This window comes from Gemmobacter caeni (assembly GCF_003054195.1).
Taxonomy (GTDB): domain Bacteria; phylum Pseudomonadota; class Alphaproteobacteria; order Rhodobacterales; family Rhodobacteraceae; genus Gemmobacter; species Gemmobacter caeni.
The window spans coordinates 167,599-209,589 of sequence record NZ_QBKP01000009.1 but is presented as its reverse complement, the minus strand read 5'-3'; the positions used below and the strand labels follow the sequence as shown (position 1 = coordinate 209,589).

46 protein-coding genes are annotated in these 41,991 nt (G+C 63.4%); 25 read left to right on the top strand and 21 right to left on the bottom strand.

The window, feature by feature from the left end:
* The first annotated feature begins 116 nt into the window (after positions 1 to 116).
* The 9 genes from C8N34_RS15415 to C8N34_RS15380 all read left to right on the top strand — a co-directional run bounded on the left by C8N34_RS15415 (position 117) and on the right by C8N34_RS15380 (position 4,435).
* Entirely contained in the window at positions 117 to 314 is a 198-nt protein-coding gene (locus C8N34_RS15415; protein ID WP_108129534.1) for a hypothetical protein, read from the top strand.
* A gap of 29 nt (positions 315 to 343) precedes the next feature.
* On the top strand, positions 344 to 712 hold the full coding sequence (locus tag C8N34_RS15410; RefSeq protein WP_242013800.1) for a hypothetical protein: 369 nt from the start codon (positions 344 to 346) through the stop codon (positions 710 to 712).
* 26 nt (positions 713 to 738) lie between these two features.
* Positions 739 to 1,599, top strand: a complete 861-nt coding sequence (locus tag C8N34_RS15405; protein WP_108129533.1) for a DUF2303 family protein — start codon at positions 739 to 741, stop codon at positions 1,597 to 1,599.
* Positions 1,600 to 1,680: 81 nt separating this feature from the next.
* The gene (locus C8N34_RS15400; protein ID WP_108129532.1) at positions 1,681 to 1,935 is read left to right on the top strand and encodes an Acb2/Tad1 domain-containing protein; all 255 of its coding nucleotides are present in this window, start codon (positions 1,681 to 1,683) and stop codon (positions 1,933 to 1,935) included.
* A 62-nt stretch (positions 1,936 to 1,997) separates the two neighbouring features.
* Entirely contained in the window at positions 1,998 to 2,174 is a 177-nt protein-coding gene (locus C8N34_RS26400; protein ID WP_158640694.1) for a hypothetical protein, read from the top strand.
* 15 nt (positions 2,175 to 2,189) lie between these two features.
* The gene (locus tag C8N34_RS15395; RefSeq protein ID WP_108129531.1) at positions 2,190 to 2,477 is read left to right on the top strand and encodes a hypothetical protein; all 288 of its coding nucleotides are present in this window, start codon (positions 2,190 to 2,192) and stop codon (positions 2,475 to 2,477) included.
* A complete protein-coding gene (locus tag C8N34_RS15390) occupies positions 2,470 to 3,189 on the top strand; it encodes a hypothetical protein (protein ID WP_108129530.1) in 720 nt (239 codons plus the stop codon). Before C8N34_RS15395 ends, C8N34_RS15390 begins: the two co-directional genes overlap by 8 nt.
* A complete protein-coding gene (locus C8N34_RS15385; RefSeq protein WP_108129529.1) occupies positions 3,186 to 3,467 on the top strand; it encodes a helix-turn-helix domain-containing protein in 282 nt (93 codons plus the stop codon). The genes C8N34_RS15390 and C8N34_RS15385 overlap by 4 nt, the downstream gene beginning before the upstream one ends.
* A gap of 59 nt (positions 3,468 to 3,526) precedes the next feature.
* On the top strand, positions 3,527 to 4,435 hold the full coding sequence (locus C8N34_RS15380) for a tyrosine-type recombinase/integrase (protein WP_242013801.1): 909 nt from the start codon (positions 3,527 to 3,529) through the stop codon (positions 4,433 to 4,435).
* 329 nt (positions 4,436 to 4,764) lie between these two features.
* Here C8N34_RS15380 and C8N34_RS15375 read toward each other — a convergent pair whose 3' ends face one another.
* Positions 4,765 to 5,367 carry a CHAP domain-containing protein gene (locus tag C8N34_RS15375; RefSeq protein WP_108129527.1) on the bottom strand — a complete coding sequence of 201 codons (603 nt, stop codon included), beginning with the start codon at positions 5,365 to 5,367 and terminating at the stop codon, positions 4,765 to 4,767.
* A 205-nt stretch (positions 5,368 to 5,572) separates the two neighbouring features.
* Here C8N34_RS15375 and C8N34_RS15370 point away from each other — a divergent pair, with 205 nt between their 5' ends.
* Positions 5,573 to 5,926 carry a RidA family protein gene (locus C8N34_RS15370; RefSeq protein ID WP_054303617.1) on the top strand — a complete coding sequence of 118 codons (354 nt, stop codon included), beginning with the start codon at positions 5,573 to 5,575 and terminating at the stop codon, positions 5,924 to 5,926.
* A 34-nt stretch (positions 5,927 to 5,960) separates the two neighbouring features.
* Here C8N34_RS15370 and pgi read toward each other — a convergent pair whose 3' ends face one another.
* From pgi to C8N34_RS15345, 5 genes are all read right to left on the bottom strand, one after another.
* Positions 5,961 to 7,562: a glucose-6-phosphate isomerase gene (gene pgi, locus C8N34_RS15365; protein WP_108129526.1), complete on the bottom strand. Its 1,602-nt coding sequence runs from the start codon at positions 7,560 to 7,562 to the stop codon at positions 5,961 to 5,963.
* A 30-nt stretch (positions 7,563 to 7,592) separates the two neighbouring features.
* The gene (gene pgl, locus C8N34_RS15360; protein ID WP_108129525.1) at positions 7,593 to 8,264 is read right to left on the bottom strand and encodes a 6-phosphogluconolactonase; all 672 of its coding nucleotides are present in this window, start codon (positions 8,262 to 8,264) and stop codon (positions 7,593 to 7,595) included.
* On the bottom strand, positions 8,261 to 9,715 hold the full coding sequence (zwf, locus tag C8N34_RS15355) for a glucose-6-phosphate dehydrogenase (RefSeq protein ID WP_108129524.1): 1,455 nt from the start codon (positions 9,713 to 9,715) through the stop codon (positions 8,261 to 8,263). The genes pgl and zwf overlap by 4 nt, the downstream gene beginning before the upstream one ends.
* A gap of 142 nt (positions 9,716 to 9,857) precedes the next feature.
* The gene (locus C8N34_RS15350) at positions 9,858 to 10,442 is read right to left on the bottom strand and encodes an HNH endonuclease (RefSeq protein ID WP_108129523.1); all 585 of its coding nucleotides are present in this window, start codon (positions 10,440 to 10,442) and stop codon (positions 9,858 to 9,860) included.
* Positions 10,443 to 10,612: 170 nt separating this feature from the next.
* Positions 10,613 to 11,830 (bottom strand): MFS transporter, encoded by a 1,218-nt coding sequence (locus C8N34_RS15345; RefSeq protein ID WP_108129522.1) that lies wholly within the window; start codon positions 11,828 to 11,830, stop codon positions 10,613 to 10,615.
* A 76-nt stretch (positions 11,831 to 11,906) separates the two neighbouring features.
* Between C8N34_RS15345 and C8N34_RS15340 the strand changes: the two genes are divergently transcribed.
* Entirely contained in the window at positions 11,907 to 12,536 is a 630-nt protein-coding gene (locus C8N34_RS15340; RefSeq protein ID WP_054303623.1) for a DNA-3-methyladenine glycosylase family protein, read from the top strand.
* Positions 12,533 to 13,189 carry an alpha/beta hydrolase gene (locus tag C8N34_RS15335; protein WP_108129521.1) on the top strand — a complete coding sequence of 219 codons (657 nt, stop codon included), beginning with the start codon at positions 12,533 to 12,535 and terminating at the stop codon, positions 13,187 to 13,189. The genes C8N34_RS15340 and C8N34_RS15335 overlap by 4 nt, the downstream gene beginning before the upstream one ends.
* A gap of 103 nt (positions 13,190 to 13,292) precedes the next feature.
* On the opposite strand, the gene C8N34_RS15330 is transcribed toward C8N34_RS15335, so the two are convergent.
* From C8N34_RS15330 to iscR, 3 genes are read right to left on the bottom strand one after another with little or no spacing between them, the layout of a single operon-like run.
* On the bottom strand, positions 13,293 to 14,045 hold the full coding sequence (locus tag C8N34_RS15330; RefSeq protein ID WP_108129520.1) for a squalene/phytoene synthase family protein: 753 nt from the start codon (positions 14,043 to 14,045) through the stop codon (positions 13,293 to 13,295).
* On the bottom strand, positions 14,042 to 15,679 hold the full coding sequence (cimA, locus tag C8N34_RS15325) for a citramalate synthase (RefSeq protein ID WP_229825662.1): 1,638 nt from the start codon (positions 15,677 to 15,679) through the stop codon (positions 14,042 to 14,044). The genes C8N34_RS15330 and cimA overlap by 4 nt, the downstream gene beginning before the upstream one ends.
* Positions 15,680 to 16,141 (bottom strand): Fe-S cluster assembly transcriptional regulator IscR, encoded by a 462-nt coding sequence (gene iscR / locus C8N34_RS15320; protein ID WP_054303626.1) that lies wholly within the window; start codon positions 16,139 to 16,141, stop codon positions 15,680 to 15,682. It abuts the gene before it with no gap.
* Positions 16,142 to 16,283: 142 nt separating this feature from the next.
* Here iscR and C8N34_RS15315 point away from each other — a divergent pair, with 142 nt between their 5' ends.
* From C8N34_RS15315 to C8N34_RS15305, 3 genes are read left to right on the top strand one after another with little or no spacing between them, the layout of a single operon-like run.
* Positions 16,284 to 16,943, top strand: a complete 660-nt coding sequence (locus tag C8N34_RS15315; protein ID WP_054303627.1) for an alpha/beta hydrolase — start codon at positions 16,284 to 16,286, stop codon at positions 16,941 to 16,943.
* Position 16,944: 1 nt separating this feature from the next.
* Positions 16,945 to 17,175 (top strand): hypothetical protein, encoded by a 231-nt coding sequence (locus tag C8N34_RS15310; RefSeq protein ID WP_054303628.1) that lies wholly within the window; start codon positions 16,945 to 16,947, stop codon positions 17,173 to 17,175.
* Positions 17,172 to 18,323 carry an HD domain-containing protein gene (locus C8N34_RS15305; protein WP_108129519.1) on the top strand — a complete coding sequence of 384 codons (1,152 nt, stop codon included), beginning with the start codon at positions 17,172 to 17,174 and terminating at the stop codon, positions 18,321 to 18,323. The genes C8N34_RS15310 and C8N34_RS15305 overlap by 4 nt, the downstream gene beginning before the upstream one ends.
* Here C8N34_RS15305 and C8N34_RS15300 read toward each other — a convergent pair whose 3' ends face one another.
* Positions 18,324 to 18,989 carry a hypothetical protein gene (locus C8N34_RS15300; protein ID WP_108129518.1) on the bottom strand — a complete coding sequence of 222 codons (666 nt, stop codon included), beginning with the start codon at positions 18,987 to 18,989 and terminating at the stop codon, positions 18,324 to 18,326.
* A gap of 130 nt (positions 18,990 to 19,119) precedes the next feature.
* Here C8N34_RS15300 and C8N34_RS15295 point away from each other — a divergent pair, with 130 nt between their 5' ends.
* Positions 19,120 to 20,334 (top strand): NADP-dependent isocitrate dehydrogenase, encoded by a 1,215-nt coding sequence (locus C8N34_RS15295; RefSeq protein ID WP_108129517.1) that lies wholly within the window; start codon positions 19,120 to 19,122, stop codon positions 20,332 to 20,334.
* 39 nt (positions 20,335 to 20,373) lie between these two features.
* On the opposite strand, the gene C8N34_RS15290 is transcribed toward C8N34_RS15295, so the two are convergent.
* Positions 20,374 to 20,598: a hypothetical protein gene (locus tag C8N34_RS15290; RefSeq protein WP_108129516.1), complete on the bottom strand. Its 225-nt coding sequence runs from the start codon at positions 20,596 to 20,598 to the stop codon at positions 20,374 to 20,376.
* Between the two features lie 397 nt (positions 20,599 to 20,995).
* Between C8N34_RS15290 and C8N34_RS15285 the strand changes: the two genes are divergently transcribed.
* The 3 genes from C8N34_RS15285 to typA all read left to right on the top strand — a co-directional run bounded on the left by C8N34_RS15285 (position 20,996) and on the right by typA (position 24,216).
* The gene (locus C8N34_RS15285) at positions 20,996 to 21,607 is read left to right on the top strand and encodes a YitT family protein (RefSeq protein WP_108129515.1); all 612 of its coding nucleotides are present in this window, start codon (positions 20,996 to 20,998) and stop codon (positions 21,605 to 21,607) included.
* An 88-nt stretch (positions 21,608 to 21,695) separates the two neighbouring features.
* Positions 21,696 to 22,310, top strand: coding sequence for a YitT family protein (locus C8N34_RS15280; protein WP_108129514.1), 615 nt, complete (start codon positions 21,696 to 21,698; stop codon positions 22,308 to 22,310).
* A gap of 88 nt (positions 22,311 to 22,398) precedes the next feature.
* Entirely contained in the window at positions 22,399 to 24,216 is a 1,818-nt protein-coding gene (gene typA / locus C8N34_RS15275; RefSeq protein ID WP_108129513.1) for a translational GTPase TypA, read from the top strand.
* A 127-nt stretch (positions 24,217 to 24,343) separates the two neighbouring features.
* On the opposite strand, the gene C8N34_RS15270 is transcribed toward typA, so the two are convergent.
* Entirely contained in the window at positions 24,344 to 25,138 is a 795-nt protein-coding gene (locus C8N34_RS15270) for a class II glutamine amidotransferase (RefSeq protein WP_054303636.1), read from the bottom strand.
* 151 nt (positions 25,139 to 25,289) lie between these two features.
* Here C8N34_RS15270 and C8N34_RS15265 point away from each other — a divergent pair, with 151 nt between their 5' ends.
* On the top strand, positions 25,290 to 25,748 hold the full coding sequence (locus tag C8N34_RS15265; protein WP_054303723.1) for an Lrp/AsnC family transcriptional regulator: 459 nt from the start codon (positions 25,290 to 25,292) through the stop codon (positions 25,746 to 25,748).
* A 19-nt stretch (positions 25,749 to 25,767) separates the two neighbouring features.
* Here the strand turns inward: C8N34_RS15265 and C8N34_RS15260 are convergent, their stop codons facing one another.
* The 3 genes from C8N34_RS15260 to recA form a co-directional block, all read right to left on the bottom strand.
* Entirely contained in the window at positions 25,768 to 26,058 is a 291-nt protein-coding gene (locus tag C8N34_RS15260) for a DUF1330 domain-containing protein (RefSeq protein ID WP_054303637.1), read from the bottom strand.
* A gap of 4 nt (positions 26,059 to 26,062) precedes the next feature.
* The gene (alaS, locus tag C8N34_RS15255; protein ID WP_108129512.1) at positions 26,063 to 28,717 is read right to left on the bottom strand and encodes an alanine--tRNA ligase; all 2,655 of its coding nucleotides are present in this window, start codon (positions 28,715 to 28,717) and stop codon (positions 26,063 to 26,065) included.
* Between the two features lie 173 nt (positions 28,718 to 28,890).
* Positions 28,891 to 29,961: a recombinase RecA gene (gene recA, locus C8N34_RS15250; RefSeq protein ID WP_054303639.1), complete on the bottom strand. Its 1,071-nt coding sequence runs from the start codon at positions 29,959 to 29,961 to the stop codon at positions 28,891 to 28,893.
* Positions 29,962 to 30,165: 204 nt separating this feature from the next.
* On the opposite strand from recA, the gene C8N34_RS15245 reads away from it, so the two are divergent.
* The gene (locus C8N34_RS15245) at positions 30,166 to 30,765 is read left to right on the top strand and encodes a hypothetical protein (RefSeq protein WP_108129511.1); all 600 of its coding nucleotides are present in this window, start codon (positions 30,166 to 30,168) and stop codon (positions 30,763 to 30,765) included.
* A gap of 12 nt (positions 30,766 to 30,777) precedes the next feature.
* On the opposite strand, the gene C8N34_RS15240 is transcribed toward C8N34_RS15245, so the two are convergent.
* The 4 genes from C8N34_RS15240 to guaB all read right to left on the bottom strand — a co-directional run bounded on the left by C8N34_RS15240 (position 30,778) and on the right by guaB (position 36,574).
* Positions 30,778 to 33,099, bottom strand: coding sequence for an ATP-binding protein (locus tag C8N34_RS15240; protein WP_054303641.1), 2,322 nt, complete (start codon positions 33,097 to 33,099; stop codon positions 30,778 to 30,780).
* 96 nt (positions 33,100 to 33,195) lie between these two features.
* Positions 33,196 to 34,344, bottom strand: coding sequence for an RsmB/NOP family class I SAM-dependent RNA methyltransferase (locus tag C8N34_RS15235; RefSeq protein ID WP_108129510.1), 1,149 nt, complete (start codon positions 34,342 to 34,344; stop codon positions 33,196 to 33,198).
* Positions 34,341 to 35,126 carry an MBL fold metallo-hydrolase gene (locus tag C8N34_RS15230; protein WP_108129509.1) on the bottom strand — a complete coding sequence of 262 codons (786 nt, stop codon included), beginning with the start codon at positions 35,124 to 35,126 and terminating at the stop codon, positions 34,341 to 34,343. Before C8N34_RS15230 ends, C8N34_RS15235 begins: the two co-directional genes overlap by 4 nt.
* Positions 35,126 to 36,574 carry an IMP dehydrogenase gene (guaB, locus tag C8N34_RS15225; RefSeq protein WP_054303644.1) on the bottom strand — a complete coding sequence of 483 codons (1,449 nt, stop codon included), beginning with the start codon at positions 36,572 to 36,574 and terminating at the stop codon, positions 35,126 to 35,128. Before guaB ends, C8N34_RS15230 begins: the two co-directional genes overlap by 1 nt.
* 312 nt (positions 36,575 to 36,886) lie before the next feature.
* On the opposite strand from guaB, the gene C8N34_RS15220 reads away from it, so the two are divergent.
* A complete protein-coding gene (locus tag C8N34_RS15220) occupies positions 36,887 to 37,582 on the top strand; it encodes a type 1 glutamine amidotransferase (protein WP_108129508.1) in 696 nt (231 codons plus the stop codon).
* A gap of 24 nt (positions 37,583 to 37,606) precedes the next feature.
* On the opposite strand, the gene C8N34_RS25965 is transcribed toward C8N34_RS15220, so the two are convergent.
* The gene (locus tag C8N34_RS25965; protein WP_145693606.1) at positions 37,607 to 37,801 is read right to left on the bottom strand and encodes a hypothetical protein; all 195 of its coding nucleotides are present in this window, start codon (positions 37,799 to 37,801) and stop codon (positions 37,607 to 37,609) included.
* A complete protein-coding gene (locus C8N34_RS27310) occupies positions 37,783 to 37,941 on the bottom strand; it encodes a hypothetical protein (RefSeq protein WP_425320672.1) in 159 nt (52 codons plus the stop codon). Before C8N34_RS27310 ends, C8N34_RS25965 begins: the two co-directional genes overlap by 19 nt.
* Before the next feature lie 15 nt (positions 37,942 to 37,956).
* Between C8N34_RS27310 and C8N34_RS15210 the strand changes: the two genes are divergently transcribed.
* From C8N34_RS15210 to C8N34_RS15200, 3 genes are all read left to right on the top strand, one after another.
* Complete coding sequence (locus C8N34_RS15210) at positions 37,957 to 38,154, top strand: hypothetical protein (RefSeq protein ID WP_242013802.1); 198 nt, start codon at positions 37,957 to 37,959, stop codon at positions 38,152 to 38,154.
* A gap of 398 nt (positions 38,155 to 38,552) precedes the next feature.
* Complete coding sequence (locus C8N34_RS15205) at positions 38,553 to 39,893, top strand: hypothetical protein (RefSeq protein WP_108129507.1); 1,341 nt, start codon at positions 38,553 to 38,555, stop codon at positions 39,891 to 39,893.
* Positions 39,890 to 41,545 (top strand): DUF6119 family protein, encoded by a 1,656-nt coding sequence (locus C8N34_RS15200; RefSeq protein WP_108129506.1) that lies wholly within the window; start codon positions 39,890 to 39,892, stop codon positions 41,543 to 41,545. Before C8N34_RS15205 ends, C8N34_RS15200 begins: the two co-directional genes overlap by 4 nt.
* Positions 41,546 to 41,991: the final 446 nt, after the last annotated feature.

The following is a 41,991-nucleotide window of genomic DNA, read 5'->3' as shown; positions in this document are numbered from 1 at the left end:
GATCAACCTGCCAGACCCGCTCCGCACCGCCCGCCCGGCGGTCGCCTGAGAGGCTCCGGTGCGGGGCGGCGCGCCGCCCCCATCCCGAACCCCTCCACATCACCGAAGGCAAGCCCATGAAAGCGCCTCAAATCCATTTGAACACCGCCGCCGCCCGCGCCGACCAGTGGTCGCAGATCCTGCATTTCGCGGCGACCGTCGCGCTGGTGCTGACCATGACCGGCGGCGCGCTGGTAATCGCCCGCACCGCCATCGCCAACGCGATTGGCATGCCCGCCGTGCTGGATCAGGCCACCGAACGCGGGGGGATGTGATCGAACCGCCACCAACCGGAGAGCCCGCGATGCACGCGCTGAAACCCCACCCCCAGATCGGAGCCGCCGCAATGTTGCGCCACGAACTGAACTTCCTCGAATTCCTCCAGACCTTTCGGCGCGGCGAATTGCTGGCCGCAGGCGATGGCCGTCTGACCGAGTTGATGGAGGCGATCCGCGAAACCGGCCAGGGCGGCAGCCTAACCCTGAAGTTCAACTTCAAGGTCAACAAGGCAGGCCAGCTGGAAATCACGCCCGACCTGTCGATCAAGCGCCCGCAGCGCGCCATCGGCACCGGCATTTACTACGCCACCGATGACGGTCGCCTGACCCGGCGCGATCCCAACCAACTCGACATCGAGGATGAAATCGAGCGGCGGCGCGGCAGCGATACCTGATTTTTCACCCAGAAAGGACGCCTCAAATGGCACAGAAGATTGAAACCACTGCCTCGCCTGCGCTGCCCGTGATCAGCGCAGGCGAGGAACTTGAGGCCGCGATCCGCGCCGCGCGCCTCGCCGATCCCGTGATCGACGGCCCCGACGGGCGCCGGCATGTCTTTGTCCCGCGCGACTTCAACCTGTCGCAACTGCCCGACGACACCCGCCTGCCGGCGATCCCGGCGCAGCGCGTCATCGTGGATGACCGTGCCAGCCTTGTGACCTATGCCAACCGCTTCCGCGATGATCGCTCGATTATCGTGGCCGACTTCGACGCGCTGGAAATCGCGGCGCATCTCGACTGGCACCCGCACAACGCCATGCCCGACAGCTTCGGCCAAAGCGGCGCGCTGAAACACTCGGTCACGCTGAAGCTGCGCGCGTCCGAGGAATTCCAGCGCTGGGATGCGATGGAGGGCAAGGTGCACCCGCAGGAGGAATTCGCGCGGTTCCTCGAAGAGAACAGCAGCGACGTCGGCTATCCCGAGGCCGCGACCATGGTGGAAATCAGCCGCGATTTCGAGGCGACGGTGGGCCAAAGCTACAAGTCCAGCGTGCGGCTGGACAATGGAGACCGCAAGCTGCGCTTCGAAAGCGAAACCAAGGTGATGAACGATGTGATCATCCCCGAGCGGTTCACGCTGAACATCCCGATCTACAACGGTGAAGAACCCGACACGCTCACCGCCCTGTTCCGCTGGCGCGCAGTGGGCGGCGGGGCCGTCGCCCTCGGTTTCCAGTGGCATCGCGTTGAATACCAGCGCCGCGCCCACTTCGCACAGATCGCCAGCACCGCTGCCGAAGAAACCGGCCTGCCGTGGATCATGGGTCGCAAGGCCACCTGACCTTCCGGTGACCGCCCGCACGCCGGGCGGCATCCAGGCAAACCGACCCGGCGGCACCGGGAACGCAAACGAGGATTGCCAATGAACACCATCGACAGCACAAGCGATCAGCGCACCGCCAACAATGCCGTGCGGCACACCTATCGGACCCTGACCGATGCCGAGAAGGCGCAAATGCAGGATGTCAAGGATATGGGCGCAGCCTTCATCGGCAAGCTGCACGAGATTGGCGGGACGGACCCGGCGGGTGACCGTCTCGCATCCCGCGATCTGGCATTGGCCCAGACCCACGCCGAGGACGCAGTGATGCGCGCCGTCCGCCATATCACCGCCTGACCTTCCGGTGACCGCCCGCACGCCGGGCGGCATCCAGAGGGCCAGATAGGAGATAGGCCATCATGCCCAGAAAGAACGCCCGCCCGGCCGCGCGAAAGCGCCAGGAAAAGCTGAATGCGAAGCTGGCCCAGAAGGCACGGTTTGACGCCAAGGCGAGGCCGATCCTTGCGAACCCGCGCCACGGCGATGGTGTCCTACTGGCGGCGCTCGCGGCCGGCATTTTCAACCAGTCCAAGTAACCCGCGAGGCCACCCATGCCTGACACCCACACCACAGACCACACCGCCCTCGCGGCAAACCTCCGCTGCCGCGTGGCCGAACGCGCGATCTGCGATGACAGCCTCACCGTGCTTGTGCCGCTTGGCGAGTTGCGCGCGACGGTTGCCGAGGCGGCAAGACTGCGGACACTGCTCGCCAGAAACATGGTGTTTGACAAGGGCAGCGCAGAGGATGCGGCCGACGCGCTTGGTGGATTTCCAGCTGTGATCGAGCTTGTAGAAGCGCATCACGCGGAGTGCGATGGGGAGGCGCGGCATGCCTGACCCTCTCCGCGTCCTGATCGGCTGTGAATGCAGCGGCATGGTCCGCCGGGCGTTTTCTGCGCTTGGGCACGATGCTTGGTCGGTTGACCTGAAGCCCGCCGAGGACGGCAGCAACCGGCATTTTGTAGGGGACGTGCGCGACTACCTGCACATGGACTGGGATCTGCTGGCGGTGATGCACCCACCCTGCACCAGACTTGCAAACAGTGGCGTGCGGTGGCTGAAAAGCCCTCCGGGCAAGCTGACCAGCAACTACAGCCGGGCCGAGCGCGAGGCATATGCGCAGATGGACGAGGCCGAGCGGCTGGTTTTCATGTGGCGCAGCCTTGAAGATGGCGCCGCCCTGTTTTCGGCGTGCTGGAATGCACCGATTGACCGGATCGCAGTCGAGAACCCGGTGATGCACCGCCACGCGAAACAGCGGATCATCGGATTTCAGCCGCATGCGCAGAGCGTCCAGCCTTGGCACTTCGGAACGACCGAAGACGGCCCCGACAACGTGAAGAAGCGAATTTGCCTGTGGCTGCGCGGCCTGCCGCAGCTGACGCGCACCGGCACATTGGACGGGTCAACTGCCCGCCCGGAAATTCATGAGGCTACCCCGAGCGAAGATCGCGCCGCAGATCGTGCGCGGTTCTTCCCCGGCATCGCCGCAGCGATGGCGGAGCAATGGGGCGGATATGCGACCGAAGAAATCAGGAGGTCCGCATGACCACGCCGACCCTGTTGACGCCGGTCGAAGCGGCCAAGATCCTGACAGTCTCGACAAAGACCTTGCGCCGCATGCGGGATGAAGGGCTAAAGTTCGTGCGGCTGCGGGCTGGCACGATCCGCTACCGGCAGGACGATCTGGACGCATTCATTGAGGCCAAGACCACATGCCATTCCGCCCCAAAAATTCGCGCTTCTGGCACTATGACTTCCAGATCAGGGGTTGTCGATTTCATGGATCTTGCAGCACGGCGGACTTCGAAGAGGCCAAAGCGGTAGAGGCAAAGGCCCGCGTCACTGCGCGGGACAGCCTCGACCGGAAGGCCGTGCAGCCCGGCGTGTTCACCTTGTCCGAGGCCTTGGGCACCTATTACGCTGACATCGCCGAACACCAGCCCTCGGCCCGCACCACCTTGTCACAGACCAAGGCGCTGCTGTCGATCCTGAAGCCGAAGATGGCCCTTGCCGATCTGACCATGGCCGAGGTGCAGCGCTACGTCACCACCCGCCGCGCGACCTGCGCGAATGGCACTGTGAACCGGGAACTGCAATTGCTCGGCCGCGCGATGCGGCACATGGCCCGCGTGCACAAGGCGACCCTGCCGGCAGATGTGGACCTGAAATCCGCTCAGGTGGCCGAGGCTGAAGAGCGTGTCCGCGAACTGACACGCGACGAACAGGCGCGGCTGTTCAATGAACTGCGTCCGGATTTGCACCCGCTGGCGACCATGGCGCTGGCGACCGGCCTGCGACTGGCCGAGCTGGTGGAAATGCAATGGCCCGCGGTCGATCTGGACACCGGCCGCATCAAGATCGTGCAGAAGGGGCAGCGCACCCGCTTCTTCCCGATCAACAGCGAGTTGCGGGCGTTCCTGTCATCGCTTCCGCGCGCCGACACCCTGCCCCATGCCCGCTTCGTGCTGACCTACATCAATCACAAGGCCAAGGGACAGCCGCGCTGGCGCATCACCCAGGGCGGCGGCATCATGGAGGTGTTTCGCGCGGCCTGTGTCGCAGCGGAAATCGAAGACTTCCGGTTCCACGATCTGCGGCACACCTTCGCCACCCGACTCTTGCGCCAGACCGGCAACCTGAAGCTGGTAAGCAAGCTTCTCGGCCACACGCAGATCGAGACGACGATGCGCTATGCGCATGTTCTGGACGATGATATGCGGGACGCGCTGGACAGCTATTCCGTCACCGGACAAGTCCCGAAGAAATCCCCGAAGTCACGCGCAAGCCATTGATTTCATTGAAGCGCGATTTTCTTCCCAAGCTGATGACGAGGGTTCGATTCCCTTCACCCGCTCCAATATCCTGTTTCGCGCTCCATCCCTGGCACGGTCCAATGCGCTGCATTTTGCAATGCGTCGGAACCCGAATGCGTCCGGCGCGTTGATCCTGCGAAAGAAGTGGGAGAATGGATATGTCGCGGCAAGCAAAAGTCATGGCCAAAGCAACACCCCAACCCCTGCCGTTCCTGATGATCGGCGCGATGCTGGGGCTTCTTAGCGGGTGGCTGGCTCTGGCGATGTGACCCCTGCACAGGCCCTGCGGCCTGACAGGCATTCAGCGATCAGCGGTAGATGAAACCGTAAACCGGATTGACGCGGCCGAGGGTGCCGTTGGGATTGGCGACGCGCACCTGCGACCAGTCGTTGCGGGCGGAGACATCGACCACCAGCGTGTCCTGGGTGATGCGGTTTCGTTCCCAGTTCGCCTGATCCACCAGAACGCGGCGACTGTCGACGACATTCGAGACCACCGCCACATGCCCCATCGGCATTTTCCGGCTGCCGCTAAAATTCATCACCGCACCGATTTTCGGCTCCGAGCCGCGCTGATACTTGCCAGCGGCCTGATTCCACCAGGTACGGGCATTGCCACGAATCTCGATCCCGGTGACAGCGCGGGCGAAGGGCACGCACCAGATACGGCCACGCACGGGCTTCAGCGACGCCTTCGCCGCCGCGACGGCAGACTTCAGTTCGGCCCGTCGCTGGTCGGTTTCTTTCGCGGCCTTGTGCAGCGCCGTGCGGCTTTGCTTCTTCGGACCGTTTGAGGTGCTGACACGGGCATTGCTGGCCTTGATGGCTGGCTCATGCCGTTCGGCAAAACTGGCAGTCGGGGGAACGATCAGGCTGAGGGCCAGAAGCGCGGCGCTGAGGGGGCGGATCATGGTCAACGGTCTATTGTTTCGGTGCGGCTTCCGTTTGGCACAGCGGCCGCCAATGCCGCAACTGCGAGAATTTCCGCTGAGCAGATATCCGCCACTGTCCCCGTCCCGGCCCGTGTCCTGCCCGGTGCAGAGCCTGTCGGGAACGGGCTTTCCTTTCCCCGGTTCAACGGCTAGCACGACGCCTGTAGTTCCACAGGAGGCTCGCATGAATACCGATATCAAACGCATCGGCACCGGCGCCCGGATGAGCGAAGGCGTCTGCTACAATGGCATCGTCTGGCTGGCCGGTCAGGTTGGCAACCCCGGTGACAGCGTGGCAGATCAGACCCGCACCTGTCTCGCCGAGGTCGACCGTATCCTCGCCGAAGCGGGCACCGACAAGACCCGCATCCTGTCGACCCAGATCTGGCTGGCCGACATGGCGGATTTTGCCGAAATGAACGCGGTCTGGGATTCCTGGGTGCCACAGGGCCATACGCCCGCCCGCGCCACTGGCGAGGCCAAGCTGGCCGCGCCGGAATACCGGGTCGAGGTCATCGTGACCGCCGCACTGAAGTGAGATGTGAAGGGGGGCCAGAGCGGCCCTCTTTTTCCTAGCTGCGCAGATAGGCGACCAGTTGCCGGGTCGAACTGTCCTTGCCCTCGGCGCTTTCGCGCCCCTCAAGGATCGGTTGCAGCGCCAGCGCCAGTTCCTTGCCCAATTCGACCCCCCATTGGTCATAGCTGTTGATGCCCAGAATCACGCCCTCGACAAACACGCGGTGTTCGTAAAGCGCGATGATCTGACCCAGGGTGAAGGGCGTAAGCTTCGGGATCGCCAGCGTAGTGGATGGCCGGTTGCCCGGAAAGACGCGGTGCCGCGCCTGACGCTCCAGTTCCGCCCCGGTCAGACCCTTCTTCGCCATGATGGCACGGGCTTCTTCCAGACTGCGGCCTCGCATCAGCGCCTCGGATTGCGCAAGGCAATTTGCAACCAGCAACAGATGCTGATGCGCCAAAGCAGGTTCGTGACCCTCTCGCGCCACGATGAATTCACAAGGCACGACACGGGTGCCCTGATGGATCAGCTGGTAGAAGGCGTGCTGGCCGTTGGTCCCCGGCTCTCCCCAGACCACCGGGCCGGATTCGTAAGGCAGATCAATGCCATCCATGCTGACCCTCTTGCCGTTCGATTCCATTTCCAGCTGTTGGAGGTAGGCGGGCAGACGGCCAAGACGCTGGTCGTAGGGCAGCACGGCGCGGGTGGCATGACCGCAGATCTGGTTGTGCCAGATCCCGACCAGAGCCAGCAGAACCGGCAGGTTCTCGGCAAAGGGCGCCTCGCGGTAATGCGTGTCCATATCGGCACCGCCGCGCAGAAATTCAGTGAAATCCTCGGGACCAATGGCGATCATCAGCGACAGACCGATTGGCCCCCACATGGAATAGCGGCCGCCTACCCAGTCTTCGAAACCGAAAACACGCGCAGGATCAATGCCATATGCTGCCGTCTTATCACCGGCCGTCGACACGGCGACGAACTGCGCGGCAGGATTTGTGACCTTTTCCGCCATCCATGCCTTTGCCGTATTGGCGTTGGTCATGGTTTCAATCGTGGTGAAGGTCTTGGAGGCCACGATGACCAGCGTGGTTTCGGGGTTCAGGTGCTTCAGCGTATCTGCAATATGCGCGCCATCGACGTTTGACACGAAATGGCACCGCGGCCCGTCGGCATAGGGGGACAGCGCCAGACAGGCCATGGCCGGGCCAAGGTCCGAACCGCCAATTCCGATATTGACGACATCTGTGATGCGCCCGCCCTGGCCGGTGAAGTGGCCTTCGCGCACATCGCGGGCGAATGCTTCGCAGCGGGCATGGATCGCGCGGACTTCGGGCATGACATCCAGCCCGTCGACAAGGACGCTGCCAGAGAGGTTGCGCAGCGCGGTATGGAGAACGGCACGCCCCTCGGTCTCGTTGATCTTCGCCCCTGAGAACATGGCCTCGCGCCTGTCGGAAACCCCTGCCCCTTCGGCAAGTTTCACCAGAAGATCAAAGGCTTCTGCGTCGATCTGTGTCTTGGAGAAATCAAACAGCATTTCGCCGCGCCGCGCCGAAAATGCCTGTGCCCGATCCTTCGACGACATGAGGTCGCTGATCGTGGTCGCAGCGGTCCGGCTGCGATGGGCCAGAAGCGCGTCAAATTTCGTGGTCATCAAAAGATCCTCTTGGCTGAATCCGCCGGGTCACTCGGCCCAATGGACCGTCGCATTCTTCAACACCGCCGCGACCGGAGCCTCAAGGGGGTCCATGCCCGCCGCACGCTCCACCGCTGCGCGCTTTTCCGCGCCGGTGATCAGGATATGGATATGCATGGCCCCTGCCAGAACCGGCGCCGTGAGGGTGATCCGCGGCTCACCTGCCGCTTCGGCACGCATCGGCAGCAGTACGGGCGCATCCGGGGCCAGCGCCTCGGCCAGACGATCAGCGCCCGGAAACAGGCTGGCAGTGTGCATATCCGCCCCCATGCCCAGAAGAAGGACCGAGATTGGCAGATGCGGCGCAAGCTGCGCCTCCAGATCCGCAAGAAAATCCTCGGGCTGCGGCGCAGGTTGATAAAGCGGCACAAGATTGGCTCGCAAAGCCTTGCCGCGCAACAGCCTTTCCCGCAACAGCCGGGTGTTGGAGCGTGGGCTGTCTTCCGGCACCCAGCGTTCGTCGTTCAGAAAGACCGACACCTTGTCCCAGTCCAGATCGACCCCTGACAGAGTGTCGAAAATCGGCCCCGGCGTGGTGCCACCCGGCACACAGAACGAGGCGCGGTCCTCGCGGCGCAGAAAATCCGCCAGTTCACCCGCCAGCTTGTCGGCCAGCGCCAGCATCATCAGTTCACGGTCAGGGTATTCAACGAAGTTCATGCCTTGATCTCCCGCCAGCGCCGCCCGTCGCGGTGCATCAGCATCAACGCATCTTCCGGCCCCGAGGCTCCCGCGTCATAGCCCTTTGGCCGGTCGCCGCGTGCTTCCCAACCCTGGATGATCGGATCGGTCCAGGCCCAGGCGGCCTCCACTTCGTCGCCGCGCATGAACAGGGTCTGATTGCCGCGGATCACATCCATGATCAGCCGTTCATAGGCGTCGGGCATGTCAGTGCCCTCTTCCCCGAAAGCCTCGGTAAAGCTCATGTCCAGCGGCACCTGCGTCAGACGCATGCCGCCCGGGCCCGGCTCTTTAATCATCACCTTGAGGTTCATGCCCTCATTCGGTTGCAGCCGGATCACCAGCACATTCTCGCGCCAGCCCGAGGCATCGTCAAAAATCGAATGCGGGGGCTCCTTGAAGGTGATCGCGATTTCAGAGGCCCGCGCACGCAGCTTCTTGCCGGTACGCAGATAGAATGGCGTGCCCTTCCAGCGCCAGTTCGCCACCTGAACTTTCAGCGCGATATAGCTTTCCGTCAGACTGTCCGGGTTTTCCGCATCGTCCAGATAGCCGGGTGCGCCGCCTGTGGCCAGATATTGCCCACGCACGATATCCTCGGCAGGAACGGGCTGCAAAGCACGGATAACCTTCAGCTTTTCATCCCGAACAGTATCAGGGTCAAAGTGGAACGGCGGCTCCATCGCAATCAGGCAAAGCAGTTGCATCATATGGTTCTGCACCATATCGCGCATGGCGCCGGACTTGTCGTAATAGGCGCCGCGGCCTTCAACACCCACGGTCTCGGCCACGGTGATCTGCACATGATCAACGAACTGGCTGTTCCACAGCGGCTCGAACAGGATATTGGCAAACCGCACTGCCATCAGATTCTGCACCGTTTCTTTGCCAAGATAATGGTCGATGCGGTAAATCTGATGCTCTGCAAAATGCGTGGCCAGAGTCTCGTTCAGCGCGCGGGCGGTGGCAAGATCGCGGCCGAAGGGTTTTTCCACCACGATGCGGCTGTCGGCATCGGCGATGCCATGCAGATGCAGACGCTCCGCCAGATCGCCGAACAGCGCGGGCGCGACCGAGAAATAGAAGGCGCGCACCGCACCCTGCCGCATCAGCGCGGCCAGCGCGGGCCAGCCGTCTTCCCCTTTGGCATCAATGGCCACATAGTCCAGACGGCTCAGAAACTCTGCAATGGCAGCCGGGTCCAGCTTGTCACCGGCCACAAACTCCTCGATCGCCTCACGCACCAGCGCCTGAAACCCGGCCCTGTCCATCGCGGACCGCGCGGCGCCGATGATCCGGCTGTCTGCGGGCACCTGTCCTGCCAGATAGCGGCGATAGAGGCCGGGAAGGATCTTGCGGCGCGCCAGATCGCCGGTGGCTCCGAAAATCACGAGGTCGAACGTTTCGACCGGGATGACGCGTGAAACCATGGGCCTCTCCTCGCAGCTTTGCGGCGCTGCGCCGCAAGTATGTTAGCGCTAACGATCCGCCTTTTAGCCGCTTCGCATCCGCAAGTCTAGCACTCGCTGCGGGAAAGCGGAATGGCGTGGCGCTTTCATCGCAAGAAGCTGCTCAGGCCTCCAGCTCGGCATCCCAGTACAGATAATCCATCCAGCTTTCATGCAGATGGTTCGGCGGGAAGCGCCGGCCGTGGGCCTGCATCTCTTCCGCGCTCGGCGGCACGGGTTTGCGCATCAGGCGCATGCCGACCTGTTTCAGCGTCTTGTTGCCCTTCTTCAGATTGCAGGGCGAGCAGGCGGCAACCACATTTTCCCAGCTCGTAATGCCCCCCTTGGACCGTGGCAGCACATGGTCAAACGTCAGATCGCCCTTCGATCCGCAGTACTGGCATTTGAATTCATCCCTCAGAAAAAGATTGAAGCGCGTGAAAGCCACGCGCTTCTGGGGTTTGACGAATTCTTTCAGCACGACGACCGAGGGGATGCGGAACTCGGCCCTCTGACTGTGCACCACCGCATCATATTCGGCGAGGATCTGCACCCGGTCCAGACAAACCGCCTTGATGGTTTCCTGCCAGGGCCAGAGGCTGAGCGGATAATAGGACAAGGGGCGATAATCGGCATTCAGCACAAGCGCAGGGTAATGCCGCAACGCCACGGGTTCCCGCACGAAACTGGTTCTGAAATCACCGTCCATTCATCGACTCCGCCATCGTCCCGCCTGCCGTCCCGGCAGTCAGGGCGGGGAGTCCGCCCCGACAGGAGAAACTATATATCGCGTCCGGCGACAGGCAAGCCCCATAGTGTCGGGCATGGTTCTGGCAGGGCCCTGTAACGTCGTGATGACGAAAGCGGCAGATGTCCGGCTCAGCGCGTCTCTTTCGGGCGCAGCGCAAACCAGATCAGCGCGCCGCCGGCCAGAACGAGGAAGGGCAGCATCGCCATGTTGACCGCCGACCAGCCCGCCTGCACCGAACCGCCCGAGCAGTTCATCAATCCGCCCGAGGCGAAGGAGGCCATCGACACCCCGCCGAAAACCACGAAATCGTTCAGCCCCTGCATGGTGCCGCGCTCTGCCGCGGCGTGATGCCCCGCCAGCATGCTGGTGGCGCCGATGAAGCCGAAGTTCCAGCCAATCCCCAGAAGGACCAGCGCGATATAGAAGTTCTCAAGGTTCACCCCGGACATGGCCACCGCCCCCGATCCGGCAAGGATCAGCAGACCAAGCGCAATCACCTTCTCCACCCCGAGGCGCGCGATGATATGGCCGGTCACGAAAGATGGCGCATACATGGCAAGCACATGGGCAGACACGATATTCGCCGCATCCGAGGTTTCGAAGCCGCAGCCCACCACCGCCAGCGGCGAAGAGGTCATCACCAGGTTCATCAGCGCATAGCTGACGGTGGCGCAGACCATGGCGACGATAATCGCCGGATCGCGCAGCAGCTCGCGCCGTGTGCGCCCCGCTGCTGCCCCGGCCCCGCGCACCGCCGGACGGGTGCTTTTCAGCGCCCCGAACAGGAACAGCCCTACGAGGTTCAGTACGATCACCGTCAGATAGCTGCCAAGGAACGGCACGACCATGGCCTGCGAGGTCAGCTTCACCAGCTGCGGCCCGAAGATGGCCGAGGCCAGCCCCCCCGCCATCACCCCGGAAATCGCCTTGGGCCGGAACGCCTCTGACGCCGCATCGGCTGCCGCGAAACGGTAAAAACCCTGCGCCGACATATAGCCGCCGGTCAGCAGGCTCGCCGCCGAAAACACAGCGAATGATCCGATATACAGCCCGTAGGCAGCCACCGCCGCCCCGGCCGCCCCGGCCAGCGCGCCCAGCACGAAACCGACGCGCCGCCCCCAGCGCTGCATCACCGCCGACAGCGGCTGTGCCCAGAGCATGGACCCGATGACGGTCAGCGAGATCGGCAATGTGGCCCAGCACGGGTTGCCCGCCAGCTGGCTGCCCGCCAGCCCGCCGATTGTAAAGATCACCGGCATCTGGGCGCCCAGAACCGCCTGCGCGGCCACGAGAACCCACATGTTGCGGCGGGCGATGCTGTCATTCGGAAGGGATGTCACGCTCATGGCGGCAGCTAATCCGCCCGTGCGCCCTTGCGCAAGGGGCAAGCGCGCCCCTAACCTGCGGCAAATCGGGGGAACCATGGTCGGACGTATCATTGAGGGACCGGCAGATATTGCCGAGGGCATGGACTGGCTGAGCCGCCATGACCGCAGATTCGCCGAGGCACATGCTCTGACCGGCGATCTGCCGCTGCGCCGACGCCCCGAGGGCTTTGCCGAACTCCTGTCCGCCATCGTCAGCCAGCAGGTTTCGGTCGCCTCCGCCCGCGCCATCTGGGGCCGGATGGAGGCGGCGGGCTTCACCACCCCCGAAGCAGTGCAGACGGCCTGCGACGAAGACCTGCGCGGTTGCGGTCTCTCCCGCCCGAAACTGCGCTATGCGCGGGCGCTTGCGGATTCGGGGCTGGATTTCCCGGCGCTGCGGGCGATGCCGGATGACAGGATCATCACGCAACTTGTTGAACTGCCAGGGATTGGCCGGTGGACCGCTGAAATCTACGCTATGTTCAGCCTCGGCCGCGCCGATGTATTCGCTCATAACGACCTCGCCTTGCAGGAGGCGGCGCGGCTGCTGTTCAATCTCGAAAAGCGCCCCAATGAACGTGAGATGCGCGTGATCGCCGCCGAATGGTCACCGTGGCGGGCGGTTGCAGCGCGGCTGCTCTGGGCCTACTACCGTGTGGCAAAGGACCGCGAAGGGATCAGATGATGCTGCAATCGAAACGCAAGGCGCCGCAATCGGGCAAGGCGAAATCCATGGTGATCTTCGTCCATGGCTATGGCGCCGACGGCGATGACCTGCTGGGTCTCGCCGACCCGCTGGCGCCGCATCTGCCCGATACCGTGTTCTACAGCCCCAACGCTCCCGAACCCTGCGTCGGCAACCCTTTCGGCTATCAGTGGTTCCCGATCCCGTGGCTGGACGGATCTTCGGAAGAAGCGGCGCAGGCCTCCATGGCCGTCTCGCTTGAAAAGCTGAATTCTTTCATCGACGCGAAGCTGGCGGAAGAGAAGATCGGCATCGAAGCCCTTGCCCTGGTTGGATTTTCGCAAGGCACGATGATGAGCCTGCATCTGGCTCCGCGCCGCGACAGCGCCATGGCGGGCGTTGTCGGTTTCTCGGGCCGCCTGCTGGTGCCGGAACTGCTCGGCGCTGAAGCGCAGGTGAAGCCGCCAATCCTGCTGATCCACGGCGATGCCGACGAGGTCGTGCCGTTCGAGGATATGGGCCGCGCCGGCGACGCTCTGGTCTCGGCCGGGTTCGAAGTTTATGGCCATGTCATGAAAGGCACTGGTCACGGCATTGCCCCCGACGGGCTGCAAGTCGCCCTGTCCTTCCTGCATGACAAGCTGCCCGGCTGAGATTTGAGTATTTGGGCAAGAAGCAAGGCGCACCCGGTCTTGCTTCTTGAAAAAATACTCCCGCCGGAGGCATCCGACAGCGCCGCAAGCTTGCCGCCGGAAGTTAGAAACGCCCGGTAAGGCTTTGCCAAAGAAGACGTTTGCGGCGCGTGAACTCGGACAGATCCAGGGAGCCATCCGCCACCCGTGCGGGTTCCTGTGCGGCAAACGCAAGAACTGGCCGCGTCAGGAAGGCGGCCAGTGCCGCACCGCGTGGGATAGGGCCGCGCACTGTATCGAGGCGCGCAAGCCCTTCGCGGGCCAGCGCTGCGACGCCAGCAGGCGTCCCGTCAACCAGCGGAATGCGTCCCAGCGTTTCAAGCTGGGGCACCGCGCGCAGGTAATTGGCCAGGGCCTGCGCAGCGCCCAGACTGCGCGCTGCGGGCTCCGCCCGGTCCGGCGCGCCCAGAGCTTTCGCCGCGAGCCACAGCAAAGCCCCGCCAGTTTCCTCAAGATACCGCCACAGCGCGGCGGCATCGGCATGTGGTTCGCGCCAGACATCCCATTGACGTGCGGCGACCATCCCGTCCAGAGCTTCGACCGGCAAGCCTTTGTCACGGATCATATTTCCCAGCGGGGTCATGACCTCATGCGGCTGCCCGCCACCTGCCGCTGCGGCCTCGACCGCATCGCGCCACCATTGCAGGCGCATTTCGGCGATCATCGGCTCTTTGCTCGCCCAGGGCGCACGCGCAACCTCGGCATTGAAGGCGTAGAGCACCGCCAGCGCCGGGCGATCCGCCACCGGCGCAGCCATCAATGCGGCGAAACGCTCCGGGTCGGCGCGCTGCACGATTTCGGCGCAGGCCTCGCTCATGCGGCGCCCTGATCGCGGATCAGCTTCCACTGGATCGCATCGAGCAGCGCCTCGAAGCTCGCGTCCACGATATTCGGGCTGACACCCACGGTAGACCAGCGCCGACCCTGACCATCCTCGCTGTCGATGATGACACGCGTGACCGCCTCGGTGCCGCCCTGGGTGATGCGGACCTTGAAGTCCACCAGCTTCATGTCGTCGATACAGGCCTGATACGGTCCCAGATCCTTGGCCAGCGCCTTGTAAAGCGCGTTGACCGGGCCGCGGTCGGTGCCAGCCTCATCCATGCTTTCCGAGACGGACAGCATCTTGTGACCGTCGATCTTCACCACCACCACCGCTTCCGACAGGGAAACCATGCGGTCGTATTTGTTCTTCCGCCGCTCGACAGTGACACGGTAGCGTTTCACCTCGAAGAATTCAGGGCAGAGGCCCAGTTCGCGCCGCGCCAGCAGCTCGAAACTCGCCTGCGCGCCGTCATAGGCGTATCCCTCGTCCTCGCGGGTCTTGATCTTGTCGAGGATCAGGGCAAGGCGCGGGTCGTTCGGCGCAACCTCGATCCCCGCCGCCGCCAGCCGGGCGCGCAGGTTCGATTGCCCGGCCTGATTGGACATCGGGATCAGCCGCTCGTTCCCTACCAGCGCAGGGTCGATATGTTCGTAGGTCGTGGGGTCTTTCACGATGGCGCTGGCATGCAGCCCCGCCTTGTGGGCAAAGGCCGAAGCGCCGACATAAGGGGCGCTGCGCAGGGGTACCCGGTTCAGGATATCGTCGAGCATGCGCGAGGTCTTGACCAGCCCCGCAAGTGCCGCGTCGCTGACGCCGGTGTCCAGCCTGTCACGGAACGGCGCCTTCAGCATCAGCGTCGGGATCAGCGTGGTGAGGTTGGCATTGCCGCAGCGCTCGCCCAGGCCGTTCAGCGTGCCCTGCACCTGCCGCGCGCCCGCCAGCACGGCAGCCAGCGAATTGGCCACCGCATTGCCGGTATCGTCATGGCAATGGATGCCCAGCCGGTCGCCCGGAATGCCAGCCGCGATCACGGCGCGGGTGATGGTGCCCACTTCTTCGGGCAATGTGCCGCCGTTGGTATCGCAAAGCACGATCCAGCGCGCCCCCGCCCCGAACGCGGCTTTCAGACAGTCCAGCGCATAATCCGGGTTGGCCTTGTAGCCGTCGAAGAAATGTTCGGCATCAAACAGCGCCTCCCGCCCCTTCGTGACCACATGGGCCACGGAGGCGCGGATATTCTCCACATTCTCGGACAGGGTGATGCCGAGCGCGGTGGTGACATGGAAGTCATGGGTTTTGCCGACCAGACAGACCGCAGGGGTTTCCGCATCCAGTACCGCCGCCAGCACATCGTCATTCTCGGCCGAGCGACCTGCGCGTTTCGTCATGCCGAAGGCGGTGAAGGTGGCGCGGGTTTGCGGACGGTCGCGGAAGAAATCACTGTCGGTCGGGTTGGCGCCAGGCCAGCCGCCCTCGATGTAATCCACCCCCAGCGCATCCAGCGCGCGGGCGATCTGCTGTTTTTCCGACAGCGAGAATTGCACGCCCTGCGTCTGCTGGCCATCGCGCAGGGTGGTGTCGAACAGGTAAAGATGCTCGCGCATGACAGGCTGGCTTTCGGTCATTCAGTCTTCATCGACCACGCGGAAGATCGCGGGCACGGCAGGGCACGGGCGCATCTCGTTGCGGATCACATCCGACAGGCGGGTCTGGTGCAGGAACACATAGACATGCGCCGAAAGACCCTCCCACAGCCGGTTGGTCAGCGATTGCGCCCGCGACCCCGACACACCGCCCGAGGCCCCGGCCCCGGTGTGCATGGCGTTCACGGTTTCCTCGACCGCCTCCATCACCTCGGACACGCGGATGTCCGAGGGGCTTCGCGACAGGCGGTAGCCGCCGCCGGGGCCGCGCACCGCCTCCACCAGACCGGCACGGCGCAGCTTGACGAAAAGCTGTTCCAGATAGGGCAGCGAAATATCCTGACGCTTCGAAATCTCGGCCAGCGACACCAGATCCTCGGGTTTCGCCAGCGCCAGATCGGCCAGAGCCACCATGGCATAGCGGCCTTTCGTCGACAGTTTCATCGCCCGCTTCCCCCAAATCCATTGACGCCACCGGCAGGGGCGCTTAACTCACCTGAACCCCCGGGGCCTTGCCCGACGGGACTTAATGGAACCGCCCGGATTGCGCAATCTCCGAAGGGCGGACGACAGTAAAGGCGACGAAATGCCCGAAGTGATCTTTGCCGGCCCGGAAGGCCGTCTTGAAGGCCGTTACCACCCGCAAAAGGAACGCGACGCCCCGATTGCCATCGTCCTGCATCCGCACCCGCAATTCGGCGGCACGATGAACAACAAGGTAGTCTACAACCTTCATTACGCCTTCTACAACATGGGCTTCACCGTGCTGCGGTTCAACTTCCGCGGCGTGGGGCGCAGCCAGGGCGAGTATGATCAGGGCATTGGCGAGCTGTCGGACGCCGCCTCGGCGCTGGATTACCTGCAAAGCATGAACCAGAACGCCAAGCATTGCTGGGTCGCCGGCTTCAGCTTCGGCGCCTGGATCGGCATGCAGCTTCTGATGCGGCGGCCAGAGATCACCGGCTTCATCAGCGTGGCGCCGCCGGCGAACATGTATGATTTCAGCTTCCTCGCGCCCTGCCCGTCCTCGGGTCTCATCATCAATGGCACCGCCGACCGCGTGGCACCGCCGAAGGATACCGTGAGCCTCGTGAACAAGCTGCACGAGCAGAAGGGCATCACCATCACCCACGAACAGATCGAGGGCGCGGATCACTTCTTCAGCAATGAAGAGGCGCATATGAAGCCCATGATCGACACGGTGTCCAGCTATGTGACCCGCCGTCTGGGGGAAGGCAGCCGCTGACATGGGCGTGACCGAGGATCTGGCCGACGCCCTTGCCCGCGACGTTCTGGCCGCACAGGACGAGATGGAGCAGGAGCGTTTCTATCTCGATGTCGCCAAGATGCTCGCCACCGTCTCGCCTTCGATGGAAGAGGCGTTCATGACCGCTGTGCGCGTGCGTCTGGCCGAACGCCGGGCGCGCGACTACCTCAACCGCCGCCTTGGCGCCCATCGCAAGGGAGCCGCCGGGTGACCGACCGGCTGACCGCGCAGTTCGCCTTTCTGAATGCCGCCGATGGCCTGAAATCGGTGGACCGCGCCAATGTGCTGATGGATGGCAGCCGGGCGGAGAACAGCGCCGAACATAGCTGGCATCTGGCGCTTTGGGCGCTGGTGCTGGGCCATGGTCTGCCCGAGCTTGACCGGGCGCTGGCCATGCTGGTGCTGCATGATCTGCCCGAGGTCTATTGCGGCGACCATCCCATTCATCTGATCGACAACCCCGATAAGGTCGCACAAGCCGAGGCAGCGGCGGCAGACCGGATTTTTGGCCATGCGCCGCCCGATCTGGCCGCACCATTGCGCGCCCTTTGGGATGAATTCGAGGCGGGCACGACACCCGCCGCGCGCCTGGCCAAGCGGCTGGATCATGCGCAGCCGCTGCTGCAGGTGCTGATGTCGCCCTGCCCGCCCGCCGATCATCTGGATGTCGTGCGCGACAATCTTGCCACCGGCCGCGCCGCACGGTTCCGGCAGGAATGGCCGGAGTTCTACACCCATGCGGTTGACCTTCTGGCGGGTGGTCCGGGCACCGCAGGCCCCGACCTGCGCGCACGGCTGGCCTTTCTGGCCGAGGCGGACCGGCTGAAATCGGTGACCCGCGCCACCACGCTGGTGGGTGGCTCGCGCTGCGAAACTTCGGGCGAACACAGCTGGCATCTGGCGCTTTATGCGCTGGTGCTGGCCGATCAGGCGGCGCCCGCAGTCGATATTGCGCGGGTGATGCGAATGCTGATCCTGCACGATCTGGTGGAAATCGACGTGGGCGATGTGCCGATTCATTCGGCGGATGGCAAGGCGCATGGCTCGACCCAGACACAGGCCGCCGAAGCCGCCGCTGCGGACCGGCTGTTCGGCCTGCTGCCCGTCGCCACCGGCACCCATCTGCGCGCCCTGTGGGAAGAGTTTGAGGCGGCTGAGAGCCCCGATGCCGTTTTCGCCAAAAGCCTTGACCGGGTGCAGCCGGTGATGGCGAACCTGATGTCGGGCGGCGGGACGTGGATCACCTATCAGGTCACCGCCACGCAGCTTGAATCCCGCGTGGGTGTGAAAGTCGCGCGCGGGGCGCCCGCTCTCTGGCCTTGGGTGCGGGCGCAGGCAGCGCCGTTCTTTGGCACCTGATCAGGGCAGCCTCCCCTTCTGTTGCATCTGCGGCAGCATGTCGCGCAGGGTGTTCCCCTGCGCCAGCCAGCCGCGCACTGCGCAGGTGGACGCCACATAAAGCGCCAGCGCCCCTTCGCCCTTCACCCCGGATCGGCGGGAAAACTCGCGGTGATTTCGCGGCAGCGGCACCTGCCGCCCCGCACAGGCCGCCGCATCGGCTGCCTGCGCGGGCTCGCCCGAAATCAGCACCGCCGCGCCCTCGTCGAACCAGATCGGCAAGGCGCCGGTCAACAGGCCCAAGGGCGGAATGGCGCTGTGCAGCGTGGCATGGGTCAGCTCGTGACTGAACACCCCCGCCGACTTCGCGCCCTTCGAATTCACGGTGATGAGGCTGTAGCCATAGGTCATACCCCGCGTGGTATAATTGTTCCGCCGGTCGCAGGCCCGCGTGGTGCACACCAGCCATTCCGGGCGCGCCACGCCCCCCAGCGCCTTGCCGACCACCTTTTCGGCCGCGGCAATATCCCGCCGGATTCGGGCAATCGCCGCCGGTTTCGCCGCGCGGTCGATCCAGAGACCCGGCGCAACCTCGGTCATACCCTCTCGGCTGGGCAACAGACCCGCCTGCACAGGCATCCCGAACAGGATTGCTGCCACGACACCCGCCAGCCAGAACCGTTTCACTGCCCACTCCCCGTTGCGGCACCGACCCATCGGCGCATTTTGGTATGCAATTGCATACCGGGCTTCCCTTGCCGCAGTTTTTCCTTTATGCAGCCTCCATCCGAATCCTCAACCTGAAAAGGCCAGGCGCATGACCAAGATCAAGGTGGCGAACCCCATCGTCGAGATGGACGGCGATGAAATGACCCGGATCATCTGGGATTTCATCAAGAAGAAGCTGATCCTGCCCTATCTGGATGTCGACCTGCTCTATTACGATCTCGGCATCGAAGAACGTGACCGCACCAATGACCAGATCACCATCGATTCCGCGCTGAAGACCAAGGAAGTCGGCGTGGCGGTGAAATGCGCCACCATCACCCCCGATGAACAGCGGGTCGAGGAATTCGGCCTGAAACAGATGTGGAAGTCGCCGAACGGCACCATCCGCAATATCCTCGGCGGCGTGATCTTCCGCGAGCCGATCATCTGCAAGAACGTGCCGCGTCTGGTTCCGGGCTGGACCCAGCCGATCGTCGTCGGCCGTCACGCCTTTGGCGACCAGTATCGCGCCACCGACTTCCTGTTCCCGGGCAAGGGCAAGCTCACGATGAAATTCGTGGGCGAAGACGGCACCGTGATCGAACGTGATGTGTTCGACGCCCCCGCCGCCGGTGTGGCCATGGGGATGTACAACCTCGACCAGTCGATCATCGACTTCGCCCGGTCCTCGATGAACTATGGCCTCATGAAGGGCTGGCCGGTCTATCTGTCGACCAAGAACACCATCCTCAAGGCCTATGACGGCCGCTTCAAGGATCTGTTCGCCAAGGTCTATGCCGAAGAGTTTGAAGACAAGTTCAAGGCCGCTGGCATCCATTACGAACACCGCCTGATCGACGACATGGTGGCTTCGGCGCTGAAATGGTCGGGTGGCTATATCTGGGCCTGCAAGAACTATGACGGCGACGTGCAGTCGGATACCGTGGCGCAGGGTTTCGGTTCGCTGGGCCTGATGACCTCGGTGCTGATGACGCCCGATGGCAAGACGGTCGAGGCGGAAGCCGCGCACGGCACCGTGACCCGTCACTACCGTCAGCATCAGGCGGGCAAGGAAACCTCGACCAACTCCATCGCGTCGATCTTCGCCTGGACCGGCGGCCTGAAGCACCGCGCGAAACTGGATGGCAATGAGGCGCTGGCCAACTTCGCCACCACGCTGGAAAAGGTCTGCGTGCAGACCGTCGAAGACGGCTGGATGACCAAGGATCTGGCGCTGCTGGTCGGCCCCGACCAGAAGTGGCTCACCACCATGGGCTACCTCGAAAAGGTGGACGAATACCTCAACAAGGCTCTGGCGGGCTGACGCCGGAGCGGGGCGGCCTTCGGGCCGCCCCTTCTCGTTTCACCACAGCGTATGCTGCATCCCCAGCGGCATCGGGGGCGAGGCCGCTTTTGGCGGCAGGCCGATGTCACGGCGCATGCGGTCATCAAGATCCTGGAACTGCGCCGCCAGTGGCCGCCGGGGTGCGGGGCGCAGCAGCGCCAGCGCGGCGGCGATGAACACGCGGCGCGCACCAAGGCTGTGGATCAGGGCATGGATTGCCGGAAGGCTTTCATCTTTGGTCATGGGATTTCCGGTGCGGATCACGCAACCGGCCTCTGCTGTTAGGTTGAAAATGACCGGACAGAGGTGCGACATCACGGCCAATGGCCCGTCACGCGCGCTTTGTGAAAGAAGTCCGGTCAGGGGTTCAGACGGTTGGCCACATGGGGCCGGTGAACTGCGGTCAGGCTCGGGCCAAGACGCGGGTTCGCTGCGAAGCTCGGGCAATGGCTGCTGCCGAGTTCACGCCGGTCGAAAGGGCGTATGCGTTGTAAGCCATGATCCGCCCTCCCTGTCTGAATTGCCGGATGCGACCCTGCTTGCACGGCAGCCCCGTCCGGGGCAAAGGAATTCGCCCGACGTGGCCGTTCTGCACTGCTGACGTGGCTTCAGCGCAACAGCGCCGATACAGGAGCGCCCAATGACCCAGACCGCCAAGGTCAGCCGCCATTCGATGATCGAGGATGCCCAAGGGATTGCCTATGGTACCGTCATGGCTTCCTTCGGCATCGTGATCCTGACGCATCTGGGCCTTGTCACCGGGCAAACGGCGGGGCTTGCGGTGCTGATCTCTTACGCGACCGGCTGGGGGTTCGGCCCGGTGTTCTTTGCAATCAACCTGCCCTTCTATCTGCTGGGCTGGCTGCGTATGGGTCCGGCCTTCACGATCAAGACCTTCCTCGCCGTTGCCTCCCTGTCGGGGCTGAGCATGGTCATGCCCGGCTGGATCGGCTTTGAGCATCTGAACCCGGTTTTCGGCGCGGTGCTGTTCGGCCTGGCCTCCGGTTCGGCGCTGCTGGCACTGTTCCGCCACGGGGCGAGCCTTGGCGGAATCGGAATTCTTGGCCTGATGATCCAGGATCGCTGGGGGTTTCGCGCGGGCTGGGTGCAGCTGGGTTTTGATGCGCTGTTGTTCACTATCGCCCTCTGCCTGCGGGATGTGCCGACGGTCGCGCTCAGCTTCATGGGTGCGGTGGTGGTCAATCTGGTCATCGCAATCAATCACCGCCGCGACCGCTATATCGTCGCCTGACTCCCGCGGGCCTGGCCCTGCACGGCACACAGAGCAGCCTTGCAGAATGCGCGCTGCTCATTTCGCTGCGATGCGGCATATTTAGGTCATGAATACTGACCTTCAATTCACCCCACGCCACTCGCTGCTGGAAGATGCCCAGGGCTTGACCGCCGCCGCCATACAGGCGGCTCTGGGTATCCACCTGCTGCGTGCAGCCGGCTTGATCACAGGCGGCACCGCCGGGGTCGCGCTGTTGCTGTCTTATGCGACAGGGTGGAACTTCGGTCTGACCTTCTTCGCCGTCAACCTGCCCTTCTATGCCTTCGCCTGGATGCGGCGCGGCGCAGTCTTTGCCCTGAAGAGCTTCGTGACCGTCACCGCCGTCTCGCTTCTGGCCAGCGCGCTTGTAACATGGCTGCCGCTTCCCGGCATTCATCCCGCCGTCGCCGCGATCCTGTTTGGCGTGGTCGCGGGTGTCGGCCTGCTGGGCCTGTTCCGGCACGCCTCCAGCCTTGGCGGCGTGTCCATCGTGGCGCTGATCCTGCAAGATCGGCTGGGCCTTCGCGCGGGCTGGGTCCAGCTGGGGTTCGACGTCACCCTGTTCCTCATTGCTCTCACTGTCCTGCCCCTCGACAGGGTGCTGTGGTCGGCGCTCGGCGCGGCCATTCTGAATTTCATCGTGGCCATGAACCATCGCCGCGACTGGTATATCGTCACCTGAACCGGCCTTTTGCACAGGTTTCACTGGCGTTTCCGCCTGACCTCCTGTAAGGCGCCCCCAAACCCATTCTGTGAAAGAGACCCCTCCGATGGAGCTTCGCAACATCGCGATCATCGCGCACGTTGACCATGGCAAGACGACCCTCGTGGACGAATTGCTGAAACAGTCCGGCGCTTTCCGCGAGAATCAGGCCGTCAGCGAACGCGCCATGGACAGCAACGATATCGAGCGTGAGCGCGGGATCACCATTCTGGCCAAGGCCACCTCGGTCGAATGGAATGGCAACCGCATCAACATCGTCGACACCCCCGGTCACGCCGATTTCGGCGGCGAAGTCGAACGCATCCTGAACATGGTGGATGGTGTGGTGCTGCTGGTCGATGCCGCCGAAGGCCCGATGCCGCAGACCAAATTCGTGACATCCAAGGCACTCGCCCTCGGCCTGCGCCCCATCGTGGTGCTGAACAAGGTCGATAAACCCGATGCCGAACCCGACCGTGCGCTGAACGAAGTGTTCGACCTCTTTGCCAACCTCGGCGCCAGCGACGAACAACTCGACTTTCCGCATCTCTATGCCTCGGGCCGCGCTGGCTGGGCCGATGACAGCCTTGACGGCCCGCGCAAGGATCTGACCGCGCTGTTCGAACTAGTCGTGCGCCACGTTCCGGCGCCGAAACAGCTCGCCAAGGCGGGTGAGCCGTTCCAGATGCTCGCCACCACCCTGTCGGCCGACCCGTTCATCGGCCGTATCCTGACCGGCCGGGTCGAGGCAGGCACGCTGAAAGTCGGTGCTTCGCTGAAGGCGCTGACCCGCACGGGCGAGCGGATCGAACAGTTCCGCGTCACCAAGATCCTCGCTTTCCGCGGCCTCGGCCAGCAACCCATCGACGAGGCGGTGGCAGGTGACATCGTCACCATCGCCGGCATGACCAAGGCAACCGTGGCCGATACGCTCTGCGATCTGTCGGTCGATACCGCCCTGCCCGCCCAGCCTATCGACCCGCCCACCATCTCGGTGACGTTCGGCATCAATGACAGCCCACTGGCAGGCCGCGACGGTAACAAGGTGCAGTCGCGCGTCATCCGCGAACGGCTGATGAAAGAGGCCGAAACCAACGTCGCGATCCGCATCGAGGACACCCCCGGCGGCGAGGCCTTCATCGTCTCGGGCCGCGGCGAACTTCAGATGGGTGTGCTGATCGAGAATATGCGCCGCGAAGGGTTCGAACTGTCGATCTCGCGCCCGCGCGTGATCTTCCGCGAGGAAGGCGGCCAGCGCCTCGAACCGATCGAGGAGGTCATCGTCGATGTGGATGACGAATATTCCGGCGCCGTGATCGACAAGCTGACGGGCGAGCGCAAGGGCGATCTGGTCGAGATGAAGCCGGCAGGCGTCGGCAAGACCCGGATCGTGGCCCACGTCCCCTCGCGCGGTCTGATCGGCTATCACGGCCAGTTCCTGACCGATACACGCGGCACCGGCGTGCTGAACCGCATCTTCCACGACTGGGCGCCGCACAAGGGTCCGATCCAGGGCCGCCGTCAGGGTGTGCTGATCTCGATGGAGAACGGCACCTCGGTCGCCTATGCACTGTGGAACCTCGAGGAACGCGGCAAGATGTTCATCGGCGCGCAGGAAGCCGTCTATGTCGGCATGCTGATCGGTGAACATTCGCGCGACAACGATCTGGAAGTGAACCCGCTGAAAGGCAAGAAGCTGACCAACGTCCGCGCCTCCGGCACCGACGAAGCCGTGCGCCTGACACCGCCGGTCCGCATGTCGCTGGAAGAAGCTATTGCCTATATCGACGATGACGAACTGGTCGAGGTCACGCCGAAGATCGTGCGCCTTCGCAAACGCGAACTGGACCCGCACGAGCGCAAGCGCCAGGCCCGCGCCGAATAAGGGGGCTCTGCCCCCGCGCATGCGGCGCTCCCCCGGAGTATTTCAGGCAAGAAGCAAATCATCTTGCTCCTTGTCCAAATACTCTGGGGGGTGAGGCGAAGCCGAGGGGGGCAATGCCCCCCTTTTTTCATGCGGCTGCGGCCAGTCGGCAGGGGAGGAACGGTTCGACCGTGAGGCCATCGCCTTCAAAGGTACAGAAGCTGGCCTCCGGGATTTCGAGCCAGTCCTGTTCGCCGCGTTCCAGCGGCTCGGACACCACGGCACGGCCCCCCCGTGTCGGGGACCAGCGGTGATAGAGGCTGGGCGCCTGTTCGTCAGTGGCATAGCGCATGGCATAGAGCCGCTGGCCATCGGACATTGCGACGGTCAGGCGCAAATGCGGGGCATCGCCCTTTTCACGGGCCAGCCGGATAAAAGCTGCCGCCGCGCGTTCCATCGCACCACGCGGATCTTCTTCCAGTCCCTCCGCCACGGCCGCGAGGAACAAGGCCTCGCTGTCGGTCGCACCTTTGCGTGCCGGGTAAAGCGTATCGGGGATCAGCATTTCGGCATGGCGACGGAAATTGTCATAGCCGCCGACCTGCCCGTTGTGCATGAAGCTCCATCGCCCCCAGGTGAAAGGGTGGCAATTGTTGCGGCTGGTTGCGGTGCCGGTTGACGCGCGGACATGGGCGAGGAAAAGGCCGGATTTCACCGTCGCCACAAGGCTGCGCAGATTTGGGTCACTCCAGGCCGGCATGACATCGCGGTAAAGCCCCGGCTCAGGCCGGTCGCCATACCAGGCGATGCCAAACCCGTCGGCATTGATCGCGGTGCGGCATTCGGTGGCGCACTGGCTTTGGTGGATCAGGGAATGGCCGGGGCGGCTGACGATATCTTCCAGAAAGATCGGTGCGCCAATATAGGCGGCCCAACGGCACATTCACATCACTCCTGCGGCCGGTTGATCCGGTCGTCGCCTGTATTGCGGGGTTTCTGCACTCGCATCCTACAGCATGTGGCAGAAAAATGAAGATGGCATGACGCCTTGTCCGCGCTTGAAAACGGGAACAATTCCCGCGATCCTACGAAATATGGAGAAACTTGACCATATCGACCGCCGCATCCTCGCCATCCTGCAAAGGGACGCCAGTCTTTCGCTGGAGGATCTGGGCGAAAGGATCGGCCTGTCCCGCAATGCGGTCTGGCGCCGGGTCAGGGCGCTGGAGGAAAGCGGCGTGATACGTGCCCGTGTCGCGCTGCTGGACCCGGAAAAGCTCGGGCTGGGCCTGACCGTCTTCATGATGATCCGGGCCGAGCGTCATACCCCCGACTGGCTGGAGAAATTCACCCGCGCCACGCGCGACATGCCGGAAATTCTGGGCGCCTACCGGATGACCGGCGATCTGGATTACCTGATCCGCGCGCGAGTGGCGGATGTGAAGGCGTTCGACCGGCTTTACAAGGATCTGATCGCGCGAGTCGAACTGCACGATGTCTCCTCCAGCTTTGTGATGGAGGAGACCAAGGAGACCACCGCGCTGCCGGTCTGAGGCAGCGCGGCGCCAAAGATCATTCGGCTTCTTCGACGACACACAGATCGCGAATGCTGGCGCCTTTTGCATGGGCCAGCGCCGCCTGATAGGCGTCGCTGTTGTAGCAGGCAACGGCAGCCTCCAGCGAGGGGAAGCGGGCAACCACATTGCGCGCGCGGTCATTGCCTTCCAGCTGCACATAACGGCCGCCGCGGGCGAGGAAGGCCCCACCATGCGCGGCGATGGCCGGGCCGGCCTCCTTGGCGTATTTGCCGTAAGCTTCGGCGTCGGTGACGGTCACATGAGCAATCCACAGGGCAGTCGGCATCGGGTCAGCCTCCAATCACGGTTTCAACGGCGGCAATGGCCTGATCGGCCAGCGTGATGTCGGCACCACCTGCCTGCGCCATGTCGGGCCGGCCACCGCCTCCCTTGCCACCCAGCGCCTCGGCCGCAGCCTTGACCAGTGTCACCGCCGACAGGCGATCGGTCAGATCCGCCGTCACCCCGGCCGCCACGGCCGGCTTCGCGCCGGTATCAGCGATCAGCAGCACCGCACCCGAGCCGATACGGGCCTTCATCTCGTCGATGAGGCCGGGCAGATCCTTGCCGGAAACCCCCTGCATGACCTGAGCAATCAGCTTCACACCGTTGATTTCCCTGGCTTCCGGTCCGCCGGATTTACCACCCATCGCCAGTTCGCGGCGCAGGGTGGCAACCTCGTTCTCCAGCTTGCGGCGTTCGTCCAGCAGCGCGCGTGCGCGGTCGGCCAGTTCGGTTGCGGGCGCCTTCAGGACCGCGGCCACATCTGCCAGCAGCTTCTGCTGTTCCGCGACATAGGCCAGAGCCCCCTCGCCCGTCAGCGCCTCGATCCGCCGCACACCGGCCGACGAAGCACTATCGCTGAGCAGAAGGAAGGCGCCGATCTCGCCCAGACGGGCGACATGGGTGCCGCCACAAAGTTCAAGGCTATAGGTATGCCCATCGGTGCCCTTGCCTGAACCCGGCAGCGTGCCCATCGAAACGACGCGCACCTCGTCACCGTATTTCTCGCCAAACAGCGCCTGTGCGCCCAGGCCACGCGCATCATCCGGGGTCATCACCCGGGTTTCCACGGCACCGTTCTGGCGGATGAAAGCATTCACCTCCGCCTCGACCTGCGCCAGTTCCTCGGGCGACAGCGCCTTGGCATGGGCGAAGTCAAAGCGCAGCCGGTCCGCCGCGTTCAACGAGCCACGCTGCGCGACGTGATCACCCAGAATCCGGCGCAGCGCCTCGTTCAGCAGGTGTGTGGCAGAGTGATTTGCGCGGATCGCGCCGCGACGCTTGTGCTCGACCTCCAGCTTGGCGGGCTGGCCGCGCAGGATCGACCCTTCGACCACCTCGGTCATATGGATGAACACACCGGCAGCCTTCTTGGTGTCGGTCACACGCGCAAGGCCGGTATCGGTGCGGATCAGCCCGCTGTCGCCGACCTGACCGCCGCTTTCGGCATAGAAGGGCGTCTGGTTCACCACGATCTGCACGGCAGCGCCTTGCGCCGCATCGCCAATCGCCGCACCATCCTTCACCAGCGCCAGGATCTGCCCCTCAGCAGTTTCGGTGTCATAGCCAAGGAATTCGGTCGTACCATGCGCCTCGGCCAGTTCGAACCAGATCGCGGCATCCCTGGCCTCGCCCGAGCCCGCCCAGGACGCACGCGCCTTGGCGCGCTGTTCCTCCATTGCCACGTCGAAACCGGCGACATCCACCGCCCGGCCTTTCTCGCGCAGCGCATCCTGCGTCAGATCCAGCGGGAAGCCGTAGGTATCGTAAAGCTTGAAGGCCGCCGCCCCCGGCAGATCGCCGCCTTCCGGCAGCCGCGCGAGTTCGTCATCCAGCAGCCGAAGGCCACGATCCAGCGTGGTGCGGAACCGGGTTTCCTCCAGCTTCAGCGTCTCTTCGATCAGGGCCTGCGCGCGGGTCAGTTCCGGGTAATGCCCGCCCATCTGCCGCACCAGCGCCGGGACCAGCCGGTACATCACCGGGTCCTGGGCACCCAGCATATGCGCATGCCGCATCGCGCGGCGCATGATGCGGCGCAGCACATAGCCGCGCCCCTCGTTCGAGGGCATCACGCCATCTGCGATCAGGAAGGAGGTTGAACGCAGGTGATCGGCGATGACGCGGTGATGCACCTTGCCGGGGCCGTCCGGGTCGCCGTTGGTGACATTGGCCGAAGCCTCGATCAGCGCGCGCATCAGATCGGTGTCATAATTGTCGTGCTTGCCCTGAAGCAGCGCGCCGATCCGTTCCAGCCCCATGCCGGTGTCGATCGACTGCATGTCCAGCTCGCGCTTCGAGCCATCCTCGAACTGTTCATATTGCATGAACACGAGGTTCCAGATCTCGATGAAACGGTCGCCATCCTCCTCGGCGCTGCCAGGCGGGCCACCCCAGATCTTGTCGCCGTGATCGAAGAAAATCTCGGTGCAGGGGCCACAGGGCCCGGTCGGCCCCATCATCCAGAAATTGTCGTTGGTCGGGATGCGGATGATCCGGTCATCAGACAGGCCCGCGACCTTCTTCCAGATATTCGCCGCCTCGTCATCGGTGTGATAGACGGTGACCAGCAGCCGTTCCTTCGGGATATCGAAATCCTTGGTCAGCAGTTCCCATGCGAAAGGGATCGCCTCGGATTTGAAGTAATCGCCGAACGAGAAGTTGCCGAGCATTTCGAAGAAGGTGTGGTGCCGCGCCGTATAGCCGACATTGTCCAGATCGTTGTGCTTGCCGCCCGCCCGCACGCATTTCTGCGCCGTCGTGGCGCGCACATAGTCGCGTTTTTCCACGCCGGTGAAGCAGTTCTTGAACTGCACCATGCCCGAGTTGGTGAACATCAGCGTCGGGTCATTGCGGGGTACGAGCGGGCTCGAGTCCACGACCGTGTGACCGTTACGGCGGAAGTAATCGAGATAGGTGGACCGGATGTCGTTCAACGACGGCATGATGTCGAGGCTCCGCGGCTGCGCCCCTAGGGCGGGAATGCTGTTGCGATCCGTTTAGCGGCGTGGCGCGGGGCTGTCCACCATTGCAAGGGTCACAGGGCACGGGCACATGCAAAAAGGCGGTCCGTCACCAGACCGCCCCTTGAGTGTCGTCGCTTGCGGACTGAATTTGATCACATATCCACAACGTCTTCCGAGCCGGGCTCTGACATGTGGAAATCGAGCCCGTTGGCGGCACGGATCTTGTCTTCGATTTCCATGGCGACGGTGGGATTGGCCTTCAGAAAATTCTTGGCATTCTCACGCCCCTGGCCGATGCGCTCATCCCCATAGGAATACCACGAACCCGATTTCTCGACCACGCCGGCCTTGACGCCGATGTCGATCAGCTCGCCGGTTTTCGAGATCCCCTCACCATACATGATGTCGAATTCAACCTGCTTGAACGGCGGGGCCACCTTGTTCTTCACCACCTTCACACGAGTTGAGTTGCCCACCACCTCGTCGCGCTCCTTGATCGCACCGATGCGGCGGATATCCAGACGAACGCTGGCGTAGAACTTCAGCGCATGACCGCCGGTGGTGGTTTCGGGATTGCCGAACATCACGCCGATTTTCATACGGATCTGGTTAATGAAAATTACCATGCAGTTCGAGCGGCCAATCGAGGCGGTCAGCTTGCGCATCGCCTGGCTCATCAGGCGGGCCTGCGCGCCAACTGTGGCGTCACCCATGTCGCCCTCAATCTCGGCCTTCGGGGTCAGCGCCGCGACCGAGTCGACCACCACGAGACTGACGGCGCCGGAACGCACCAGCGTATCCACGATCTCCAGCGCCTGTTCGCCGGTGTCGGGCTGGCTGATCAGAAGTTCATCAAGATTAACACCCAGCTTACGCGCGTAGCTTGGGTCCAGTGCATGCTCGGCATCGACAAAGGCACAAACCCCACCCTTCTTCTGCTCTTCCGCCACCACATGCAGGGTCAGCGTGGTCTTGCCGGAGCTTTCAGGCCCATAGATTTCGACAATGCGGCCTTTCGGCAGCCCGCCGATCCCCAGCGCGATATCCAGCCCCAGCGAGCCGGTCGAGGTCGCCTCGATCTCCATCGCCGGGTTCTCGGCACCGAGCTTCATGATCGAGCCCTTGCCGAACTGCCGTTCAATTTGTGCCAGCGCACTTTCGAGCGCCTTCTGCTTGTCCATATCGCGCTTTCCGTTCAGATCGAGCAGGGTTGCCGTTGCCATTTCTTCGGTCCTTATCCCATAGCCGCACGGTCTGGGCAATGTGCGGGCGCTTTGCAGCTTGTTCCCCTCTTGTTCCAGATTTTCCAGATCAAAACAAGAACAAATCTTCTGTCTCTTCCGTAAAATCAGCTTTTTCCCATTCGGGTTAAGAGATAGTTTACAAGGGCGGGGTCAGAGGCATCCCGATGTAAAAAAGAGGCAGGAATGCTCGTTTTCTGGCACCAGCGACTGACCATGCTGGCGACGCCCAAGACAGGGACCACCGCTATCGAGGCCGCGCTCGAATCGCTTGCTCATCTGGCGATTCAGCGGCCCCCGCAATTGAAACATGCGAACCTCCGCAAATATCACCGCTTTATCGGACCCTGGCTGGAAAGCGCCGCGGGGGCGCCGTTCGACGTGATCGCGACGATCCGGGAGCCTCTGGACTGGCTTGGAAGCTGGTATCGCTATCGTCAGCGCGAGGATATTGGCGACGCGGCGAAAAGCACCGCCGGGATCAGTTTTGATCAGTTTGTTCGCGACTATTGCTCCGATGCCCCACCCGCCTATGCCGCCGTCGGCGCGCAGTCGCAGTTTCTGGCGCCGAAGAATGAAAAGGGTCTGACCCGACTGTTCCGCTATGAGAGGATCGAGGATCTGATCCAGTTTCTGGAGGACCGGCTGAACTGTGAGATCCTTCTGCCCAGGCTGAATGTCTCGCCCGTCATGGAACTCGGGCTGGACCCTGCAACCGAAAAGCTGCTGCGCAAGGTCGCCGCCATGGAGTTCGAGCTATACGACACTGTCGCCAGCCAGGGCTAAGCACCCGATATTTCAGTGCAACTGCTGCTGCACCGTATCGGTCAGATCGCTGAGCGAGAAGGGTTTCGGAAGGAATACCGAATTTGGGATGCGCGCCTGCGACTGTGACAGGCAATCTTCGGCATAGCCGGACACAAAGACCACCCGCACATTCGGCCGCGTTTCCAGTGCCTGCCGGACCCAGCTTGGCCCGTCCATCCCGGGCATCACCACGTCGGTCACGAAGATATCGACATTCACCGCCGGGTCTTCCAGCGTTTTGAGGGCAGCTTCGGCGCTGTCGGCCTCAAGCACCGTATAGCCGCGCAGGCGAAGCGCGCGGCTCGCAAAAGCACGCACCGGGGCCTCGTCCTCGACCAGCAGGACCACCCCTTCCCCCAACCGGGCCGGATTACGACGAGAAGGTGCTGTTTTCTGTACCGTGCTCCCGGCGGAATTGATCGGGAAATAGAGATGGAACACGGTGCCGTGGCCGACTTCGCTGTCCACGAAGATGAAGCCACCGGACTGTTTGACGATTCCATAGGCCGTAGAGAGGCCAAGCCCCGTCCCCTCGCCGACCCGCTTGGTTGTGTAGAAGGGCTCAAAAACTTTCTGCAACCTCTCTGGCGATATGCCGCAGCCGGTATCGAGCACACGGATCACGGCATAGTCGCCAGGCGGAACCACGGCGCGGTCGCGCCGAAGCTCTTCTTTCAGGGTCAACGCCTCGGTCTCGATACGGATCGTTCCACCGTCCGGCATGGCATCCCGCGCATTGACGACAAGATTCATCAGTACCTGCTCCAACTGGCGCTTGTCGGCCCGGATCGGGCCGAGGTCCGGTGCATGGGCCAGGCTCAGACTGATCCGTTCACCAACCAGCCGGTTGAGCAAATGCGTCAGGTCAGAAAGCAGTTCCTGCAGGTCCAGCCGCTCTGGCTTCAGGGTCTGTTTACGCGAGAAGGCCAGTAACTGACCGACCAGACTCGCCGCACGGTTCGCGTTCTGATGGATCTGCACCAGATCGGCATATTCGGGATCGGCGCAGTCATGCCGCAACAGCAGAAGATCGCAATGCCCGGATATCGCGGTCAGCAGATTGTTGAAATCATGGGCAATCCCCCCGGCGAGTTGTCCGATGGCCTGCATTTTCTGGCTCTGGACAAACTGGGCTTCCAAGGTTTTGAGCGCGGTTGCATCGGTCAGGACAGCCAATGCCAGTGGTCTGCCGCCTTCGACGATGCGACGTAATGTGATCTGGAAAAAACGGTCTGTCTCTGCCGTGCCAAGCCGCAACACCTCGGCCCCCGATGGCACACGCTCTGCCATGACGTCGGCCAGCCAGTCGGTGACCGGACGTCCCAGCCCCTCGAACAGGTCGGCAATACTGATATCCTGATCGGGTGCCAGCCCGATCGCCTCGCGCGCCGCGCGATTGGCGGACATGAGGGCCCCGTCCGCCGCGAATTTCAGAAGGGCCACGGGGACCGTTTCGAAATCGGTTGATGTCAGTTCGGCCTGTCCCGGCATCGGCAGAAGATAGATCTCACGCCGTTCGCCCGGCCCCTCGATCTCGGCCAGAATGGCCCGGATCTTGCCGTCCGCCCCGTCAACCTCGATCTCCTCGCCGCTGCGCAGGCGCGTGGTGGTAAAAATCCGGTCCAGATGCCGGGGGCGCCCGCCCGCGAGCCGCCGCATCGCCTCGTTGCTGAACAGGATTACCCCGGCCTTGTTTGCCACCAGCATGGGAAGGCTGAGCGTTTCAGCACCACGACCGACGCCCGTGCGATCCAGAAATTCCTCCAGCCGCCACAGGAACATTGTGGGACCGATCCGGTGACAACTGAGCCGGGTATGGGCATTGCGGGTCACCACATCCTCGCGCGCGGCGCCGCCGTTCATGGCGCGGCTTTGCAGCCGATAAAGCACCGAAGCCGGGCTGACGAAGTGATCCTGAAGCGAGGCCATCAGCGTGGTCCCGTCGCGGGGTCCAAATCTGGCCCGCGCGGCGGCATTCTGAAAACGGATCACACCCACGCCGTCCGTGGAAAAACATGGGGTCGCATCCTGCCCCATCAGCAGGCCCAGATCGCGTTCCAGCCGACGCAGGCGCAGCGCCTGCGCCAGGGTTATGCCGCGCAGGCCAAGGACCAGCAGGCAGAGCGTCATGCCGACACTGGCGGCAATCAGCCGGTTCTGCCCCGGCGGCGCCAGAGCGACCGTCACCGCGCAGCCCAGTGCCGCGGCCAGCAGAAGCCAGGCCCCCTGGCCCAGCCTTTGCGCGAAGGCCGTCACCGTTTCGGCCAGTGGACGCCGCGAGATGCCTGCGCCCACAAGGTTCCTGTCCACCATCCGCCCTCTCCGGGAATCGTCTGGCACCATTCGGCAGGGAAAAGGTTAACCGCCGCTTAACCGACGTCGGCCTCCCACAGCTCTTTGTTTCGAGCTTTACTGATCGCGCCGCAGCACGGCGACGAAGAAGCCATCGCCACCATCCAGCGGGGTCAGGCGGCGCTGGCTCGCGAGGCTCCAACCCGGTGATCTGGCCTGAAACGCAGCGATCTGGGCCTCGTTTTCGGCCCGCAGCAGCGAACAGGTGGCATAGGCCAGCACACCACCGGGCGCGACCAGTGTGGCGATACGGTCAAGAATCTGCTCCTGCACCGCGATCACTCCAGCAAGCCGATCGGGCGTCAGCAGCCACTTGCCCTCGGGCGCGCGGCGCCAGCTGCCGGAACCGGAACAGGGCGCATCGGCGAGGACAAGATCAAAAGGACCCTGCGGCGCCTCGGTCAGCGTCACGCGCGCTCCGGCACGTTTCGCCCGCGCGGGCAGGTCGCGCATCCGGCGCGGATCGGCGTCATGGGCAAACAGCTTCAGCCGCGCCCGCGCCGCCATGGCCAGAGTCTTGCCGCCGCCGCCCGCGCAATATTCAAGCACGCGCTGGCCATCCGCCAGCGGCAGCGCATCCACCACCGCCTGCGAAGCGGCATCCTGCAACTCCACAATCCCATCGGCATAGGCGGCCGATCCGGCCACCTTGCGGGCGCCGCCCGTCACTTGCAGTGCGGTGGGCGACAGCGGATGCGGGACGGTTTCGATCCCCTCAGCCGCCAGCGCAGCCTGCGCGTCAGAGAGCGCACAGCGTGCGGTATTCACCCGCAGGAACACGGGCGCACGGTGGCGCAGGGCTTCGGCAATTGCCCGGAAATCGGTGCCCAGATCCTGTTCCATCCGGGGGCCGAGCCAGTCAGGCAGATCGTGCGCGGCATAACCTTCGGGCGTCTGGCCCGCATCCGCCGATGTCAGCGGCGCGGGCGCATGGCCCTCGCCGCTGAAAAAACTCTCGGGGTCTTGCCCTGCCGAACGCAAGCCGCCGAGGATCAGCCCGCGCCCGGTCTCACCGCCACCGAGCGCGGCGAAACTCCGCCGACAGCGCAGCGCGTCGAACACCAGATCACGCACCGCATTCCGGTCGCCAGATCCGGCAAAACGCGAGGCTCGGCCCCAGTTTGTCAGCGTCTGTTCGGCGGGTGAGCCCGCCAGAATACGATCCAGAATGCCGATGGCAGCAGAGAGGCGGGCGGCAGGCGTCATGCCGCCACCGCCTGCCAGCCTGTTCCGGCACGTTGCAGCCGCAGGAAGGGCTGGCCCGTTGCGCCTTCCTCCTGCCCCGGCAGACGCGCGTGACCGGCGCAGAAAACCCAGCCTTCCGCAGCGATCCGCTCCAGCGCGGCGAGACGGGTCGCCACCGCCTGCGCCGGGTCGACGTCGAATTTGGTGGCGATCCGCGGATCGGCAAGCTGGATATCGGCGCGGTGCAGCATGTCGCCCACCACCGCCACGCGATCATCGATCACCAGCCCGATCTGACCGGGCGTATGGCCGGGCAAGCCCCAGGCCCGGACACCGGGCGCAATTTCCTCGCCGTCCTGCGCGCGGCGAATGCGGCTGGCGTTTTCCGCCAGCACACGACCCGAGGCTGCATGATCCTGTGCGGCCCAGTAATCGGCTTCCACCGCTCCGACATGCAGCCGGGAAGCGGAATATCCATCGCTCAGCAGCCCACCGCAATGATCGCCATGCAGATGGGTGAGGACCAGATCGCCGATATCATCCGGTGCCAGCCCCAGCGCGGCCAACGCCCTGGCCACACGCCCGCCTTTGTCGCCATATAGCGCGCCCGAGCCGGTATCGATCAGCAGCGGCGCGGCACCCGGACGACGCAGCAGATAGGCCTGCACCGGCAGGACAACTTCGTCCGGCAAGGCAGTGCCGCGCGGGTCGGGAAAGAAATCCTGCCCGAAGCGCACGGCGCCGTCATAAAGCCGGATCAGCTCTGCCCCGTCCCAGCGCAGGGTATCGCCCGTTGCCCGCATCAGCCGATCCGGTAGTTCGGGCTTTCGCGGGTGATCTGCACGTCATGGACATGGCTTTCCTTCAGCCCTGCCCCGGTGATGCGCACGAAATTGCAACCCTGCCGCATCTCGGCCACCGTGCGGTTTCCGGTGTAGCCCATGGCAGCGCGCAGACCGCCGACAAGCTGATGGATCACGGCAGCGGCAGACCCCTTGTAGGGCACCTGCCCTTCAATCCCTTCTGGCACCAGCTTGTCGCTGGCGGCATCCTTCTGGAAGTAGCGGTCGGCCGAGCCGCGCGCCATGGCGCCGAGGCTGCCCATGCCGCGATAGCTCTTGAACGAACGGCCGTTCCACAGGATCACCTCGCCCGGGCTTTCATCGGTGCCCGCGATGGCCGAACCGACCATGGCGCAGGAGGCGCCGCCCGCGATGGCCTTGGCGAAATCGCCCGAATATTTGATGCCGCCGTCAGCGATAACCGGAATATCCCCTGCAGCGCCCGCGCTGTCCATGATCGCGGTCAGTTGCGGCACGCCCACGCCCGCAACGATACGGGTGGTGCAGATCGAGCCTGGCCCGATGCCGACCTTCACCGCATCGGCGCCGGCGCCGATCAGCGCGCGGGTCGCCTCGGCGGTGGCGACATTGCCCGCCACCACCTGAACGGTGTTCGACAGCGCCTTGATACGTTCCACCGCGCGGGCGACACCCTCTGAATGGCCATGCGCGGTGTCGATCACCACCATGTCCACGCCCGCGTCGATCAGCGCCTGGCTGCGCTCGAACCCGGCATCCCCCACGGTCGAGGCGGCAGCGACGCGCAGGCGGCCAAGCTCGTCCTTGCAGGCCTGCGGGTTCAGCACGCTTTGCTCGGTATCCTTCAGGGTCAGGAGGCCGGTCAACTTGCCCTTGCCATCGGTGACCAGAAGCTTCTCGATCCGCCGCGCCTTCATCAGGCTGATCGCCTGATCGCGGTCCACCGGCTCGCGCAGCACAGCGAGATTGTCGGCACTCATCATCACACTGACCGGGGTGCGGTCATCCGAAGCGAAGCGCATGTCGCGGTTGGTCACGATGCCAACCACGCGCCCCTCGGCATCGACGACCGGGAAGCCGGTGACGTTGTAACGATCCTGAAGCGCCTTGGCATCGGCCAGCGTCTGATCGGGCGTCAGCGTGATCGGGGAATAGACGATGCCGCTTTCGAACCGCTTCACCCGCCGCACCTCGCGCGCCTGTGCCTCGATGTCGAGATTGCGGTGGATCACCCCCAGACCACCCGCCTGCGCCATGGCAATCGCCATGCGTGCCTCGGTCACCGTATCCATCGCCGAGGAAAGCAGCGGGATATTCATGCGGATCTGCTTCGTCACGAAGGTGGACGTATCGGCATCGGACGGCAGCACATTGCTCGCCGCCGGAACCAGAAGCACATCGTCAAAGGTGAGCGCCTCGCGAATCTCCATGGGAGCCTCCTGAACGGGTCTATGGATGGGATCGTTTGGCGCTTCCCCATTTCACGGGGCGCAAGGAAGCGCAAGGGGAAATCATGCGCGCTGCGGGCGGAGGGGCCGCAAGGCGGCTGTCGGCCCCCTCGGCCCTCCGGGGCTCACCCCCGGGGATATTGTTGCCAAGATAAAAGCAGGTCCGTTTACCTTGGTCCAAATATCCTCGGGGGTGAATTGCCGAAGGCAAGAGGGGGCGGAAAGCCCCCTTTCCAGCGGGGCTTGAGTGTCCCGCCCGGACGTGCAGGATGGCGCGGCGGAACGGAGGGCAGGATGCGCGTCGCCATTGTCGAGAATACGAAGGTCACCCATCACGGTCAGGTCGGCGTCGCCCTGCACGAGGCCGCGGCGCGGATCGGGCTCTACAAGCCCTGGGTCGATGGCCAGTTGCCTGATCCCGCCGATTACGATGCGCTGGTCGTCTTCGGCGGCGAACAGCACGCGCGGGCCGATGACAGCCACCCCTACCTGCCCGAACTCGCCCGCCGGATGCGGGCTTTTTCCGGGGCGGATCGCGCCGTTCTGGGCATCTGCCTTGGCAGCCAGCTTCTTGCGCGCGGTTTCGGGGCGGAGAACCGGATCGGAACGGCGCCGGAATTTGGCTGGTGCAGCGTCGAACTGACCCCGGAGGGAACCGCCGATCCGGTGCTGGGCTGCCTGCCCGAACGCTTCATCAGTTTCCAGTGGCATTCCGACACCTTCACCCTGCCCGAAGGGGCGCTTCATCTGGCGCGCTCGGCCGGTGCCACGCAGCAAGCCTTTCGTCTGGGCCGGGCCACCTATGCCACGCAGTTCCATTTCGAGGCGCATCGCGGCGTGGTGGCTGACTGGGCGCGCGGATTTCCGGCGGTGATGGAAGGCATGTCTCCCGGCTGGCTGGACCGGCACCCGCAAGAGGCCGCGCGGGTCGGGGTTGAGGCTGACCGCAATGGCCTGATGCTGGCCCGGGCCTTCGTGGCGCGGATCTGAACCGCGCCCGGCAACGGTTGCCTGTCAGAGGAAATCCTCGGCCCCAAGCTGCGCGGCCGTGATCCCCATGACGGTGAGCGACAGCCCCGGCGCCCCGTCGAAAGTCAGCCGGACCACGCCGGGGATCGAGGTCTCGTTCACATCGCAGAACCGCAGGCCATCCCCAAGATCAATCCGGTCCGCGCCATTGCGGAAATCGGCTATGGTGCCGATCCGCATCCGGCGCCATGTCGAGGATGCGCGAACGCCCCGCATCCCGCAGCAACTGACGATCGAGCTGCGTCCAGCGCTCGGCCCGGCAGCGGCTGCCGCCGGATGATGTCGCAAAGCTCGAAGGCAAACCGCTTGAAGGGCGACAGTGCCCCGGACTTCTGGTGAAGATGATGGAAGTCGAAACGCCAGCCATCCCGTTGTCGGCCATCGGGCGGGGCCTTGCCCTGCCCCGCGCCATCGAGACCGCCCAGACCCTAACCGCCCGCGCCCTCAGCCACGCCGAGGCGCTTGGTGCGGGCGAGGTGGTGCTAAGCGAGCCGGAATTTCGTCGCGCGCTGCTTTCGCTTGGGTCCGGCTGAGGCCGGGTGACGCGGACATCGTCGCCTGATCAGGCCTGCACATAGAGTGACCCGACCTGCCCCGTTCAGGGTGGGAACGGACTGCCAAAATCCGTATGAAACCCGGTGGGAACTTATTCAGGGCAAGGAGGATTCTGCACGCTTGAATATCTACGCCTCCGGCCCATCGCGGACATTGGCCATAGCCGGAGTCTCTGCAACGCGACATCCGAAAAGCAGACCCTGGGTACTTTCAAATTATTTCGAGTGAGCGCGAAGACCAAAGTTAGTTGCGGACGCGATCAATACAAGTCAAGCTTATTGGATTATTATCTCGAGTCTTTTCCGGCTAGCCGTAAGCCTTAATGCTTTGGAGTTTTTTGCTTTGGCGCCCGCTCTACGAAGAAGGACATAAAACGATGGTGGCGGCTGGTGGCTACATTCTTCGGGTCCCGAAGCAAAGGAGAGAGTTGCTGCTCAACGAAGCCGAACATGGCGGTTCGTTTTATTCGCCGAAACCCTTTGTCTCGGAACCTGTTCCGCGCTTCGACCACAGCCGTCGCGCGCCGCTTGCCGTCTTCGCGTCCTTCGAGGATGGCTTCATCACTCACATCGCCGGCGGACGAAAAGGACAGTCAGCGGGCACAGGCCTCGTCCGGCTGAATCTCGAAGAACTCCAACCGCTGAAGCGGCCCGTGAGCTTCGATGAGATCCTTGCTGGTATCGACATACGCGTTGCCCGGCACGTCAAGCAACGCTTGGAAACAGGCGGCCTGCTCCCACCAAAGTCGCTCGGCGCATTTGTTGATCGTATCACGCAACTCGATGAGACCGTCAGCCCACGCCTTGCGCGCTATTCCGAGCGCCGCGCCCAAGCGCTGCGGCGGCTCGAGCCCCGTGCCCGCGAAAACCTCGCCTACCAGAAGGAAACGCTCGGCCTCGCACTCGAGATTGCTGGCATGTCGCGAGATGACCTTTTGGCGTGGACCCCGACGGACGCTTCACAGCAATCCTTCCTTGATGGACTGCCGGGCGCACAGGTTCGGGAAGATGCTATGCTTTTGTCCGACTTCTCGACCGTGCCGGGCTTTGAAGCTATGGGCGAGACCACCCACTACGGCTCGAAGGTGTTCGCGAGCGAAGAGGATTCGTCGAAGCGGTTGACGGTGATCATGGCCAACCGTCTGCCCCTCGAACAACAGACTGGCGCCGACCTCATCTACTTCAACGAAGCCTACCGCAGCTTCGTGATGGTCCAATACAAGGCGATGGAGAAGCGCGAAGACGAGGTGGAATTTCGTTGGCGGGCGAAGGATCAGTTCTGCGACGAAGTTCAGCGGATGGAAACCCTACTGGCCGAGCTCAGGAAGCTCCCAAGCGGTGAGCACCCTGATGGGTTCCGCTTCTCGGACAATCCGTTTTTCCTAAAGTTCTGTCCGCGCGTCGTCTTCAACCCCGACGACAAGGGACTCTTCAAGGGTATCTATCTGCCTCTCGATTTATGGAAACGAGCGGATGCCGCTGGTCTGTTCAAGGGACCGCGCGGCGGCAAGGTTCTGACCTTCAAGAACGTCGGTCGTCGAATCAACAATTCGGAGTTTGTCGGGCTCGTAGCTGGATCGTGGGTAGGCACGTCGATAGAGCAATCCGCTGTACTCAGCGAGATTGTCCGGCAGGTGCTGGAAACAGGGAAGACCGTCACGATCGCCATCAAGCACACCTCGCCTCCTCACGCGTCCGAAATGGAGGCCGCTGAATGAGCAATACTCAGAAGCTTTCAATTCGCCTACTTCGAGATCGCCTCGCCCCCGCTGACGCAGTGCGCGACGGTGTAGACCTAACACCATGGGACAAGCTGGAAGGCGCACTCATTTCATTGGCAACGCTCGGCGGCGGTGCGCCGAAATGGGCGGGATTTCTCGAACTGTCAGAAGACGAGAAGAAGAAGGTTTTCAACCACACAGCCTTCGGACTCGTGTTCGTCCAGGCGTCAGGGCGCTGGTTCGCCGTGTCTTTTGGCATGGGTCACGTCAAGCTTGATCCTGCGGCGTTCGAGCAGGATTTTGGGCTTCGGGTCGTTCTCAACTCGGTTGACCCGAAGCAGTTAAAAAGCGCGGACGTTCGGACACCGGATGAGAATACCCTTTCCCGCCGTACGCAGACCAGCCGGGGCTCCGATCAGACTGCCTTCGCCATCGACATCGAGCGTGACCTTGTCCGTGGTCTGGCGGGGACGCCCAAGGATGCAGGCTTCGGCTCCTATGTGGCGGGGACCGACGGCCTGACGCTCAACCGAAAGCTTGAGATTGCGGAACTCGCCAAGGCTTGCGCGGACACGTATGCAATCTACCAGAAGACCGACTACAAGACCGACTTCGGATGGATCGACCAGATTCGCCACATCCGCGAGCAAGAATTGATCGACAAGCTGGACGCCAGGCTGGTTGAAGCTTTGGCGAAGGCGGTTGACGAAGGCGAGACCGACGGTATTCACCTCGCGTTTCCGGTCATTTACGACCCTGAGAAATCAAGCCTCATCCGCTACAAGGGTTTTCGCAGCTGGCAGCTTTATGCCGACCTCGACTTGCCCGGTTACCTCGACGCATTGAAGGAGCGCGAGAAAGCCGGCTATTCGGACGAGGACCTCCGCAATCACACCGTCCACGAAGTCGATGATGATGGCCACGACTGTGGTGGGAAGTGGAAGTTGCGGGAATGCATCGTGTTCGAAACAGAACTCGATGGCACGACCTACGTCTTCTCTGGAGGCCGCTGGTACCAGATTGACCAGAACCTCGCCAAAGAGGTACAGGATTTTTTCGACATGACAAGCAAGGTCGACATGCCTGCCGCTGAGGCTGACGAGACAGAAGAGACCTACAACAAGCGTGTCGCCGGTCTGGATGCGGACATGATCTGCTTAGACCGTCGGCTCATCAAGCCAACAGGTGCGGCGAGCAAGATCGAAGCTTGCGACTTTCTCGGCCGTGAGCGTCAACTGATCCACGTTAAGGACAAGACGTCCTCGTCTCGACTCAGTCACCTTTTCAGCCAAGGGACCGTCTCCGCACGTGTCCTCGCGACCGACCCACCGTCGCGCGACAGCGTTCGGAACGAAGTGATCGCAGTCCAGGCTGAAACCGGACAGACCGGCTACCAGGACATCATTCCGAATTCCGGGAATGACTTCACCCGTGGTGATTTCACCGTCGTCTACAGCGTCATTGCTGCATCTGATAAGCCGAAACTCCCCTTCTTCAGCTTGGTGTCGTTCCGCCAGGCTGCGCGCGAATTGCACGCGCTCGGCTACAAATGGGCTTTCGCCTGGATCGAGAAGCCGAAGTCTGGCGCAAAGGCGAAAGCAAAACGATCCAAGAAAGCCGCTGAAGAGGATGCGGAGGTTATAGAATAACCGAAAGACTAAACCCCACCACCCCAAGGCAGTGGGCAAGTAACCTAAGGCCCTCAAGCGCGGTCCTCACACAACATATTCTCAACATGTACTAAATAAATTCTGGTTCTCTTGACGCACTGCAGTCATTCGTGACAAGCGCGGCGAACGTCCTGTGTGGATGGTATATGGACCCCGCCTGATTGCAACGGTCTCCGCAACACCTTCCGCAAGAACACCAGCCGACGCCTGCATCAGCCCAAGACAAAGCTTTCTGGTCGGTGAGCGCAGAGGGCTCGGCCCTCAAGGCAGTGCCGCGGGCCTGGAGACCCTCCTCCTGCCGGCATCGTCAGAGTGGTAGCGCCTCCGGGCATATCTTGCCATCAGGTGGAGATGTAACAGTGCTTAACTAACCAGGGCTACGCCGTACCCACATTCAGCAGCTACCACCCTGAAAGCAGACACGG

Coding starts and splice junctions, on each gene's coding strand:
- C8N34_RS15370 (WP_054303617.1), top strand. CDS start 5,573: ATGAATACCGATATCAAACGCATCGGCACCGGCGCCCGGATGAGCGAA.
- C8N34_RS15205 (WP_108129507.1), top strand. CDS start 38,553: ATGGTGGCGGCTGGTGGCTACATTCTTCGGGTCCCGAAGCAAAGGAGA.
- C8N34_RS15410 (WP_242013800.1), top strand. CDS start 344: ATGCACGCGCTGAAACCCCACCCCCAGATCGGAGCCGCCGCAATGTTG.
- C8N34_RS15280 (WP_108129514.1), top strand. CDS start 21,696: ATGAATACTGACCTTCAATTCACCCCACGCCACTCGCTGCTGGAAGAT.
- C8N34_RS15230 (WP_108129509.1), bottom strand. CDS start 35,126: ATGCGGGCAACGGGCGATACCCTGCGCTGGGACGGGGCAGAGCTGATC.
- C8N34_RS15235 (WP_108129510.1), bottom strand. CDS start 34,344: ATGACGCCTGCCGCCCGCCTCTCTGCTGCCATCGGCATTCTGGATCGT.
- pgl (WP_108129525.1), bottom strand. CDS start 8,264: ATGAACTTCGTTGAATACCCTGACCGTGAACTGATGATGCTGGCGCTG.
- C8N34_RS15265 (WP_054303723.1), top strand. CDS start 25,290: ATGGAGAAACTTGACCATATCGACCGCCGCATCCTCGCCATCCTGCAA.
- C8N34_RS15395 (WP_108129531.1), top strand. CDS start 2,190: ATGCCTGACACCCACACCACAGACCACACCGCCCTCGCGGCAAACCTC.
- C8N34_RS15335 (WP_108129521.1), top strand. CDS start 12,533: ATGATGCTGCAATCGAAACGCAAGGCGCCGCAATCGGGCAAGGCGAAA.
- C8N34_RS15245 (WP_108129511.1), top strand. CDS start 30,166: ATGCTCGTTTTCTGGCACCAGCGACTGACCATGCTGGCGACGCCCAAG.
- guaB (WP_054303644.1), bottom strand. CDS start 36,574: ATGGAGATTCGCGAGGCGCTCACCTTTGACGATGTGCTTCTGGTTCCG.
- C8N34_RS15375 (WP_108129527.1), bottom strand. CDS start 5,367: ATGATCCGCCCCCTCAGCGCCGCGCTTCTGGCCCTCAGCCTGATCGTT.
- C8N34_RS15295 (WP_108129517.1), top strand. CDS start 19,120: ATGACCAAGATCAAGGTGGCGAACCCCATCGTCGAGATGGACGGCGAT.
- C8N34_RS15385 (WP_108129529.1), top strand. CDS start 3,186: ATGACCACGCCGACCCTGTTGACGCCGGTCGAAGCGGCCAAGATCCTG.
- C8N34_RS15340 (WP_054303623.1), top strand. CDS start 11,907: ATGGTCGGACGTATCATTGAGGGACCGGCAGATATTGCCGAGGGCATG.
- recA (WP_054303639.1), bottom strand. CDS start 29,961: ATGGCAACGGCAACCCTGCTCGATCTGAACGGAAAGCGCGATATGGAC.
- C8N34_RS15240 (WP_054303641.1), bottom strand. CDS start 33,099: ATGGTGGACAGGAACCTTGTGGGCGCAGGCATCTCGCGGCGTCCACTG.
- C8N34_RS15220 (WP_108129508.1), top strand. CDS start 36,887: ATGCGCGTCGCCATTGTCGAGAATACGAAGGTCACCCATCACGGTCAG.
- C8N34_RS15415 (WP_108129534.1), top strand. CDS start 117: ATGAAAGCGCCTCAAATCCATTTGAACACCGCCGCCGCCCGCGCCGAC.
- C8N34_RS15345 (WP_108129522.1), bottom strand. CDS start 11,830: ATGAGCGTGACATCCCTTCCGAATGACAGCATCGCCCGCCGCAACATG.
- iscR (WP_054303626.1), bottom strand. CDS start 16,141: ATGAAACTGTCGACGAAAGGCCGCTATGCCATGGTGGCTCTGGCCGAT.
- zwf (WP_108129524.1), bottom strand. CDS start 9,715: ATGGTTTCACGCGTCATCCCGGTCGAAACGTTCGACCTCGTGATTTTC.
- C8N34_RS15400 (WP_108129532.1), top strand. CDS start 1,681: ATGAACACCATCGACAGCACAAGCGATCAGCGCACCGCCAACAATGCC.
- C8N34_RS15270 (WP_054303636.1), bottom strand. CDS start 25,138: ATGTGCCGTTGGGCCGCCTATATTGGCGCACCGATCTTTCTGGAAGAT.
- C8N34_RS25965 (WP_145693606.1), bottom strand. CDS start 37,801: ATGCGGATCGGCACCATAGCCGATTTCCGCAATGGCGCGGACCGGATT.
- cimA (WP_229825662.1), bottom strand. CDS start 15,679: ATGACCGAAAGCCAGCCTGTCATGCGCGAGCATCTTTACCTGTTCGAC.
- C8N34_RS15350 (WP_108129523.1), bottom strand. CDS start 10,442: ATGGACGGTGATTTCAGAACCAGTTTCGTGCGGGAACCCGTGGCGTTG.
- alaS (WP_108129512.1), bottom strand. CDS start 28,717: ATGCCGTCGTTGAACGACATCCGGTCCACCTATCTCGATTACTTCCGC.
- typA (WP_108129513.1), top strand. CDS start 22,399: ATGGAGCTTCGCAACATCGCGATCATCGCGCACGTTGACCATGGCAAG.
- C8N34_RS15315 (WP_054303627.1), top strand. CDS start 16,284: ATGCCCGAAGTGATCTTTGCCGGCCCGGAAGGCCGTCTTGAAGGCCGT.
- C8N34_RS15285 (WP_108129515.1), top strand. CDS start 20,996: ATGACCCAGACCGCCAAGGTCAGCCGCCATTCGATGATCGAGGATGCC.
- pgi (WP_108129526.1), bottom strand. CDS start 7,562: ATGACCACGAAATTTGACGCGCTTCTGGCCCATCGCAGCCGGACCGCT.
- C8N34_RS15405 (WP_108129533.1), top strand. CDS start 739: ATGGCACAGAAGATTGAAACCACTGCCTCGCCTGCGCTGCCCGTGATC.
- C8N34_RS15390 (WP_108129530.1), top strand. CDS start 2,470: ATGCCTGACCCTCTCCGCGTCCTGATCGGCTGTGAATGCAGCGGCATG.
- C8N34_RS15330 (WP_108129520.1), bottom strand. CDS start 14,045: ATGAGCGAGGCCTGCGCCGAAATCGTGCAGCGCGCCGACCCGGAGCGT.
- C8N34_RS15310 (WP_054303628.1), top strand. CDS start 16,945: ATGGGCGTGACCGAGGATCTGGCCGACGCCCTTGCCCGCGACGTTCTG.
- C8N34_RS15290 (WP_108129516.1), bottom strand. CDS start 20,598: ATGACCAAAGATGAAAGCCTTCCGGCAATCCATGCCCTGATCCACAGC.
- C8N34_RS15200 (WP_108129506.1), top strand. CDS start 39,890: ATGAGCAATACTCAGAAGCTTTCAATTCGCCTACTTCGAGATCGCCTC.
- C8N34_RS26400 (WP_158640694.1), top strand. CDS start 1,998: ATGCCCAGAAAGAACGCCCGCCCGGCCGCGCGAAAGCGCCAGGAAAAG.
- C8N34_RS15260 (WP_054303637.1), bottom strand. CDS start 26,058: ATGCCGACTGCCCTGTGGATTGCTCATGTGACCGTCACCGACGCCGAA.